General features: G+C 35.3%; 57 protein-coding genes, 2 tRNA genes and 1 riboswitch (2 of these 60 only partly in view). Of the genes, 16 read left to right on the forward strand and 43 right to left on the reverse strand.

Features of this window, described 5'->3' with window-relative positions:
• The 13 genes from AB6B24_RS05360 to AB6B24_RS05420 all read right to left on the reverse strand — a co-directional run.
• Positions 1–244, reverse strand: the 5' end (the start) of a protein-coding gene (locus tag AB6B24_RS05360; protein ID WP_012897185.1) for an iron ABC transporter permease. Its footprint begins 695 nt before the window's first position; only the first 244 of its 939 coding nucleotides appear in the window; its start codon is at positions 242–244; its stop codon lies off the left edge, out of view.
• A gap of 1 nt (position 245) precedes the next feature.
• Positions 246–1,196, reverse strand: a complete 951-nt coding sequence (locus tag AB6B24_RS05365; protein WP_058204942.1) for an iron ABC transporter permease — start codon at positions 1,194–1,196, stop codon at positions 246–248.
• Positions 1,189–1,968 (reverse strand): ABC transporter ATP-binding protein, encoded by a 780-nt coding sequence (locus AB6B24_RS05370; protein ID WP_311803962.1) that lies wholly within the window; start codon positions 1,966–1,968, stop codon positions 1,189–1,191. The genes AB6B24_RS05365 and AB6B24_RS05370 overlap by 8 nt, the downstream gene beginning before the upstream one ends.
• Entirely contained in the window at positions 1,892–2,185 is a 294-nt protein-coding gene (locus AB6B24_RS05375) for a helix-turn-helix transcriptional regulator (protein ID WP_311803961.1), read from the reverse strand. Before AB6B24_RS05375 ends, AB6B24_RS05370 begins: the two co-directional genes overlap by 77 nt.
• Before the next feature lie 163 nt (positions 2,186–2,348).
• On the reverse strand, positions 2,349–3,170 hold the full coding sequence (locus tag AB6B24_RS05380) for an energy-coupling factor transporter transmembrane component T (RefSeq protein WP_311803959.1): 822 nt from the start codon (positions 3,168–3,170) through the stop codon (positions 2,349–2,351).
• Complete coding sequence (locus AB6B24_RS05385; RefSeq protein WP_311803957.1) at positions 3,163–4,860, reverse strand: ABC transporter ATP-binding protein; 1,698 nt, start codon at positions 4,858–4,860, stop codon at positions 3,163–3,165. The genes AB6B24_RS05380 and AB6B24_RS05385 overlap by 8 nt, the downstream gene beginning before the upstream one ends.
• A gap of 107 nt (positions 4,861–4,967) precedes the next feature.
• Positions 4,968–5,516 (reverse strand): ECF-type riboflavin transporter substrate-binding protein, encoded by a 549-nt coding sequence (locus AB6B24_RS05390; protein ID WP_012897180.1) that lies wholly within the window; start codon positions 5,514–5,516, stop codon positions 4,968–4,970.
• A 47-nt stretch (positions 5,517–5,563) separates the two neighbouring features.
• Positions 5,564–6,259: a methionine ABC transporter permease gene (locus tag AB6B24_RS05395; RefSeq protein WP_003131669.1), complete on the reverse strand. Its 696-nt coding sequence runs from the start codon at positions 6,257–6,259 to the stop codon at positions 5,564–5,566.
• Positions 6,259–7,365: a methionine ABC transporter ATP-binding protein gene (locus AB6B24_RS05400; RefSeq protein WP_003131670.1), complete on the reverse strand. Its 1,107-nt coding sequence runs from the start codon at positions 7,363–7,365 to the stop codon at positions 6,259–6,261. Before AB6B24_RS05400 ends, AB6B24_RS05395 begins: the two co-directional genes overlap by 1 nt.
• A 103-nt stretch (positions 7,366–7,468) precedes the next feature.
• On the reverse strand, positions 7,469–8,329 hold the full coding sequence (locus AB6B24_RS05405) for a MetQ/NlpA family ABC transporter substrate-binding protein (RefSeq protein ID WP_311803956.1): 861 nt from the start codon (positions 8,327–8,329) through the stop codon (positions 7,469–7,471).
• A gap of 18 nt (positions 8,330–8,347) precedes the next feature.
• Positions 8,348–9,208 carry a MetQ/NlpA family ABC transporter substrate-binding protein gene (locus AB6B24_RS05410; protein WP_153241723.1) on the reverse strand — a complete coding sequence of 287 codons (861 nt, stop codon included), beginning with the start codon at positions 9,206–9,208 and terminating at the stop codon, positions 8,348–8,350.
• Positions 9,209–9,324: 116 nt separating this feature from the next.
• A complete protein-coding gene (locus AB6B24_RS05415) occupies positions 9,325–10,185 on the reverse strand; it encodes a MetQ/NlpA family ABC transporter substrate-binding protein (protein ID WP_003131676.1) in 861 nt (286 codons plus the stop codon).
• Between the two features lie 143 nt (positions 10,186–10,328).
• Positions 10,329–11,189, reverse strand: coding sequence for a MetQ/NlpA family ABC transporter substrate-binding protein (locus AB6B24_RS05420; RefSeq protein WP_021722387.1), 861 nt, complete (start codon positions 11,187–11,189; stop codon positions 10,329–10,331).
• Positions 11,190–11,771: 582 nt separating this feature from the next.
• A riboswitch (TPP riboswitch) is annotated at positions 11,772–11,871 on the forward strand.
• A 46-nt stretch (positions 11,872–11,917) separates the two neighbouring features.
• On the opposite strand from AB6B24_RS05420, the gene thiT reads away from it, so the two are divergent.
• The 4 genes from thiT to AB6B24_RS05440 all read left to right on the forward strand — a co-directional run bounded on the left by thiT (position 11,918) and on the right by AB6B24_RS05440 (position 14,045).
• Complete coding sequence (gene thiT, locus AB6B24_RS05425; RefSeq protein ID WP_014570375.1) at positions 11,918–12,466, forward strand: energy-coupled thiamine transporter ThiT; 549 nt, start codon at positions 11,918–11,920, stop codon at positions 12,464–12,466.
• A gap of 63 nt (positions 12,467–12,529) precedes the next feature.
• Entirely contained in the window at positions 12,530–13,006 is a 477-nt protein-coding gene (locus tag AB6B24_RS05430) for an aminoacyl-tRNA deacylase (RefSeq protein ID WP_003131680.1), read from the forward strand.
• A gap of 110 nt (positions 13,007–13,116) precedes the next feature.
• Positions 13,117–13,665: a biotin transporter BioY gene (locus AB6B24_RS05435; protein WP_003131681.1), complete on the forward strand. Its 549-nt coding sequence runs from the start codon at positions 13,117–13,119 to the stop codon at positions 13,663–13,665.
• A gap of 41 nt (positions 13,666–13,706) precedes the next feature.
• The gene (locus tag AB6B24_RS05440) at positions 13,707–14,045 is read left to right on the forward strand and encodes a DUF3397 domain-containing protein (protein ID WP_003131682.1); all 339 of its coding nucleotides are present in this window, start codon (positions 13,707–13,709) and stop codon (positions 14,043–14,045) included.
• A 25-nt stretch (positions 14,046–14,070) separates the two neighbouring features.
• Here the strand turns inward: AB6B24_RS05440 and AB6B24_RS05445 are convergent, their stop codons facing one another.
• From AB6B24_RS05445 to AB6B24_RS05460, 4 genes are all read right to left on the reverse strand, one after another.
• Positions 14,071–14,289, reverse strand: coding sequence for a YdbC family protein (locus tag AB6B24_RS05445; protein WP_003131683.1), 219 nt, complete (start codon positions 14,287–14,289; stop codon positions 14,071–14,073).
• A 45-nt stretch (positions 14,290–14,334) separates the two neighbouring features.
• On the reverse strand, positions 14,335–15,600 hold the full coding sequence (locus AB6B24_RS05450) for a UDP-N-acetylglucosamine 1-carboxyvinyltransferase (protein WP_256293672.1): 1,266 nt from the start codon (positions 15,598–15,600) through the stop codon (positions 14,335–14,337).
• Between the two features lie 175 nt (positions 15,601–15,775).
• Positions 15,776–17,770 (reverse strand): multidrug efflux ABC transporter LmrCD subunit D, encoded by a 1,995-nt coding sequence (gene lmrD, locus AB6B24_RS05455; RefSeq protein ID WP_003131686.1) that lies wholly within the window; start codon positions 17,768–17,770, stop codon positions 15,776–15,778.
• 3 nt (positions 17,771–17,773) lie between these two features.
• Positions 17,774–19,513, reverse strand: a complete 1,740-nt coding sequence (locus tag AB6B24_RS05460) for an ABC transporter ATP-binding protein (RefSeq protein WP_017864090.1) — start codon at positions 19,511–19,513, stop codon at positions 17,774–17,776.
• 87 nt (positions 19,514–19,600) lie between these two features.
• On the opposite strand from AB6B24_RS05460, the gene AB6B24_RS05465 reads away from it, so the two are divergent.
• Positions 19,601–19,927 (forward strand): helix-turn-helix transcriptional regulator, encoded by a 327-nt coding sequence (locus tag AB6B24_RS05465; protein WP_235587181.1) that lies wholly within the window; start codon positions 19,601–19,603, stop codon positions 19,925–19,927.
• 78 nt (positions 19,928–20,005) lie between these two features.
• The gene (locus AB6B24_RS05470) at positions 20,006–20,254 is read left to right on the forward strand and encodes a bacteriocin (RefSeq protein ID WP_012897166.1); all 249 of its coding nucleotides are present in this window, start codon (positions 20,006–20,008) and stop codon (positions 20,252–20,254) included.
• A gap of 410 nt (positions 20,255–20,664) precedes the next feature.
• Here the strand turns inward: AB6B24_RS05470 and AB6B24_RS05475 are convergent, their stop codons facing one another.
• Positions 20,665–21,015, reverse strand: a complete 351-nt coding sequence (locus tag AB6B24_RS05475) for a PadR family transcriptional regulator (protein ID WP_003131688.1) — start codon at positions 21,013–21,015, stop codon at positions 20,665–20,667.
• Between the two features lie 274 nt (positions 21,016–21,289).
• Here AB6B24_RS05475 and AB6B24_RS05480 point away from each other — a divergent pair, with 274 nt between their 5' ends.
• From AB6B24_RS05480 to AB6B24_RS05490, 3 genes are all read left to right on the forward strand, one after another.
• Positions 21,290–22,567: a cation diffusion facilitator family transporter gene (locus AB6B24_RS05480; RefSeq protein ID WP_311803952.1), complete on the forward strand. Its 1,278-nt coding sequence runs from the start codon at positions 21,290–21,292 to the stop codon at positions 22,565–22,567.
• Between the two features lie 2 nt (positions 22,568–22,569).
• Entirely contained in the window at positions 22,570–23,043 is a 474-nt protein-coding gene (locus AB6B24_RS05485; RefSeq protein ID WP_003131690.1) for a MarR family transcriptional regulator, read from the forward strand.
• Positions 23,044–23,433: 390 nt separating this feature from the next.
• Entirely contained in the window at positions 23,434–24,627 is a 1,194-nt protein-coding gene (locus tag AB6B24_RS05490; RefSeq protein WP_010905276.1) for a tetracycline resistance MFS efflux pump, read from the forward strand.
• A 36-nt stretch (positions 24,628–24,663) separates the two neighbouring features.
• Here the strand turns inward: AB6B24_RS05490 and AB6B24_RS05495 are convergent, their stop codons facing one another.
• The 7 genes from AB6B24_RS05495 to AB6B24_RS05525 form a co-directional block, all read right to left on the reverse strand.
• Positions 24,664–27,204, reverse strand: coding sequence for a M1 family metallopeptidase (locus AB6B24_RS05495; protein WP_195936324.1), 2,541 nt, complete (start codon positions 27,202–27,204; stop codon positions 24,664–24,666).
• Positions 27,205–27,376: 172 nt separating this feature from the next.
• Complete coding sequence (locus tag AB6B24_RS05500) at positions 27,377–27,859, reverse strand: peroxiredoxin (RefSeq protein ID WP_311803951.1); 483 nt, start codon at positions 27,857–27,859, stop codon at positions 27,377–27,379.
• Between the two features lie 326 nt (positions 27,860–28,185).
• The gene (locus AB6B24_RS05505) at positions 28,186–29,745 is read right to left on the reverse strand and encodes a bifunctional metallophosphatase/5'-nucleotidase (RefSeq protein ID WP_311803950.1); all 1,560 of its coding nucleotides are present in this window, start codon (positions 29,743–29,745) and stop codon (positions 28,186–28,188) included.
• A gap of 5 nt (positions 29,746–29,750) precedes the next feature.
• Positions 29,751–30,560 (reverse strand): phosphonate ABC transporter, permease protein PhnE, encoded by an 810-nt coding sequence (gene phnE / locus AB6B24_RS05510; RefSeq protein ID WP_010905273.1) that lies wholly within the window; start codon positions 30,558–30,560, stop codon positions 29,751–29,753.
• Between the two features lie 14 nt (positions 30,561–30,574).
• Positions 30,575–31,387 (reverse strand): phosphonate ABC transporter, permease protein PhnE, encoded by an 813-nt coding sequence (gene phnE / locus AB6B24_RS05515; protein WP_012897159.1) that lies wholly within the window; start codon positions 31,385–31,387, stop codon positions 30,575–30,577.
• A complete protein-coding gene (gene phnC / locus AB6B24_RS05520; protein ID WP_010905272.1) occupies positions 31,388–32,128 on the reverse strand; it encodes a phosphonate ABC transporter ATP-binding protein in 741 nt (246 codons plus the stop codon).
• Positions 32,129–32,246: 118 nt separating this feature from the next.
• Positions 32,247–33,296 (reverse strand): phosphate/phosphite/phosphonate ABC transporter substrate-binding protein, encoded by a 1,050-nt coding sequence (locus tag AB6B24_RS05525; RefSeq protein ID WP_104142899.1) that lies wholly within the window; start codon positions 33,294–33,296, stop codon positions 32,247–32,249.
• A 299-nt stretch (positions 33,297–33,595) separates the two neighbouring features.
• On the opposite strand from AB6B24_RS05525, the gene AB6B24_RS05530 reads away from it, so the two are divergent.
• Complete coding sequence (locus AB6B24_RS05530; RefSeq protein ID WP_311803944.1) at positions 33,596–34,384, forward strand: hypothetical protein; 789 nt, start codon at positions 33,596–33,598, stop codon at positions 34,382–34,384.
• Between the two features lie 127 nt (positions 34,385–34,511).
• Here the strand turns inward: AB6B24_RS05530 and AB6B24_RS05535 are convergent, their stop codons facing one another.
• The gene (locus AB6B24_RS05535) at positions 34,512–35,240 is read right to left on the reverse strand and encodes an MIP/aquaporin family protein (protein WP_015425766.1); all 729 of its coding nucleotides are present in this window, start codon (positions 35,238–35,240) and stop codon (positions 34,512–34,514) included.
• 156 nt (positions 35,241–35,396) lie between these two features.
• On the opposite strand from AB6B24_RS05535, the gene AB6B24_RS05540 reads away from it, so the two are divergent.
• The 3 genes from AB6B24_RS05540 (at position 35,397) to AB6B24_RS05550 (ending at position 39,337) form a co-directional block, all read left to right on the forward strand.
• Positions 35,397–36,140 carry a MurR/RpiR family transcriptional regulator gene (locus AB6B24_RS05540; RefSeq protein ID WP_311803943.1) on the forward strand — a complete coding sequence of 248 codons (744 nt, stop codon included), beginning with the start codon at positions 35,397–35,399 and terminating at the stop codon, positions 36,138–36,140.
• 149 nt (positions 36,141–36,289) lie between these two features.
• A complete protein-coding gene (locus tag AB6B24_RS05545) occupies positions 36,290–37,621 on the forward strand; it encodes a PTS sugar transporter subunit IIC (RefSeq protein WP_311803942.1) in 1,332 nt (443 codons plus the stop codon).
• Between the two features lie 9 nt (positions 37,622–37,630).
• Positions 37,631–39,337 (forward strand): hypothetical protein, encoded by a 1,707-nt coding sequence (locus AB6B24_RS05550; RefSeq protein ID WP_369164294.1) that lies wholly within the window; start codon positions 37,631–37,633, stop codon positions 39,335–39,337.
• A 98-nt stretch (positions 39,338–39,435) separates the two neighbouring features.
• Here the strand turns inward: AB6B24_RS05550 and AB6B24_RS05555 are convergent, their stop codons facing one another.
• From AB6B24_RS05555 to tsaB, 5 genes are read right to left on the reverse strand one after another with little or no spacing between them, the layout of a single operon-like run.
• Entirely contained in the window at positions 39,436–39,636 is a 201-nt protein-coding gene (locus tag AB6B24_RS05555; RefSeq protein WP_311803940.1) for a DUF4649 domain-containing protein, read from the reverse strand.
• Positions 39,636–40,676, reverse strand: a complete 1,041-nt coding sequence (gene tsaD / locus AB6B24_RS05560; protein ID WP_003131705.1) for a tRNA (adenosine(37)-N6)-threonylcarbamoyltransferase complex transferase subunit TsaD — start codon at positions 40,674–40,676, stop codon at positions 39,636–39,638. The genes AB6B24_RS05555 and tsaD overlap by 1 nt, the downstream gene beginning before the upstream one ends.
• 2 nt (positions 40,677–40,678) lie before the next feature.
• A complete protein-coding gene (gene rimI / locus AB6B24_RS05565; protein ID WP_012897153.1) occupies positions 40,679–41,149 on the reverse strand; it encodes a ribosomal protein S18-alanine N-acetyltransferase in 471 nt (156 codons plus the stop codon).
• A complete protein-coding gene (rimI, locus tag AB6B24_RS05570; RefSeq protein WP_010905268.1) occupies positions 41,146–41,715 on the reverse strand; it encodes a ribosomal protein S18-alanine N-acetyltransferase in 570 nt (189 codons plus the stop codon). The genes rimI (AB6B24_RS05565) and rimI (AB6B24_RS05570) overlap by 4 nt, the downstream gene beginning before the upstream one ends.
• Positions 41,669–42,394 (reverse strand): tRNA (adenosine(37)-N6)-threonylcarbamoyltransferase complex dimerization subunit type 1 TsaB, encoded by a 726-nt coding sequence (tsaB, locus tag AB6B24_RS05575; RefSeq protein ID WP_311803939.1) that lies wholly within the window; start codon positions 42,392–42,394, stop codon positions 41,669–41,671. The genes rimI (AB6B24_RS05570) and tsaB overlap by 47 nt, the downstream gene beginning before the upstream one ends.
• A gap of 309 nt (positions 42,395–42,703) precedes the next feature.
• On the opposite strand from tsaB, the gene AB6B24_RS05580 reads away from it, so the two are divergent.
• The 3 genes from AB6B24_RS05580 (at position 42,704) to AB6B24_RS05590 (ending at position 45,662) form a co-directional block, all read left to right on the forward strand.
• On the forward strand, positions 42,704–42,934 hold the full coding sequence (locus AB6B24_RS05580) for an RNA polymerase epsilon subunit (protein WP_003131711.1): 231 nt from the start codon (positions 42,704–42,706) through the stop codon (positions 42,932–42,934).
• A 172-nt stretch (positions 42,935–43,106) separates the two neighbouring features.
• Positions 43,107–44,789 carry a ribonuclease J1 gene (locus AB6B24_RS05585; protein ID WP_003131712.1) on the forward strand — a complete coding sequence of 561 codons (1,683 nt, stop codon included), beginning with the start codon at positions 43,107–43,109 and terminating at the stop codon, positions 44,787–44,789.
• A 219-nt stretch (positions 44,790–45,008) separates the two neighbouring features.
• On the forward strand, positions 45,009–45,662 hold the full coding sequence (locus tag AB6B24_RS05590) for a hypothetical protein (protein ID WP_311803938.1): 654 nt from the start codon (positions 45,009–45,011) through the stop codon (positions 45,660–45,662).
• A 31-nt stretch (positions 45,663–45,693) separates the two neighbouring features.
• On the opposite strand, the gene add is transcribed toward AB6B24_RS05590, so the two are convergent.
• The 12 genes from add to AB6B24_RS05650 form a co-directional block, all read right to left on the reverse strand.
• Positions 45,694–46,752, reverse strand: coding sequence for an adenosine deaminase (gene add, locus AB6B24_RS05595; protein ID WP_311803937.1), 1,059 nt, complete (start codon positions 46,750–46,752; stop codon positions 45,694–45,696).
• 273 nt (positions 46,753–47,025) lie between these two features.
• Positions 47,026–47,469: a SprT family protein gene (locus AB6B24_RS05600; RefSeq protein WP_010905264.1), complete on the reverse strand. Its 444-nt coding sequence runs from the start codon at positions 47,467–47,469 to the stop codon at positions 47,026–47,028.
• Positions 47,470–47,608: 139 nt separating this feature from the next.
• Positions 47,609–49,747, reverse strand: coding sequence for a Tex family protein (locus AB6B24_RS05605; protein ID WP_369164299.1), 2,139 nt, complete (start codon positions 49,745–49,747; stop codon positions 47,609–47,611).
• Between the two features lie 126 nt (positions 49,748–49,873).
• Entirely contained in the window at positions 49,874–50,485 is a 612-nt protein-coding gene (gene rpsD / locus AB6B24_RS05610) for a 30S ribosomal protein S4 (protein ID WP_015425755.1), read from the reverse strand.
• A gap of 211 nt (positions 50,486–50,696) precedes the next feature.
• Positions 50,697–52,121, reverse strand: coding sequence for a glucosyltransferase domain-containing protein (locus AB6B24_RS05615; protein WP_153241735.1), 1,425 nt, complete (start codon positions 52,119–52,121; stop codon positions 50,697–50,699).
• Between the two features lie 399 nt (positions 52,122–52,520).
• A tRNA-Pro gene (locus AB6B24_RS05620) sits at positions 52,521–52,594 on the reverse strand.
• Between the two features lie 199 nt (positions 52,595–52,793).
• Positions 52,794–52,867: transfer RNA gene (locus tag AB6B24_RS05625), tRNA-Arg, on the reverse strand.
• A 141-nt stretch (positions 52,868–53,008) separates the two neighbouring features.
• The gene (locus tag AB6B24_RS05630) at positions 53,009–54,127 is read right to left on the reverse strand and encodes a polysaccharide deacetylase family protein (RefSeq protein WP_153241736.1); all 1,119 of its coding nucleotides are present in this window, start codon (positions 54,125–54,127) and stop codon (positions 53,009–53,011) included.
• Between the two features lie 122 nt (positions 54,128–54,249).
• A complete protein-coding gene (locus tag AB6B24_RS05635) occupies positions 54,250–55,404 on the reverse strand; it encodes an N-acetyldiaminopimelate deacetylase (RefSeq protein WP_311803918.1) in 1,155 nt (384 codons plus the stop codon).
• A 136-nt stretch (positions 55,405–55,540) separates the two neighbouring features.
• Entirely contained in the window at positions 55,541–56,311 is a 771-nt protein-coding gene (dapD, locus tag AB6B24_RS05640) for a 2,3,4,5-tetrahydropyridine-2,6-dicarboxylate N-acetyltransferase (RefSeq protein ID WP_311803917.1), read from the reverse strand.
• Positions 56,312–56,520: 209 nt separating this feature from the next.
• The gene (locus tag AB6B24_RS05645) at positions 56,521–57,132 is read right to left on the reverse strand and encodes a thiol-disulfide isomerase (RefSeq protein ID WP_311803916.1); all 612 of its coding nucleotides are present in this window, start codon (positions 57,130–57,132) and stop codon (positions 56,521–56,523) included.
• Positions 57,133–57,155: 23 nt separating this feature from the next.
• Positions 57,156–57,671: the 3' portion of an energy-coupling factor transporter transmembrane protein EcfT gene (locus AB6B24_RS05650; RefSeq protein WP_004255779.1), read on the reverse strand. The gene runs 285 nt beyond the window's last position; the window shows 516 of its 801 coding nt (coding positions 286–801); its start codon lies off the right edge, out of view; its stop codon occupies positions 57,156–57,158.

Raw genomic sequence — 57,671 nt, forward strand, 5'->3', positions numbered from 1 at the left:
CTGCCGAAGCACCAGAGGTTATCCCAATTGTTCCGCTATCAGCTAAAGGATTTTCTGTAATATTTTGGATAATAAAGCCTGATAAGGAAAGAGCAATTCCAGCTGACAGGATTGTTATTAAACGAGGAAGACGAAAATTAGGAATTAGGATTGATAGAATTTGAGGATTTGTTGAAAATTGCGTCAAATCAACCACTATCAAAACCAAAAGCAGGACAAAAAGTAAAGTGAATTTTCTTTTCATTTTATTTTGCCTCCTTTGTAATAACCCAAAGAAAGAAGGGAGCACCTAGAAGCATGGTTAGACTTCCTGCTGGAAATTCGTAAGGTTTAAATAAATTTCTGGCTATCAAATCAGCTAAAACAAGCAATAACATTCCTGTCAGTACTGACAGAATTACATTTTGCCAAAAATTAGCTCTGACAAGCTTCTTGGCAATATGTGGAGCAATCAAACCGACAAAGCTGACCACCCCAACTGAGGCAACAGTTACACCAGAAGCCAGCGCAACTAAAAACATAATGACTAAACGAACAAAATTGACAGAAATCCCAAAAGATTGAGCAAGCTCATCACCAAAATTCAATAAATAAATTTGTTTTGAAAATAAAAGCAAGAGGATAAGAAAAATAAGACTTACTACTGCCATTAAAAGAACTTTAGTATTAGTTATCCCTGAAAAAGAACCCACAATCCAGCGAAAATAGGCCTGTGTATCGTGGCTGGCAAAAGTTAAGGAGCTGGCTAAACTAGTTGCAAAAAGTCCAACTGACGTTCCAACTAGCACAACTTTTAATGGCTGAAAATGCGTTCTGGCAGTCAAAAGCATGACGACGGCTAAAGCAATAAATGCACCTAGCGATGAAACTAGAACTGAAATTCCATCATTTGTTGACCAACCCAAAGTTAAAATGAGTGATAAAGCCAAACTAGAACCGCCAGAAATCCCTAAAGTTGCCATTTCGGCAATTGGGTTTCTAGTCATAATTTGAACAATAAATCCACTGACAGATAAGAGAAATCCTGTGAGATATAGACTTATTAATCGTGGAAATCTTAATTGTAAGACCATTTTATTTACTAAAAGTTCTGTCAGAGGAACATTTTTATTTCCAAGCATCAGGTATATTACTGACAAAAAAAGTAAAGAAAAAACTAGGGCAAAAAAGATTGTCAGAAAATGTTTTTTAGGCATCTTTCACCCCAGTAATCATTAATTTTTTGGTAAAGGTATCACATCCTAAAGTGACATCTAATCCAAAGCATTCTTTCAACGTTTTTTGAGTAAATAACTCATCAACAGTTCCTTCTTCAACCACTTCTCCGTCTTTAACAAGGACTAGATTGTCAGCAAAACGAGCGGCATGATTTAAATCGTGAATGACGTAAACAATGGTTTTATTTCTCTTTGTCGCTAAATCTTTTAATAAACATAAAACATCTAACTGATGAGCTAAATCTAGATAAGTCGTTGGTTCATCTAATAAAATAATCTCACTATCTTGAGCTAAAATCATCGTGATAAAAACTCTTTGTTTTTGTCCACCAGAAAGTTCTGATATCTTACTTTCTCGAATGTCCCAAATCTTTGTTTCTCTCATCAATTCTTCTATGAACAAAATATCTTCTTTTGAGAGACGTTGTTGCATTAATTTTTGATGTGGGAAACGTCCTAAACTGACAAGTTCATAGACTGTAATATCAGCTGGGGCAGTAATTGATTGAGGCAAGAGCGCTAAAATTCTAGCTATTTCACGATTAGAATGTTGACTTAAAGGTTGATTATCAAAGATAACCTGTCCATCCGATTTAATTAAACGTCCAAGTGCCTTTAAAATCGTTGATTTTCCAGAACCATTGACTCCAATAATAGCTGTCGTTTTTCCTTTTTCAATCGACAGCGTTACGTTTTTCAATACCTGCTCTTTTCCATAAGACACATTGATATTTTTCGCACCAAAATACATCGTTTTCTTTCCTTTTCACAACGGTTGGTTGATAGTTAAAAAGCTCATCAACGGTTGTCCCTAGGTTTTCTGCAAGTTTGAAAGCAAGCGTTAACTCTGGGTCGTATTTGTCATTTTCAATCGCATTTATCGTCTGACGCGAGACGTGAGCGATATGTGCGACATCCTCTTGTGAAAGATGAGATAATCGGCGCAATTCACGTATTTTATTTTCCATGTTTTTCCCTTCTAATTCTTTCGGAAGTTCTTTTTTTAAGATCTAATTCAAATTTTATTATCTTTTGCAAACAATTGGCTTGTCAAAAGTTTTTTACAAGTCCTATTATGCCATTTTCCACCCATTTTTGCAAGATAAGAAAAAAGCAGAAAACCTGCTTTTCTTAATGAAATGGATTAAAAAATCGGCCCTGATTTACAAAGAAGAGAAGAATAACAATCGCCACTCCTAAAAGCGCAAGCAAGATAATCAAGTAATCTTTAACATTCAAAGGTTGATAAGAATACCAACTTCTTTTCTTCTTTTTACCAAATCGTCTAAGCTCCATAGCTGTAGAAATAGTATCAATTTGTTCTAAGCTGGAAAAAATTAAAGGGAGTAACAATTGAACATTTAATTTTATTCGCGAAAAAAGTCCTACTTTTTTTGATAAATCCATTCCTCTGGCCTGTCCAGCATTACGGATTGCTAAAAATTTTTCTTGCATATCAGGAATATAGCGCAGCGCTAATGAAACCGAATATGAGGAACGATAAGGCAGACCAATTTTATTTAAACTACTGGCAAATTGGCTCGGATTAGTAGTTAAGATAAAGAGTAAAGCGAGCGGAATGGTTGAAAAATACTTCAAGACGAGATTAAAAAGGTAAAAAAGTTCTTCTAAAGTAAGAGGTCCCCAAAGGATTGTTTTTGAATCATAAAGTCGCGCGCCATATCCAGGATCAAAAATAAATACAAAAAGCAGATTTAAAATCGCAAAAATTGTTGCAAATTGGGCAACCCTTTTTACTGATGAAAAAGGAATTTTAGAAAAATAGAATAAAATTACCGAAAATAAAGCAACAAAAGCCAAATATCTCGTATCATAAGTCACCATACTGCTGATAGAAATTAATAGAAAGAAAAGAAGTTTTGCTGTTGCATTCAGTTGGTAAATAAAAGAATTTCCAGCTTGATAGCCTAGAACACTAAGTTGATTATTCATGCTTTAATCTCTCCTGATTCTGAAAATTGATGAAAGCTTTTGTCAGTAAAACGGGATTGGTATCTGTTTGTCTGGCAAGTTGATAAAGGCTTGGTTGACTTAAATTGCCCATTTTTACAAAATCTTCATTTTCTAAAATTTGATAAGGACTGCTGTCAGCAATAATTTTCCCGTCAGCAAAAACAAGGGTCCGGTCACTATATTCTGTAATTAAATACATATCGTGTGTAATCATAATCATTGTTAAATGAAGACGGCGGTTAAGTTCGTCAAGAAAATCCATAATTTCCCGATAAGATTGTAAATCCTGAGCAGCTGTTGGTTCGTCAAGGATTAAAATTTCAGGTTCCAGTATTAAAATACTAGCAATCGTTACTCTTTTTTTCTGACCATAACTCAAGGAAGAAATTGGCCAATTTCTAAAAGGATAAAGCCCACAAACTTTCAAGATTTCTTCAACTTTATCTTGAATCATTTTTTCATCAACATGACGGAGTCGTAAACCAGCTGCCACCTCATCACTGACAATATTTTGCGAAATCATCAGATTTGGATTTTGCATAATATAACCAATTTTTGCCGCACGTTCAGAAATAGAATCAGCAATAATTGATTGCCCTCGGTATAAAATTTCGCCATTCGCTTCAACAAAATGACAGAGTGCATTGGCAAAGGTTGACTTACCAACTCCATTTTTCCCGACAATTGAAATTTTTTCTCCTTCTTGAACTTCTAAATTAATACCTTTTAGAACTTCATGTTGAGCAAAATTTACTGATAAATTTTTTACTGACAGAATATTATTTTTGCTGACAGCCTTGTCAGTAAATTTATAAGTGTCTAAAAAATCTGTCAGTAAATTTTTTGCTGACAGGCCTTCCAAACTTTTTAGGTCAGAAAAATCTGTCAGTAATTCTGTAGCATTTGCAGCTTTCAATGCTGAGAGATAGAGAGGCTCGCGTAATGAATTTTCATTAAAAATTTCTGTTTTTAATAATTCAGCAGGACTTCCAATTGCAACAATTTCGCCGTCGTTGACCACGACAATTTTATCAATCCCAAGCGGTAAAACTTCTTCGATTCGGTGTTCGATGATAATCGTAGTGACTTCATTGTTTTCATGAATATCCTTAATCAAAGCCATTGTTTCTAAGCAAGTTTGCGGGTCCAAATTGGCTAAAGGTTCATCAAAAAGCAAAATTGGTGATTCATCAATCAAAACACCAGCTAAAGAAACCCGCTGCTTTTGTCCTCCCGACAAATCTTGGGGGCGATGATTCAAGAGTTTATTTGTTTCTGTTTTGTCTGACCAATAGGCCACTTTACTGACCAGTTCATCATGAATCAGACCATCATTTTCCAAAGCAAAAGCAATATCCTCAGCAACGCTCAAACCAATAAACTGGCCATCAGTATCTTGCAAAATCGTCGACACCTTTTCAGATAATTCAGCAATTGAAGTCCCAAAAGGCAAACCAGCAATTGAGAGTTCACCACTTGCTTCTCCTTTATGTAAATGGGGCAAAATCCCATTAAGACAAGAACCAATCGTTGATTTACCTGAACCAGAAGGACCAACAATCAGTACTTTTTCCCCAGGAAATATTTCCAAATTTATCTTTTTTAAAGTTGGATTTTTTTGTAAATCATATTTAAATGTAAAATCTTTGAACGAAATTAAGGCTTCCATTTTTTTCCTTCTTTTTAGAGATACTTTATTTTTGTGCTTTATTAAACCGATACAAGCGTAAAAGCAGCAAATATTTGCTGCTTTTATTTTAGCATATCTGGAGCTTTTTATTCTTTATCGAGTGAGCCAGATTTGGTTCTGGTAGCAGCATAGAGTTTGAGTAGTAAAGTTCCTGCTACGGCAATAGTCAATGCATTTACTAAACCAGCAACAATTCCTTGTGTGAAGACCTTATTTGCCGGTTCACTATAAACTAAAACATCCCCAATTGGAGCAATAATTCCCCAAACTACGACATTGGCTAAAAATTGAACAATATTAAAACGAATGATTTCTTTATTTCCAAAAATTCCTTGAGTCAAAGTTTCTCTTTTGACTCCAAAAGCTAGAAATAAGCCCATCAAACCTGATCCTAAAACCCAAGTCCACCAAGGCGCACCATAGAGAAATGAATCTTTAAGGGCATGACCAATAAATCCGATCAAGAAACCAGCTAAAGGGCCAAATAAGGCTGAAAACAGGGCAAGGACCGCATATTGCAATTGAATACTTGTATTTGGAATCGGTGTAGGAATATTAATTAGCCAACCAATAATCACAAACAAAGCAGCCCCAATCCCAGTGGCAACAACAATTTTTACAGAGTTATTTTTCATTGTTTCTCCTTTTTAGAAAATATTTTTATCTAAAATTATTTGATAAATTATCGATGTGAAACCCGTCTAGCTAAGAAATCACCAACAAGCTGAACCAATAATACAAAAATCAAGATTAAAATGGTTGCAAACCAAGTCACATCATTGGCAAAGCGATTATAGCCATAAGAAATAGCCGTATTTCCTAGTCCACCTGCTCCAATCGCACCAGCCATTGCAGTCAAACCAATCAAGGAAATTAAAGTAACGGTTGAAACACGAATTAAACTAGCTAATTCTTCACGAAGATAGACCGTGAAAACAATATCGAGAAAATCAGCTCCCACCGTTTGAGCTGCTTCAACTTTTCCATGGTCAACAGACTCAAGCGAAGCTTGAACTTGTCTGGCATAAAAAGGAGCCACTCCTAGAGCCAATGGAACTAAAGCCGCAGTAACACCAATCTGCGTTCCCACCAAAATTTTAGTCAAGGGAGCAATTGCTGCTAATAAGATAATAAAGGGAAAAGCCCGTCCGATAGAAACAATTTTATCTAAAATCCAAAATAATGGTCGATTAGGTGTAATCCCATCTTCAGCAGTCACGACAACACCAATTCCAAATATCAATCCCAATAAACCACCAATAAGTGCTGAAATAAATGTCATATAAAGCGTTTGAACAATTGCTGTCCACCAACCCGTCTCACCTGTCCATCCTAAATAAACCACATTAGGAAATGTATGTGCAAACCATTCTGCCATTAGTCTACCGTCCTTTCAATTTTACCTAAAACTTCAAATTTTAAATGTCTTTCAACAAAATATGCCTTTGCGGCAGCCCGATGTTCACTTGAACCTTTTAAGGTCAAAACTAATGAACCAAAAGGTTGTCCTTGAAGTAACTCAACATTACCATAGAAAATGTTAGTTGTTACATCAAATTTTTTCGTAATATCAGAAACCACAGGGTCTTCAAGCTCTGAACCTGAATAATCTAAGTGAATTAATTCTTCGTCATCTGCTAATTGTGCCAGAAGTTCTGTTCTAGAAAGACTGGCAATAAAACGATTGACCGAACTTGTTGTTTCAATAAATTGTTTCGTTAAAGCTTCTTTAGGTTGTGCAAAAATATCAATTAATGAATTTTGTTCAATGATTTCACCATTTTGCATAACAGCTACTTTATTAGCAATTTCCTTAACCACTTGCATCTCATGTGTAATTAAAACAACTGTGATTCCTAATTTTTCATGAAGAGATTTAAGTAAATCTAAGATTTGATTGGTTGTTTTTGGATCAAGTGCTGATGTTCCTTCATCTGAAATCAAAATCTCAGGGTCATTAGCAAGTGCACGCGCAATAGCAACTCTTTGTTTTTGTCCCCCAGAAAGCTGAGCTGGATACTTATCAGAAAGCTCTTCTAAATCAACCAATTTTAATAATTCGGTCACTTTATCCGTTTTTTCTTTTTTTGTAAGATAACGTTTTTTCCCGTTTTTATCTTCGATTTGGCTATGTTGTAAAGCAAAAGCCACGTTATTAAAAACTGTTTTTTCACTCAAAAGATTAAAATGTTGAAAAATCATCCCAATCTTTTGACGAAACTCACGTAATTTCGCTCCAGTAAATTTTACAGGATTTTCACTATCAAAAATCTTCTCACCATTAATCACAATTTGACCTTTGGTCGGTTTTTGAAGGAGATTAATGGTTCTGACCAAAGTTGATTTACCAGCCCCAGAATAACCAATTACTCCATAAATATCCCCTTTTTCAATGTGTAAAGTAGCATCTTTTACTGCTGTGACTAATCTTCCTTTCTGATGAAATTGTACAGAAAGATTATTTAATTCAATAATTGCTGTCATATTGTTTTCCTTTATCTTTTTTCATTCTCTGTCAGTACTGACAAAGTTATTTTCTCTTTTGTCAGTACTGACAGAAAATCTCGTCTCTGACGAGTTTTCTTAGTTACAATTTTAAATTCCAAGCGGGGAGTTCTCCACCATCTGGATATTCTTTTTTAATGGTATCAGCGATATTTTTTTGCTCATAAGCTTTGACCACTTCTTTATAAACTTTATTATTTTTATCAGACTGATTTGCCGCAATAAAATTAATCCATTGAGCTGAATCTTCATTTAAAGGTTCTTGATAAATTGATTCTTTCTCCGAAATTTTTGCTGAAATAGCAAAATTATAATTAATGACTGCTGCAGCAACAGAATCAAGCGCACGTGGGGTTTGGCTTGCATCAATTTCTTTGATAATTAAGCCTTTAGGATTATCTCTGATATCTTTAACCGTTGCTAATGCTCCTCTAGAAGTATCAAGTTTAATGAGTCCTGCATTTTTTAAAACATAAAGGGCACGACTTTCATTAGTAACATCATTTGGGATAGCAATCGTACTTTTATCAGGAATTTCCGTCACATTTTTATACTTTGTCGAATACAAATGAATCGGCGTAATAATTGTATCACCAATTGATACGATATTTCCATTATTAGCTTTATTCCATGATTTCAAGTAAGCATAATGTTGAAAGGCATTGAGGTCCACTTCATGGTTAGTCAAAGCTTTATTGGGCTGATCTCCGTCAGTAAAATTGACAAATTTTAAAGTAATCCCAAATTGGTCTTTTGCATTTTTTTGAACTTTTTTCCAAATGGCATCTTCTTGTTTCCCACCAGGCATCAAACCTATTTTTACGATTTTACTGACAGAAGTAGATTTGCTTTTTCCTTGCCTTAAAGTAAAAGTGATTAGAGCCACGATAATAACCAGCAAAAGCAAACTTCCAAAAAGAATTTTTCGATTTCTTGGATTCATAAATAAATCCTTTCATTTTCAAAGTTTCAAGTTCCAAGCTGGCAATTCTCCGCCATCTGGATATTGTTCTTTGATTGCTTTTTCTGTCGCTTTTGAAGCATAAGCCTTGGCAACTTCTTTGTAAACTTTATTATTTTTTTCTTTACTTGTCGCAGCAATAAAGTTAATATACTGAGCAGAAGTTTTGTTGAGAGGTTCCATATAGACAGACTCAGAATTTGGTAAGCTAGCTGCGGTTGCATAGTTATAGTTAACCACTGACAAAGCAACAGAATCAAGCGCACGCGGTGTTTGGCTTGCATCCACTTCTTTGAATTTTAATTGATGCGAATTTTCTGTGATATCTGGTAAGCCAACTAATTTGCTAGAATCACTTGTTGTCAATTTAATCAAACCTGCACTTTGGAGCACGAACAATGCCCGACTTTCATTTGAAGCATCATTTGGTATTGCAACGGTTGACCCTTCTTTTAAATCTGACAATTTGCTGACTTCTTTTGAATAAATGTGCATTGGTGTAATATAAGTATTTCCTACTGCCACAATATCACTCTTATGTGCTTTATTCCAAGTTTTCACATAATTATAAGATTGAAAGGCATTGACATCAATATCTCCCGAAAGAAGTGCTTCATTAGGTTGATTATAATCAGAAAAATAAACAAATTTTAGCTTTAAATCATATTTTTCTTTGGCGGTTTTAGCTACTGATTTCCAGACCTCTTGGTCTTGCTTGTCCCCACTCATGATTCCAACCTTAACTGTTTTTTGAGCGGTTGATTTTTTACTTGCTTGATGATTTAAACTAAAGAAAGCAACCAAAGCAACAACGATAATCACTGCAAGTGCAACAATAATATTTCTATTTTTCGGATTCAAATTTTTCCCCAAATTCTACTGAATACTTATAAAATATTCTATTTCACAAGTGTTCAGACCTTCTTTGAACGATAAGCCTCTCAATGAAGAGAGACTTATTTGAGCATTAAAAACAATTATTTTAATTTCAAGCCCCAAGCAGGAATTGTACTCTTGTCCGGATAAGCTTTAGCAATAGTTTTTTTGGTTGCTTCTGTTTCATAAGCTTTGACAACATCTTTATAAACAGTGTTGTTTTCATCTTTTTTATTTGCAACAATAATATTAATCCATTGTTGACTATCTTTATTAACTGGTTCTGTAAAAATGGCATCAGATTTCTTTAAACCAGCAGTAACGGCATAATTATTATTGATAACTGCTGCATCGACTGAATCTAAAGCACGCGCAGTTTGTGAAGCATCAAGTTCTTTAATGACCAAATTTTTTGGATTTGATGTGATATCTTTGACCGTCGCCAGTGTTTGACCAGAAACATCCAATTTAATCAATCCCGCAGACTTCAAGACATAAAGGGCACGACTTTCGTTAGAAGCATCATTTGGTACCGCAATGGTTCCACCCTCTTTGATATCTGAAATATTTTTGAGTTGTTTTGAGTAAACACTGATTGGCGAAATCACTGTATCCCCAATCGCCACTAAATTGCCATTATTTGCTTTATTCCATGCTTTTAAAAAAGCATAATGTTGAAAGGCATTTAAGTCAATATCGCCATTTTTCAATGCTGTATTTGGCTGAGTATAATCCGTAAAGTGTGTGAATTTCAAAGTAATTCCATATTTATCTTTAGCAGTTTTAGATACCGTTTGCCAAATGCTGTCATCTTCTTTTGTTCCTGTCATTATCCCAATTTTCACTGTTTTATTTACTGTTTTATTTGCTTGAGATTTTTGACCAAAGCCGATAAATGCAGCAATAGCTACAATAACAACAACAATTATTCCAATAATTATATTACGATTTCTAGGATTCATAATCTTCTCCAATTTCTACTGACCAAACCGTTCGTAATCAGTTTGAGTCTTCTGTCAGTAAAATTTATTAGCCCTAAGGCAGAAATTTCTAAAGTAGAAATTTCCAAAGTTTTCACCTAACCGTTACTTTTTAACGAAATTACTTAGTCGAGTTTCAATCCCCAAGCAGCAATTTTTCTCTTATCAGGATAAGCTTTCTCAATTGCTTTTTTCGTTGCTTCAGTTTGGTAGGCTTTCACAACTTCTTTATAAATTTTGTTATTAGCATCTTTTTTATTTGCAACGATAATATTAATCCACTGCTCGCTATCTTTGTTTACAGGTTCAGTATAAATAGACTCTTCAACCGTTAATTTTGCTGTTGTTGCAAAATCGTCATTAATTACTGCCGCTGTAATTGAATCAAGCGCACGCGGTGTTTGTGCCGCATCTAATTCTTTAATGACCAAATTTTTTGGATTTGAATTAATATCTTTGACTGTCGCAAGTGTATCACCTGATACAGAAAGGCCAATCAAACCAGCATTCTTCAAGACATAAAGTGCACGACTTTCATTTGAAGCGTCATTAGGTACTGCAATTGTATCTCCTGATTTAATTTGGCTCAATGAAGTAATTTTTTTAGAATAAAGGCGAATTGGTGAAATTGTTGTATTACCAATTGCTTTCAAATCACCGTCATTAGCTTTATTCCAAGCATTCAAGAAAGCATAATGTTGGAAGGCATTCAAATCAATATCGCCGTTTTTCAAAGCTGTATTTGGTTGTGTATAATCTGTAAAATGAGTGAATTTTAAAGTAATTCCATATTTATCTTTAGCTGTTTTAGAAACAGTTGACCAAATGGCATCATCTTCTTTTGTTCCTGTCATTATTCCAATATTCACAGTTTTATTTGCCGTTTTACTTCCACCAGATTTATGATTAAAACCGAAAAATGCAGCGATAGCAACAATTACAACAACAATAACGACAATTAAAATATTTCTGTTTCTTGGATTCATTTCTTCTCCCTTTTTTCTAATTGATTTATTTTTTAAAATCAATTATTCCCCTTTTGATAAACTTTTTACATCTATTAGAAAAATTAACCGTGCACCTGTTAATTTTTCTAATACTAAACAAATTCTTCAAGATAAAGCGCTCATGCTAAATAAAAATAGCTCATTTCATATAAAGAAACGAGCTATATCGTGGTACCATTCTTGATTTAAGCACTTTTTAGTTCACTGAAAATTTTCAGATTCCAAAGGCAACTTTCAAGTTCAATAACGAGAACCATTCCGTCAAGAGCTTAGTTAAACCTCACTCTTGCTACGCTTATCAAGCCATTTTCATTGCTTCGCTCAGGCTTGCTCTCACCACTACAAGCTCTCTGTGCTGACCTTCACAATTACTTACTCGACCGCTTTTATTTTGTCCGAATTTGTGTATAGACTTATTCTAACAGACTTTCGTTTTTTTTGAATTATTGATTTTTTATGTTGCCTTAAATATTTTTTAAGTTTAATTTATAAAATAGATTAACAATCTTAAAAAAATGCTTTTCAACTTAAAATATGCTAAACTTAATGAGTAAAAATAAATATTTGCACAATGGGTCTATTGACAAAACTGTCAGTAGCGAGAAATACCATCTGACCTGATCTGGGTAATGCCAGCGTAGGAATGTGTTAAGACAAATGTCTAATTTCTAACCCTCCTTTTGTGCGCATCAAAAAGGAGTTTTTTTATGTCTAATTCTAAGTTCAATGTCCGTTTGTTAACGGAAATTGCCTTCATGGCGGCACTCGCCTTCATCATCAGCCTTATTCCAAATACTGTTTATGGCTGGATTATTGTTGAAATCGCCTGTATCCCAATTCTTATTCTCAGTTTTCGTCGCGGCCTAACAGCTGGACTTGTCGGTGGATTAATCTGGGGAATTCTGTCAATGATTACTGGACACGCTTATATTTTAACCTTGTCTCAAGCTTTTCTTGAATATCTCATCGCCCCTGTTTCACTTGGAATTGCTGGACTTTTCCGCCAAAAAACAGCCCCTCTAAAACTTGTACCAGTTCTTTTGGGAACTTTTGTTGCTGTTCTTCTTAAATACTTCTTCCATTTTATTGCCGGAATCATTTTCTGGAGCCAATACGCTTGGAAAGGCTGGGGAGCCGTTGCCTATTCTCTTGCCGTCAATGGAATCAGTGCAATTTTGACTGCTATTGCTGCATTTGTCATTTTGATCATTTTCGTCAAAAAATTCCCTAAACTTTTCATTTATAGCAATTACTAATAAAATCTGTCAGTAAAATTATTTTATCTTGTCAGTCAGCACAAATTCTTCTATAATAAAGCTATGTCTAAAAAGCAAAAATTAAAGAAAACACTTGTAGAACAAATTCTTGATAAGGCAAAAATTGAGCATACTGGACTTGCAATTAACGCTTTAGAAAGTAATAGCCTCCCTGTGGATATCAGTCGCAGTGATATTTATAAAACCCTAGCACTAATCGGCGATAAAACTGGTCCTGTCATTGGTATTCTTCCACTGACAGAGCATTTATCAGAAAAAAAATTGGCCAAAGTTTCGGGCAATAAAAAAGTAAGCATGATTCCTCAAAAAGACTTGCAAAAAACGACAGGTTATATTCACGGTGCAAATAATCCTGTGGGGATTTGGCAAAATAAAAAATTCCCAATTTTCATTGATTCTATTGCCTTAGAGCACGACTTTATCGTTTGTTCAGCTGGCGAAGTTGGGCGTAGCATAAAAATCGCTCCTAAAGTCCTTGCTGACTTTGTTCATGCTCAATTTGTCGAAATTAGAGAATAAAATTACTGACAGAATTTCTGTCAGTAATTTTTTGTTTATTAGAGCAAGAGTTTGCAAAAATTCTTCTTTTTTAGTATATTTTATTTTATACATAAAACAAAGGATTCTTAATGCAAAATACAAAATTATATTCTTTAACCCTAATTGCTCTTGGTGCAGCAATTATTGCGGTTCTATCTCCTCTGTCTATCCCAATTGGTATTGTGCCCGTCACCTTACAAACACTTGCCGTAGGACTTGTTGCCACAGTACTAAAAGCGCGTGAAACTTTTTTTGCTATCTTACTCTATCTCCTGTTAGGATTTATTGGAATTCCCGTATTCACTGGAGGGACATCAGGAATTGCGGTTCTTTTTGGTCCAACAGGTGGTTTTCTAATTGCCTTTTTAATAATGGGAACCCTTATTTCTTTTGGCCTTCATCAAATTAATTATAAGACCATCCCTGCTTTTATCATAAATATTGTAGGACACCTGCTTATGTTAGTTATCGGAACATTGTGGCTCAAATTTTTTACCAATGTCGACTGGTCATTGGCCTTAAAGCTTGGATTCACACCATTTGTCATTGTTGAAATTATTAAAGCTGTCCTTGTCACTATCTTTGGCTTAGCACTTATTCGTGCACTTTCTCACACAAATAAATACTTTACAAACTAAGGCAAAACCGATACAATTAGTCTATGTTTATAAAAGTACTTATGGCGCTTTATCCCCTTATTGTCTTTATTGCATTGGTTTTCATTTTCAAGTTTTTTAGACTTCGTCACTTAACCAATCGCAAACTAAAAATTCCAGATGTTTTTACAATATTTCTCATCTTAGGGATGCAAATTTTTTCTAAAAATGTTACAAGTATCAGCATCATTCCATACTACCTGCTAATCATTTCTGGCTTAGCGCTTGTTTTGTTGTTGCTTGATTTGCTTTATTATAAACAATTTACCTATCGTCGCTTTTTAAAACTCTGGTGGCGCTTGACCTTCTTTATTACTTTGATTATTTATCTTATCCTTATTGTGATAACTTTTACCCATTAAAAAAAGCCCTGAAATCTCAGGGCTTTTATTTATTTCCTAATTCTTTTAAGAGAACACCAAATTCTTCTTCAGATAAAGTAATTCCTTTACCCATTTTTTCATGGTCAGGTGACCAAGTACGAATGTCATATTTAGGTTCGGCATCATTCCAAGAAACACGATTTAATTCTTTACGCCAACCTTTTGCATTTTCAGAGAGAACAATCAATTCTTCAATGATTTCAAATTTTAATTTATCAGCCATCTTATTTCCTTTCTCATTAGTCTATACGAAAATAAATCACTTTTGTCACTCTTCAATCAATTGAATATCTACACCAACAGCAGTCAATTTTTCAATGATGTGGTCATAACCACGTAGGATAAACTCAATATTAGAGATTTTTGTAGTTCCACTGGCAATAATTCCAGCAGTAACCAAAGCCGCACCAGCACGTAAGTCAGTTGCTTGAACACAACTACCAGTTAATTCATTAGGAGCGTCATAAATAATTCGATCGTCTAAAACAGAAATATTAGCACCCATACGAGCTAATTCAGGGACATGATTGACACGTTTTTGATAAATCGTATCAACAATTGAACCACGACCTTTTGTTTTCAATAAAAGTGGTGTAATTGGTTGTTGCAAATCCGTCGCAAACCCTGGGTAAGGAACAGAAGTAATATTGACTGATTTTAGATTTTCTGATTTATGAACTTCAATACTATCTTCACGAATGGTCAAACCTACACCCATTTCTTCAAGTTTAGCAATGAAAGATTCCAAGTGTTCATAAATAACATTTTCAATGATGACACCATCTCCCATAGCAGCTGCTAAGGCAAGATAAGTTCCCGCTTCGATACGGTCAGGAATCACCGTATGTTGAGCACCGTGCATTTCATCCACTCCAGTAATGCGGATAATGTCAGTCCCAGCTCCTCGAACTTGTGCGCCCATATTATTTAGAAGTGTCGCCACATCAATAATCTCAGGTTCACGGGCAGCATTTTCAATGATAGTTAAACCTTTTGCACGACTAGCAGCAAGCATAGTATTAATTGTTGCCCCAACAGAAACAACATCCATATAAATGGTTGTTCCAACTAACGAATCACCAATCACTTCTAAGTGCTCAGCTTCTTCTTCTTGAATCTTCTTAGCCCCTAGAGCTTTAAAGGCTTTATCATGTAAATCCGTTGGACGAGGGCCTAAATCACAGCCACCAGGCAAGCCTACTGTTGCCTGACCAAAACGTCCCAAAAGTGCCCCATTGAAATAATAAGAAGCACGTAAAGAGTTGATTTTTCCATAAGGAAGGGGACGAGAAACAACACTGCGGGTATCAATCACAAGTCGTCCTTCTTCAAGATTTCGTTCAATTTTTGCTCCCATGATTTCCATGATTTCGACTAAACTTGCGACATCAGAAATATCTGGAACTCCTTCAAGCGTTACAACATCGTTAGCTAAGATAGTTGCTGGAATCAAAGCGACTACTGAATTTTTTGCGCCAGAAATTGGAATGGTTCCTGAAATACGCTTTCCACCATTAATTACTATTTTTTTCATATTATTTCAAAATCACTTTTCACATTTTTATTGTCTTAAAAAAATTATATTTTTAAGAACCGCTCTCTATTTTAACATTTTATAGTAGTTTTTCATAGACTTTTTTTCTAAATAAAAAATCACAGCTAAAATTTTAACTGTGATTTTATTTTCTATTGCTTAACTGAATAATCTCTTATTCAAAAACAAATTGATTGTGATAAAGTTCAGAGTAGAAGCCACCTTGAGCAACGAGTTCATGGTGATTTCCTTCTTCGATAACTTCACCATCTTTAAGAACAACAATCTTATCTGCATTAAGAATTGTTTTCAAACGGTGAGCAATAACGAATGAAGTACGACCAGCAATAGCAGCTTCCATCGCCCATTGAATTTGTTGTTCAGTTACTGTATCCACATTTGAAGTTGCTTCATCCAAAATCAAAAGTTCTGGATTTGTCAAAATGGTACGTGCGATAGAAATTTGTTGTTTTTGACCAACTGAGAAGACTGATTCATCATCTGAAACATGTGTTTCGTACTTGTCAGGTAAGCTATCAATGAAATCATGAATGTGAGTTGTCTTAGCCACTGTTTCAATTTCTTCTTGAGTAGCATTTGGTTTACCAAACTTGATATTATCAGCAATCGTTCCATCAAAGAGAACAGACTCTTGCAAAACAATTCCGACATTTGAACGCAAGCTATCTAAATCAAATTCACGAATATCAGTTCCATCAAATTTAATTGCTCCACCATTAACATCGTAGAAACGGTTCATCAAGTTCATAACTGTTGTTTTACCTGAACCAGTTGGACCAACGAGGGCAACCATTTGTCCTTTTTTAACATCAATATTAACTTTTTTGAGGACTGGTTTTCCTGGAAGATATTCAAAATCAAGATTTTCGATTTGAATTCCGTCTTTAATCGTATCAAATTTCTTACCATTTTCAGGACGAACTTCTTCTGGTTCATCAAACATGACATTCAAACGAGTTGCCCCTGTGATGGCAAGTTGAAGTTGACCAAAGTTTGATGAAATTTGCATGATTGGGTTGTAGTAACTTTGAACGTATTGAACAAAGGCAACCAAAAGCCCTAAACCTGTGGCAATTGACATGCTATCATCGTTAAGAACATAGGCCGTTCCACCAAAGATAACAATGGCAATTGATAAAAGTTGGAAACCATTCATCAATGGGAAAATCATACCAGACCATGCTTGAGCAGCAAAGGTACGTTTTTTAACATTTTCGTTATGTTCCAAGAATCCATTAATAGAATCTTCTTGCAAACCTTCAACGATAATTGCTTTTTGCCCAGAGATTTTTTCATCCATATAGGCATTAAGTTGTGAAACTTCTTCTTGTTGTTTGTCTGTTGCTTTTTTCGATTGACGAATGATAATCACAGCAGATAAAATAGCAACTGGAGAAGCGGCAACTGTCAACCAAGCAAATGTCACATCTTTATTGAAAATCTGGATAATGACACCCACAAAGACCGCAGCATTTGAAATAACCGAAACGAGTGCTTGGTTTAAAGTATTTTGAATGTTATCCAAGTCAGATGTGAAACGAGCAAGGATATCACCATCTTGATGACGGTCAAAATACGAAATTGTCAAACGTTCAAGTTTACCAAACAAACCTTTACGCATACGATTTGTTGAATGAGCAACGATACGGCTAAAGAGCAAGGTATAAATCAACATTGATACACCTGTTGCTACATAGACTGCAAGCAATTGCCACATTCCTTTCATGAATGTAGAAGTGCTGGCTGCATGTGAAGTTGCCACTGTTTTAAGTGTTTCTAAAGTTGTTCCTTTAGGAAGATTAGCAGTGATTTGGTCTTGTGCTGCTTGTGGCAAAGATTTCACAACTTCAGGAACATTGTGCCAATCTACTGTTTGGTGCATTTGTTGGCTTAATTGTTGAGCAATTTGTTGTAGTGCATCTTGGGATTGACCAGCATGTTGATGTGTAAAGAAGTCAGTCACATATTTAGTCAAATTAGTGATGGCGTCCCCCAAAAGTGATGGAGAAACAACCTGTAACCAAGTTGCTAAAATGATGAAAATCATAATTACAGCAAATTGGAGTTTATATCTTTTCAGATAGAGGTAAAAAAATCGGATGGCACGTGTGGTGTCAGACATTTTTCTTGTTGATTTGGTATTTTCCATGTCTTAGTCCTCCTGTGCTTTCTGTGTGTCGTAGATTTCTTGGTAAATTTTATTCTCAGCAACTAATTCTTGGTGAGTTCCTTGACCAACAAGTTTTCCTTGGTCAAGAACCAAAATATTATCTGCATGAACCACTGATGAAATCTTTTGAGCAATAATAATTGTGGTTGTGTCTTTAAGGTCTTTATTCAAAGCTTCTTGAACAAGTTTTTCAGATTTAGCATCAAGGGCTGATGTTGAGTCATCTAAAATTAAGACATTTGGATTTTTAACAACTCCACGTGTGATTGAAAGTCTTTGCTTTTGACCACCTGAGAAGTTATTTCCGCGTTCTTCAACTTCAGAATCATATTGACCATCTTTAGTTGTAATAAATTCTGCGGCTTGGGCAATGCGTGCAGCACGAGTCATTTCTTCATCAGTTGCATCGGCTTTCCCTTGTTTAATATTTCCAGCAATTGTTCCTGAGAAGAGAATGGCTTTTTGAAGAACAATAGAAATATTTTTCTTCAATGTTCCACGACTAACTGTTTTAAGATCTTTTCCACCAACTGAAACGGTACCTTCTGTTGGATCAAAGAGTCTTGGAATCAATTGTGCCAATGTAGATTTACCAGCACCAGTCGCTCCGACAATCCCAACCATTTGACCAGGTTCTACTTCAAAGCTAATATCTTTAAGCGTTGGTTCTTCATCATTAGGATAAGAGAATGACACATGGTCAAATTTGACAGAACCTGAAAGAACTTCGTCTTTAGCATTTTCATCAAATTTCATGGCTGGATCAGTATTTAACACTTCATTAATACGTCCAATTGATACCATACCACGTGAAGCAAACATTGAAATCATACCACCCATGATAATGGCAAACATAATCATTCCCATATAAGTTATAAATGTTGTAATCCCACCGATACTATCAGTCGCAATACTTTGTGACTTTGTAACATAGGTTGATACAAAGTAGATGGCAAGCCATATCGCTCCTTGAGCAATAATTGTAAAGAGAGGAATCATTGCCGAGAAGAGTTTTCCTACTGCCCAGTTATGATCGTAAAGTTCATCAGAAGTTTCATCAAAATCTTTGATTTGATTTTTTTCTTGAACGAATGATTTAACGACACGTGAACCACGCAAGTTTTGTTTAGCAATGGCGTTAATACGGTCCATCAATTTTTGGAAAGCCATAAAGTGAGGGCCCATGCGTCCCATTATCACAACAGTAACTACAATAATAAGCACTAAAAGAAGGAGAGTAATCCACCAAAGACGAGGCATAGTCGTAATTGATAAGATAATTCCTCCGATTAGAAGGACAGGCACTCTCATTAAAATTTGGAAAACCATCATCATCAAGTTTTGAACTTGTGTGACGTCATTTGTCATCCGAACAACAAGGTTTCCAGCATTAAATTTCTCGATATCTTCATAAGAGAAGGTATTAATTTTTTTGTAGGTATCTTCACGAACCACAGCACCAACTTCTTGAGCAAGTTTAGCGGCCGTTAGAGTTGATACAATAGCAAATACTATTCCTATACCTGAAACAACAAGTATTAAAATTCCATCATTTTGGATTTTATCAGACATTTGATGGCGAGTTAAGGTAGAATTAGCCAAAATCGTCATGATATCTTTGATTATCTGCGGTTGGTACAATTGAACGCCGGCATAAATGAATGTAGCAAACATTGAAAACAATGCTAACCATTTATGACGCCATATTGCTTTTCCAATCATCAATTATCCTCTTTTCTTTTTATATAAATTATTTTTTAATATTCAGTCTATTTTAAATTATAATAAAAATATTATATAATTTAAAACATGAATAAACTTCTTTCAATGTTTCGTCATTCCTATATTGATGCTAACCACTTTTCTTGTTTATCTAACTTCAAATTACTTGATGAAACAGAACTTTTTAAAATTACTGGTGGACACTTTTCAACTTCGTTCAAATATCACAGACTCGAAAATCACTATACACAAGAACAACTTGCCGAACTTCTTAATGTGGATACTCATACTATTAGAAATTGGGAGTCAAATAAAACCATACCTAAGGGGACTGATTTATTCAATTCAAGTCAACTTTTCGGCATCAGTATCGATACTCTTTGGGATGCTGAAAATAAATATAAAAATCACTAACTTTTTGGCTGTACAACCAAATTATAAGTGGTACAATCTATTTGTAAGCTTACAAACGATTAGAAGGAGAATTCAATTATGAGTAAAAAAATTCAATCAATCAATACCGATAAACCTCTATCTTCATTCAAAGAACTGTCAACCGAAGAACTTCAAGATATCGCTGGTGGTGCCAATGTTGCATTTACTGGTGGTTCTAACCTAGCTAGCACTTTAGCTTCAATTACCCAAACGGGAAAAGCCGCATCAGCTGCTGTTAAAAGCGTTAGCATGGGTGGCTATGCTTCTAGCGCCTACAATACGATGATGAAATTTTATCCATACTAAGCCCAAATAAGTAAATTTTCAAGTGCTCTTTATGAGCACTTTTTTTATTTTCCAATAGTAAGATATGGTTCTGTAAGCTCTTAGCAGTTTGTTTGCTTCATGATTGATTTGAAAATCATAAAATTCCTTTCTAGAGTTAAATAATGTAAATAAGTTTACATTAAATTGAATTTTCAATTTCATTTTACTTCAAAATAATTTCAATAAATTTTTTGAGAAAATAATTATAACATTATTTTTTTTAGTAAACAAGCATTAATTGTTAATGCTGTTAAACATTACAATAGTTAGTTTCAAAAAAGATAAACTAACAAAAATATTGTAACGCTTTTCAAAGTTTAAGTCAACAATTTGCGACGAATATTTTTTACCTTCATCCCTTATGTTGTAACTTAAATTTTAATTGGAAATTATTTATTAGATTCATCTTTTTTATTTGCTTCTAAATTTTCAATAATTTCATCGACTCTAGACCAAGATTCAAAAGCAAGTCGCATATTTTCATGACCAATTTCTGTCAAGCGGTAGTATTTACGACGGCCACCTTGGCTTTCGTCTCCCCAATAAGAACTGATAATCCCATCCTTTTCAAGTCTTTTAAAGATTGTATAGAGCGTGGCTTCATTAAGCTCCATTTCTCCATTTGAGGCTTCTTTGACTTGCTTGATAATGCCATAAACATAATTATCCCCTTGTTTTAAGACATTGAGCAAAATGACATTGGTTTGGGCGCGTAACATTTCCTTTGGTATTTCTGCCATTCTTTTTCCTTTCTATCATTTTAAACAAAGTATATTATACTTCACATTACTATGTAAGTCAAGGTACTTGAATTTTTTATATAATTATTTTATTTTTGACTGATTTCTACTACATTAATATAGTAGAAAGTGGGTATTTTTATATAAATTAGTCAGCCCTTATTTTTTATTTATATTTTGTGAGCCCTTGTTATAAAAGCTTTTTTGGCAATAGATACAAACTTTCATTCAAAATTTTGTTATAATGGAATGATGTAAATTTGGGAGGATTCATATGGCAGCTTCAAGTACAAACAATCTGAAACTCGCTGAAAAAGGAGTTTGGGTTTCTATTATCGCTTATATTGTTTTATCCATTGGACAAATTGCTTTTGCAGCAATTGTGCATTCTAGCGCTCTTCAAGCTAATGGTTTTAATAATGTGACTGATATTATGGGAAATATTGCAATTTTGATTGGTCTTCGACTTGCTCGAATTCCAGCAGATAGTGATCATGTTTATGGTCACTGGAAAATTGAATCAATCGCTAGCTTAATTTCTAGTTTTATCATGTTTTTCGTTGGTTTTGAGGTTTTAAGAGAAACAGTTATGACACTTCTTTCTGGTAAAGAAGAAGCCATTGACCCGCTGGGAGCTCTTGTTGGTTTATTCTCAGCTTTCGTCATGCTGGGCGTTTATCTTTATAATCGAGCATTGGCTAAAAAAACGAACTCACAAGCGCTGTCAGCAGCAAGTAAGGACAATCTCTCTGATGCGGTGACTTCTATTGGAACTGTGGTTGCTATTTTAGCAAGTAGCGTCGGCTGGGAGTGGCTTGATACTGCGATGGCTGTAGTTATTTGTGGTTTCATTTTAAAGACTGCTTATGATATTTTCCATGAATCTGTTTTTAGTCTCTCTGATGGTTTTGATGAAAATCTTGTCGAAGAATATCGCGAAGCAATTTGCTTAGTTCCAAAGGTAAAAGGGGTTAAGCTTGTCCGAGGTCGTTCTTATGGAAGTAATATTTTCCTTGATGTAGTGGTTGAAATGTCTCCTGATTTAAGTGTTTTCGAGAGTCATGAAGCGACCGAGTTCATTGAGAAAATGTTAATTGACAATTATGGTGTTTATGATGTTGATGTCCACGTTGAACCTGCTGCCTTACCTGAAGAGGAACATTACGCCAGTCGCTCACTTGAACTTTTGGCAAAAGAAGAACAGTTTTTAAATCTGGAAAATTTGGACAAATTAACTGACAGCACTTTTCAAGAAATTCTTGCTGATGGAAAAATCATCAATGCTTCTGATAAATTGAAAGATTTTGCAAAAATTACTGACGAAAATTCTGTCAGTAAAAATAATGACACTAAAAATTCATTGACAAGTCTGTCAGTAATTCCATTAGCAATAAATCACTATAGTAGTTCACAAGTCAGCAAGAAAACATTTATTTTAACTTATGATTACTGGAAAAATGAACAAAATTTTGTGGTTACAAGTATCTGGCGACGCAATGACTATTGGCGCTGTATTTATAGACAGACAACTTTAAAAAGAGAGGAAAAGTGATTATGACCAATCTTCAACAAAATCAGGAACAAATCATGACTTCTTTAACTGATTTATTTAATAAGATTGATGCCTATTACAAGCCGCAAATGGAGGCTGAATTCTCAAATATTTCGTTATCAGAAATTGAAACGATTGAATTTATTGCTAAAACCCCTTATCCAAATGTGACCAAATTAGCCCATCATCTCTACATGACACGCGGTGCTGCCAGTAAAATCGCTAAAAAACTGCTCAAAAAAAATCTCGTTGAATCTTATCAAATTCCTCAAAATAAAAAGGAAATCTATTTTCGCTTAACAAAAGAGGGTCAAGAAATTAATGACCGTCACGAAAGTTTGCACCAAAAATTTTCAGAAAAGGATCAAGTTATCTTCGATGAATTAACTGATGAGTCTGTCAGCAATATTTTAGAATTCCTCAATAAATACAATAATCATCTTGATTCTGCTATCCGGAATAATATTGAAAAATAATTCTGTCAGTAAATTAATTTTTACTGACAGTTTTTTTGTTCGTTTTTTGTTGACACGGAAACAATGTTATGATATACTATTTTTGTTTCCGAGGAAACCGTGTAGAAAAGTGAAATCACAAGTCTATAGATTTCACTTTAGCAGACGCAAGGCTGCGCAAAAAACTTCCTAAGAAATCATCATCAATTATTGTAATTGAGTTCAGACCGCTAGAAGTTTATGAAAAAGACAAAATTTTGAACCTGCCTGTTGGGCAGAACCACCAATTTTTCTATCTACGCACTAGAGTGCTGCGCTGTCCATTCTCACTACGCTACTAAAGTAGCAAGTCGAATGGCAAATTTCATCGCTTCAACACAGTCGGGCTCATATCTTATGGAGGTTTTACCTATGAAAATTAATAAACACGCCCTCACTTTTGGGCTTATCACCACTTTCCTGACAGGACTTGGTTTTACAATCATCTCACCAGTCGTTCCTTTTATGGTCGCACCCTTTGCTAATGCTCATGACCAAGCACTCATTGTCACTAGTTTAATGGCAATCTATGCACTATGTACTTTCTTTGCCGCTCCTGCTCTCGGTTCTTTATCAGACCGTTTTGGTCGTAAACCTATCTTACTGATTTCTTTAGCTGGCTCTGCTCTTGGTTATCTTATCTTTGGCTTAGCTGGTAGTCTCTGGATGCTTTTTCTCGGACGAATCATTGATGGTTTAACTGGTGGAAATATCGTGACCCTTTTTGCTTACTTTGCTGATATTACTGATGAAGAAAATCGAACTAAAGTTTTTGGTTGGACAGCCGCCGCTGTTGGTGTTGGAACAATTTCTGGCCCAACAGTTGGAGGCCTTCTAGCTCATTTTGGCAATTCAGTTCCCTTTTACTTCGGCGCCCTAATCTCAATCGCCAATCTTCTTTACGGTGCATTCGTAATGAACGAGAGCTTGCCTGAAACTCATCGCACACGTAATTTTTCCCTTAAACAACTCAATCCTTTCACTCAACTTTTTCAGCTCTTACGCATGAAAAATCTCAATCGTCTGCTCTTTGCCGGTATCTTACTTTGGCTACCAAATGGTGCACTCCAAGCAATTATTAGTCAATTTTCATTAGATTCTTTTGCTTGGACGCCTGTATTAATTGGTCTAGCCATATCCATCATGGGTTTAATGGATATCTTGACTCAAATCTTTATCATGCCAAGACTTCTAAAATTAGCTAATGAAGATAAACTCATCCGTTTGGCACTAGTCTGCGAAATAATTGCTTACCTTCTTTTCGCACTTTCTGCTTTTTCTAAAATGTGGCCCTTCTTCATTCTAGCAATGTTTATCTTCGCTTTTGGAGATAGTATTTTTGGAACTGCCTTTAACGGTAAACTTTCAAAATCAGCGACTTCTTCCGAACAAGGTAAACTTCAAGGTGGAAGTCAAGCACTTCAAGCACTTACTCGCGTGATAGGCCCTTTAATTGGTGGACAAATCTATATTAGCCTTGGTCATTTCGCTCCAGCACTCATGGGATTTATCTTTCTAATAATCGCTCTACTTGTGCTATCGAAAACAAAGTCAGACCAAGAATGAATAAAAAATCACCTCAAAAAGGTGATTTTTTATTTATTATAATTTTTCAGAAATTTCTTTGATTGATTTATCAACGTCAGCCTTTTGGCTATCAATCAAAGCAACACGTGCTGTGATTTGCTTGATTGCCATTTCGATTGAACGTTTCAAACCTTGATTTTCTAATTTTGGCTCAAAGAAAGCTTTATATTCTGCTAATTTATCAGCAGTTTTAAAAGTATTTCCTGGATAGATAACAAATTTATCATAACTCATATCTCCACCCAATTTTTCTTCAAGGAATGCCCAGTTTGCTTTTTCCCAAGCCCAAGCAGCATCTTGTGAGAAATCATTGCGCAACAGGTAGAACCAAGAGAAAGCAATATCTTGTGGCTTAACAATATCAGCATTTTTGAAGCTTTCAAGCAATTCAGCAATGACTTTTTCATCCTTGATTAATGCGACAGCCCCTTCAAGCTCACGTTTAAATTCTTGCAAGCTAGTTTTAACATAAGTTTCACGATAAGTTTTAACCAATTCAGCAGAATTTGTCGTCTTAATTTCATTATTTAAAACAATTGGACGAATATCAGCCGGAATACCTGCTAGATTTTCTTTATGTGCTGCAAAGATTTGACTGGCTTTTGCTTTGGCATCTGCATTCTCAGCATACAAAGTCTTACTCAAAACAATTCCACGAAGACTCTCATCACCAGCAGATTCACCAGCAACTTTATCCCAACCTAAGCGAGCATAGTTTTTAGCGAAAAGTTTTCCTACCAAACTTTGGAAAGCTTTTTCAGTTTCTGAATCTTCATCAACAAAAAGTTCCAATTCGCTAATGAGTTGACTCAAACCAGTATTGACAAGGTAAGATTCTTCATTAGTAAATGCCGGCAAGATATTTACGACATCAGCATAAGAAATTACACCTGCTTTAGCCAATAATTTACGATCTTGCAAGATTTGGAATTTAGTCACATTCTCCAAAGTCTCAACTTCTGAGAGGAGGTCTGTCAACAATTGTCCTTTGTAATCAATAATGTAATGAGCCATATTTGCATCATTCAAAAAGAGGGCTTTACCATTATTTTTTGCTTTCAAAGCAGCAAAACCAGGAATTTCAACTTTTTCAGAAGAAAGTAAGTCTGGCAATCCTGACCAATTTGTATTCAAAGGAACATTCCACAAACGTCCTTTATCAGCACCCTCACCAACGAAGAATTGTTTTTGACTCAAAACTAAAGTATCATCAATGACTTCGGCAGTAACGACAGGGTAACCTGGTTGGTTAACCCATGAATGCATGAAAGATGCCACATCTTTTCCAGAGACTTCAGCCAAGGCATCCCAAAGATTATCTCCGACTGTATTTCCATATTGGTGGCGTTTGAAGTAAAGAGCTAAACCAGCAGCAAAATCTTCATCTCCAAGCCATTTACGAAGCATAACCATCAAACGTGAACCTTTGGCATAGACGATTGCTGGGTCAAAGAGCGTTCCAATTTCATCTGGGTGAGTCACTTCAACGTGGACAGATTGAACTCCATCAGTTGCATCACGATTCAGTGCCATATTGGCTTCTGAGATTGAGAATGATTCCCAAACGTTCCAACTTGGTTCCAAAGCATCCATACAAACATATTCCATGTTGTTGGCAAATGATTCATTGAGCCACAAATCATCCCACCATTGCATTGTTACAAGGTCACCGAACCATTGATGTGCCAATTCGTGTGCAATAACGGTTGCTACATATTGTTTGCTTTGAATGGTTGCATTTTCAGGGTCAACAAGCATGCAGACTTCACGATAAGTGATACATCCCCAGTTTTCCATTGCTCCTGCTGAAAAGTCAGGTAAGGCAATGTGCCAACTGTGTGGGAGTGGATATGGCGTTTTATAGTAATCTTCATAAAATTCAATTGAACGAATAGCAATATCAAGCGGGAAATCAAGCGCAGCTTCACTATGAGCTTTTGTTGCAAAAGCACCTACTTCAACACCAGATTTTGTTTTGCCTTTTTTAAATTGAAGTTCACCGAATACAAAAGCCAAAAGGTAAGAACTCATTTTGACAGTACGTTCAAAAACGTGAATTCCATTAATATTCAAGAGTTCTGGCATGTTTGAAACAATGATGTCGCCTTCTTCTTCATCAAATTTTACTGACAAATCGAAGGTTGCTTTTGCTTCTGGTTCATCAATAGAAGGAAAGGCTTGACGAGCAAAATGGCTTTCAAATTGTGTACCAATGAGCATTTTCTTTTCGCCATTGACTTCATAGTATGAAGGGTAAATTCCCATCATGTTGTCAGTCAATTCAGCTTCATATTCAAATGAAACAGTCACGCGCCCTGTTTCACCAATTTTAACAACGATTTCTTCATCTTCTTCATTTTCAATGAAGTTTGTGTCGACACTAAAAGCACGAACTTTATTAAAGTGTAAACCTTTGGCATGAAAGGCAATAACACTATCTTTTGCTTCCCCAGTAATTGCCACTTGACCTTTTATTTTCTTGGTTTTACGGTCAATATCGAGGAAAATCTTATAATTTTCCGGAACAAAAGTTTCAATTAAACGTTTTACAGCCATGTTTTCTCCTAAATATTCAGTATTAATCTAATTATATCAAATTGAATAGAAAATTTCGAGTACAAAGAAAAATTACATCTATTCTTTTTACTACTAAAAAAGCTGCCTGTTGACAGCTTATAAATAGAAGACAAGCATCAATTGCAATTATCCCCTATTTTGTCATTTATAACTATTTAGTAGCTGCTAGTGCTTTTTCATAATTTGGTTCATCAGAAAGCTCTGACAAAACTTCACTATAGACAATTTGACCATTTTTCACAACAAAGACGCTTCTGGCAAGACGTCCTTCAAGAGGACCACCATTTAAAATAAGACCATAAGCCTTTCCAAAAGTTCCATCATCAGCAAGAATTGTCATGTCAACACCTTCGGCTGCACACCAATTTTTTTGCTCATCTGCTGTATTATTTGAAATACTCAAAAAGGCAATTTCAGAATGTTTTGCTGCTTCAAGATTAAAATGTTTGGTTTGAAGTGAACAAACTCTAGTATTAATATCAGGAAAAACACTAATCAAAACAGGTTTTTCAAGTTTTGATAATTTAATTTTATTTCCTTTTAAATCTGTCAGTTCAAAATCAGGTGCATCACCACTTATTGTCGGATTTATTGTTGCTATTTTTTCACCATGAGATGTGATATTCATTGTCATTAATGCTCCTTTGTTAATCTTTATGACTTCATTTTATCATAGAATCTCAACTCATCTGGCTCTTATTGCTCATATTTTACTGTTAAATATTGACTTTCTAAAGGACTTGGAAGTAAAAGTGAGTCATCTTCTGATTTCACAAATTGATAATTGATTTTTGGAATTATTACTGTATGTTTCATGCTAGGCTCCTCCTTTTGATAAATAAAAGTATATCAGTAAAAACTTTAGAAAAACTTAGCTCATTCTCAAGTATAACTTAATAAAAAAATTACTGACAGATTTTTTTAGCACCTATTATTCTGCTAAAATTTCTGTCAGTAAATTTATTTTAGAACTGTGAAGTTATGATTCACACTTGCCTCAATTATCGGATGTTTCTTCAAATAATCAGCAATCAATTCGGTCATATCAACAGTAATTTCTCTAACAATCTTGTCCGCAGAAAACATTGGATAATTTCCACCCCCAACTGCGCGATATTGATTGACGACAATTTCTAAAATTTCGTCATCCTTTACCTGATGCCCCTTGAAATTTAAACGTACAATTCGCTGACCAATTTCTTTTTGCAAATCGATCGCATATTCAATTCCTTCATACATATCATAATTATAATATTCAGGTTTTGGTTCAATAAAGCGTGGACTAAAAACAATTTCGCCACTTTCGTCAAGTTCAAGATGTTCCGCTGTCCGCTCTAAGGCAGCCTTTAAATCTGCACCTGTCACTCTTAAAACAGCTAAAGTGTTGGGATAAATATAATTTGTCAGAATCGATCTCATCGTAATTTCTTTTGCAAATCCCTTAGCTTCATTATTAAAAAGTGCAGTCCCAGAAATATCGGTCCCTGTCGCTTCCATTTGTATTTTATTAATTAATTCAATATAAGGATGTTCAATCAATCGAGCAGTCATTGGATCACGAATAATCATTTCTCCATGAACTTCTCCCATTGGCTGGTCTAACCAATCCTCTGCTTCTGTACTAACATCAGATATCAGCTGATTGACCTCCGATGAGACTTTGCAATTCTCCGTTTTATGAAGTCTAGCGTTTGAAGCCACAACTTTTTTATGATTGTCTAATTCAAGTTCTATTTCGCCAACAAAAGCACCACGATAGCCTGGTTGAATAACTGGAACTCCAAAAAGATGGTCAGCAATTTCACGGTGCTGGTGTCCAGTCACTAAAGCATCAATGTAATCTTTATACTCTTCAACTAACTGATAAGCCTCATTTTCCCCTGTCAAACTTTCTGTCGGAAGACCTGTCTGTAAATCTCGCTCAAAGCCTCCATGATATGCAACAATCAAAAGGTCAACTGATTGGCGCAAATCGGGCAGAATATCTTTTGCAGTTGTCAGAATAGATTGGAAAGTCAAATCTTTGATAATTGACGGTTTTTCCCAATGTGGAATATATTGTGTCAAAAAACCAACAATTCCAATTTTCACCCCCTCTTCTTCAATGATTTTATAAGCAGGGCCAAAAGCAGGTTGACCTTCATTATTCAATACATTCGCAGCCAAAATAGGATAATTTACCTGATTAACATAACTTTTTAAATAATCAATCCCATAATTAAACTCATGATTACCAAGCAATCCCACATCATAACCAAAAGAATTAGTGACATTGACCAAGTCTTTAATACCGCGACTTGATTTTTTAGCTAGATAATAAGCCAAGGGGGAACCTTGCAATAAATCACCATTTTCAATTTTTACAATAATTTCACCCTGCTCTTGAGCCACTGCTGTCAGTTCATCTATTTTAGATTTGGCTTTGGCCATTGAAAAAGGCAAATTCATTTCTCTTTCGGTGAAGTTTGTTGGGAGAACAAAACCATGTAAATCACTCGTTTCTAGAATTCTTATTTTCATATTATTTATCCCTTTGCTAATTTTTTCCGAATTCTTGATGAAATGAGTTCAACAAGGATAATTAAAACTAAAAGTCCCAACAAAATTGCACCAACGGCTGACCATTTATACCCAGACATTGCAAAACTCAATGGCGCACCAATTCCACCAGCACCAACTAATCCCAAAATAGCTGCATCACGCAGATTCATATCTAAACGGTAAAGTAAAATCGAATATAAATCTGGTAATAATTGGGGTAAAACTCCAAAACGAATTTTTTGAAATGTTGTTGCACCAGCTGCGTCCATAGCCTCAATAACACCCATATCCAAATCTTCAATAGCTTCAATAAATAGTTTTGCAATCATCCCAATTGACTCAAAACCAAGCGCCATTACACCAGCTGAAGAACCTAAACCAACGACTGGAATAAATAAAAGGGCATAAACAAAAGAAGGAATTGTCCGAATCGCCATCAAGACAAAACGAATCAGATAAGCTAACCAATTCGGAACCAAATTAGTCGCTGCAAGAAAAGAGAGTGGAATGGCAACAATTGCACCAACCAAAGTCCCAAGCAAACCAATCGCAAAAGTTTGTAGCAAGAGATAGGGTAAGCCAGTTTCAGTTAGGTTAAACATCAAACTGGTATCTGGATGAAAAATCCCTGTGAAAATATTTTTGGCGATTAAAGCTCCATGTTCTGAAACGCCATGATAATGGACGACTGAAGTCGACCAAATCGAAACTGCTAATAAAACAATAAATATCAAAAGATAATAAAACCAGTTTTTAGGTCTATGATTATATTCTTCAATAATTTGTGAATTCATTTTTCCTCTCATTCCTAGGCAATTTTCTTACGAATTAATGCGCTGATTGAATCAATAATCATGACTGTAGCTAGAATAGAAATTAAAATCATACCAACAGAGGAAAAGTCGCGAAAATTCACTCGGTCATTTAAGATATTTCCTATCCCTCCAGCCCCAACATATCCCAAAATTGCAGCATAGCGGACATTTCCCTCAAATGCATAAAGAGCAGTTGAAAGATAAGTAGGTAGGACTTGAGGAAAAACAGCAATGAAAAAGGCTTTTAAAGGACTGACCCCTAAAGCTTCTGCCGCTTCAAAAGGTCCCATATCAACGGTTTCAATCACCTCAAACAATTGTTTTCCTATGAAAGAAAAGGTAAATACAAAAATTGCAACAACTCCAGCAAAAGTTCCTAGACCAAAAATATAGGTTGCAATTAAAGCCAAAACCAAAGTTGGCAAAGTTCTTGCTAGCATAAAAATCAAACGAATGATGCCATTAACAAAACGATTTTTAAGGATGTTATTTGCCGCTAATATCGCAAATGGAACTGACAAAATTGCTCCAAGTAAGGAAGCAAAAAAGCTCATCTTAATCGTATCTAATAGTGGGGGAAGAACTTTATGAAAGTAAGCCCAATTTGGGGGAATCATACTTGCTAATTTTTGAAAAAAGAGACCACTTCTGCTAAGCGCACTAAAATCAAAATTTGTAAGAATAACAGAAAAAGCAATCAGTAAGATGATAATTAACCAAGTCAACCAAGTTCGACTGACTTTCTCTTCGACAACTTCTCCTGTAATAAGTTTTATTTTTTTAGGCTTAAAAATTTTATCGTACATTTAGGCCTCTTTTCTATAAACTTCATCCAAAATTTCTTTGGTTACCTCTTGTGAAGGACCATCATAAACAATTTTCCCTTTTTTTACAGCAATAATCCGCGAAGCGTATTCTAAAGCAAGTTCAACATGGTGAATATTCAGTAAAATTGTTTTATTGAATTCTTCATTAATTCTTTTAAAATCATCCATTACTTCTTTAGCTGTGACTGGGTCAAGTGCTGAAACAGGTTCATCAGCGAGTAAAATTTCACTTTCTTGACTAAGAGCGCGAGCGAGTGATACACGTTGCTGTTGTCCACCTGAAAGTTGATCTGCTCGGATATAAGCTTTATCTAAAATCCCTACCTTATTCAGAGAATCTAAGGCAACAAGTTTATCTTCTTTTGAAAATAAACCAAAAATGACCTTAAATAAACTCATATCTGGCACACGAGCAAACATTACATTTTTCAAAACCGTCACTCTAGGAACTAAATTATAGGATTGAAAAATCATTCCCACATGTCTCCGAAATTTTCTTAACTCTTTTCCTTTAAGTTTTGACACTTCTGTATCATTCACAATTAACGAGCCTGAAGTAATATCATTTAAACCATTAACACAACGAATCAGAGTTGATTTTCCTGCTCCCGATGTTCCAATAATAGCTACGAATTCTCCTTGATTGATTTGTAAATTAACATCCGTCAAACCTTTTGTGCCATTTGGATAAATTTTTGACACATTTTCAAATTTTATCATTACTTCTCCATCCTTCTTCACTAATGAAGGCTTTTTAATTAATATTAGTCAATTTCCACAAAAAGAGTCTGGAACTCATTGAGTAACCCAGACCCTTATTAAATGATTTATTTGTTCATTAGTTGGCTTTACTCATTGAATTTGCCACTTTAATGGCTGTTTTATAGTCAGCTTTTGTTGAATCAACATAGCCATCATGTGAATAAATGGCAATGACTTTCTTTCCTTCATCAGTTTTAGCCATATCTTTAATTGCTGCTGAGAGTGCTTTTTTGAAGTCGGCCGTCATGATTTTTGATTTTTCTGAAACCATGATTCCATCATTGGCAATGGCAGGTGTCACACCAATCACATTTGTATCATCCCAAATACTTTCTTTTGCACCGAAAGTTGTGGTCCACTTAGTAGCGTCATCCATTCGTGCATCAGCATATTCTGGCATTACATCAATTTGACCTGAAGCAAGTTGAGCCATTGCTGAATCATAAGAATCCATAGTAACTGTATTTTTTAAATCACGAATTGAATGTTTAAAGTTCTCAGTTAACCATTGCGAAGGATACATATAGCCTGCCGCAGATGAAGTTGATTCAAGCCCCCATTTTGCATCGTTTAAATCTTTCCATGTCAAAGTTCCGTCGTTGGCTTCTTTAGCTAACTTTTTGCCCATTGGAGAATTACCAGCAATGATCAGCGAACGGTAAGAAGTCACTTCTTTATCGGTTTTAGTTGTTGGTTTATGTTCATTCCAATATTTTGCAGAATCTGAGGCATCATTTGAAAGTCCTTTACGCGTTGCCATCAAGAGTGGAGTTGAACCATCTTGATACATGGCATAAGTTGTCGCTGACATTCCATAACCGACGTCAACTGAACCAGCATCGAGCCCTTCACCAACCGCTTGATAATTTGTACCAACACTAGTATCAATATTTTTTACTGTATAGCCTTGTTTTTTCAATTCAGATTTCAAAATATTTGCGATTGGTTTAGTCGCTGTGGTAATATCATCCGGATTTTTGGATGGAATAAATGAAATCTTTAAATTTGAAATGGTTTTGCTATCAGATTTTGATGCAGAGCTACTATTTCCACAAGCTGCAAGTAATGATACTGCAATTAGTGCACTTGCTGTAAGTCCAATGACTTTCTTCGATGTCTTTTTCATTATAAAAATGAATCTCCTTAAGATTTTTATCAATCGGTTGATGAATCGGTGTGCTTCACAAAATAATTCTAACCCATTTTAATTTATCTGACAATGACCTTTTTGTAAATATTCTGTTAACAGTTACCATTGTACGTAAATACCGAACTTTATTTTATAAAATTACATTATTTCGTTTTTTTATAGATTTATTTTTTATAAAATACAAAAAAACAGCTTATATTGTTTGTATATATCAAACTTTAGTTTAATAATGTATTGTTTGATAAGGCTGTCAAACTTTCTGCTATAATAAAGTTATGAAAAATTTAACTTTTACGGTCAGCATGTCTGACCTTGGTTTAGAAATTCGTCTTCCATCAACTGCCTTTTTACGTATTTTTGATCAGAATAACGCACGTTTTGATTTGCAAAATGATGAGCTTTTCTTTTTACTAAAAAAAGGGCAGATTAAAATGATTGCCAATGATTTAGAATTAATTCCTAAGTTAGAATTTGATAAAGTCGTGATTTTAAATATGGCTGCCTATGATTTAGAGTTGGAATATCTAACGCAATATTTAGTTAATTTGGCTGAGGAAGCTGGCATTATTTTACGTGATAAAGCCGAGCCAATTAAAATCCCAAGCAATATCGAAAAAGCTTGTGCCACTTCTGCTGACGAGTTTTTGACTGCTTTAACTGCTTTTGGCATTAAATTAGAAAAGAAAAAGGCTTTTTCTCCTAAAGCACAACATCGCTGGAAAAAAGGACTTTCTGAAGTTGAATTTTTTGTTAATCGTTCCGACAGTAAAGCGACCATTATTTGGGAAAAATCCAATCAACTCGTGATAAAAGCCGGAGCAAAAATCGCCGAAAGCGGTGGAATGAAATCTGATGGTACACCAGGTTTAGCCTATCGTTTTACACAGACTTTAAGAGAAGAACAAAAAGCCAATTGGGATGATAAAACATTCACAACTACTGAGGATATTGTCTTAAAATCAGTCAATGAAGTGGGACATTTCCTTTACTTCGCTGGAACAAATAGCTGGTTACAATTGGTCGATAAAGAAGGACGGACAATTCATGAATTATCTGTGGTCTAGTAATAATATGATTATGACAGACAGAAACTGTTCAAAGTTTAAAAAATTTATAGCAAAAATACTGATGGATAACCCTATCAGTATTTTTTGTATTCAATAAACTTTTTAAGTCTTCAAATTTTTTATTTCAACTTCCCAAAATAAATGTAGTGAATGTCCAATAAGCACCCATACCAACTAAAGCACCTAAAAGCGGTCCTAAAAATGGAATCCAAGCATAAGACCAGTCTGAATTTCCTTTATTGGCAATTGGCAACCAACTATGAATTAATCTAGGGCCAAAATCACGCGCAGGATTCAAGGCAAATCCTGTTGTTGTCCCTACTGAAAAACCAAGAACCATGATTAATCCACCAGTAAATAGTGGGCTGACTAAGGCGCTAAAATGATAAAAACTAAAAGTCAATATCATGCCAACAAGCAAGGCGGTGGAGAAAAACTCACTCATAAAATTTGACCACGATTTACGAATGCTAGGAATTGTAGAAAAACATGACAAAATTTCACTTGCTTCCTTAGTTTCTTGCCAATGAGGATAAAAATAAATCCATAATATAATTGATGCAAACATTGCACCTAAAATTTCAAAAATGCTATACAAAAATGCTTGAAAAAAACTAATATGTCCAAGAACTGCAAAAACTAGAGCAATGGCTGGATTAAGTATTGCTGGTGAGTAAAACTGAACAGCATAAATTGCAAAACTCACAGCCAAACCCCAACCTATAATAATTGTTAACCAACCAGAATTTGTTGATTTTGTCTTCTTTAGTAGATTAGCACAAACTACCCCATTCCCAAGCAAAATCATCAAAAAAGTACCAAAAAATTCTCCAAAACAATTTTGTATCAACATTTTATTTTTATCTCCATAAAAATTTTTCTTAATTCTATCATTCCGCAGGAAAAAATAAAAGTTAGTATTTACCTATTTATATTGAAAATATTATAAAATGTACCACTTTATTCATTCTAATCATAAACATTAGATATCTTACTTAAGGAGCCATATATGAGCATTTTTGGAAAATTGGATTTTACCAGTTTAACACCAACAGAAAAAGCAATTTACAACTATCTACAAGACCATATAAAAGAGATTCCATCCTCCAGTATTCGACAAATTTCCGCGGGTTCTTATGCTGGAACAGCTTCTGTTATGAGGCTTATTCATAAAATGAACTATAAGTCCTTTAATGATTTCAAAAATTTCGTCAAACAAACACAGAAAGATAATGAACCATCAAGTGACTTTTTTAATTCTTTATCTATAGACATTTATCCAAGCAATTTACTCCAAAAATTAGAAGCTCTTACTGAGATGATTTTACATTCAGAAAATATCTTATTTTTTGGAGTTGGAGCTTCAGGAGCAACTGCTACTTTGGCTACTCGTTACCTTGCAAATCTGGGAGTTCCTGGAGTTTTCTCATTACAAGATGCTTCTTGGCCAATTGCCAAGCAACTTCAAAATGTTGCCGATACACTTGTTATTATCTTATCTGTGTCAGGAGAAACTAGCGAAGTTCTCGAAGCATTGGCTGGTATGCGAAAAAACGCGGATACAAAAATTGCTGTGATTACGGCAAATCCCAGTTCTGAAGCAGCTCTTTTATCTGACATATTTATTAGCTATCAGATTAATGAATGGCACGTTAATTTTTCCGATGATATGACCAGTCAAATTCCAGCAATGTTTATTTCAGAAAAACTTGCTAAAGCCGTTTATAAAAGGCTAAAAGAATTAATAAAATAAGGGAACACTCTGTCCCATTTATGGGACAGTTCCAAAATCAAAAAAATTAGTTTCAAAACGTTTTTGCCTCTTGAAAAGGTAAAAACGTTTTTTTATACTAAAATTAACAAAAATTAAAGCGCTTTCTAAACGAAAAAGGAGAACTTTTTATGAACACATTTATTAACGAGACGCTTATGCCTCCGATGATGAAGTTTTTGAATACTAAGGCAGTTACAGCGGTAAAAAACGGTATGATGTATATTTTACCTGCAGTTATCGTCGGATCGATTTTTCTAATCCTTGGTCAACTTCCCTGGCAAGCTGGACAGGACTTCATGAATAAAATTAAGCTAGGCCCACTCTTTCTTGCTATCAATAATGCTTCTTTTGGAATCATGGCTCTCTTTGCGGTCTTTGGAATTGCCTATTCTTGGGTAGAAGCAGAAGGTTACAAGGCTGCACCAGCTGGTTTAATCGCCATTATCTGTGATATTGTTCTTCAGCCAGATATCATGACCAATGTAACTTCTATTGCTACTGGAAAACCCAGCTCTAATTACTATGTTTATAATGTCATTGACCGCACTTGGTTATCTGGTAAAGGAATGGTGCTAGCCATTATCGTCGGATTAATTGTCGGTTGGCTTTACAGTTGGTTTATGAAACACAATATCACAATTAAAATGCCTGAACAAGTTCCTGAAAACGTAGCTGGTTCATTCACTGCATTAATTCCAGCTGCTGCAATTGTTACACTCTTTGGTAATTTAGAAGGAATTTACACAATTGCCTTAAATACTACTTTTGTTGAATGGGTTTATAAAGTCATTCAATCACCATTGCAACACGTTTCTGATGGACCTGTCGGAGTGTTCGTTCTTGCATTTTTACCTGTATTTATCTGGTGGTTCGGTGTTCATGGTTCTTCAATAATTATTACTGGAATAATGGCTCCTTTATTAGCTGCCAATGGTTTGGATAACGCTAAACTTTATGCCGAACATAAACTTTCTTTAGCAAATGGAGCACATATTGTTACTCAAGCTTTCAGCGACCAATTCATTATCAGTACAGGTGCCGGATTAACCTTTGGTCTCGTTGTCTATCTACTCTTTTTTGCAAAATCCCAACAAATGAAAGTTTTGGGGCGAATGGAACTTGGACCTGCAATTTTCAATATCAATGAACCGGTTCTCTTTGGACTTCCAATTGTTCTTAACCCCATACTTGCTATTCCATTTTTCCTTGCCCCATTGCTTTCAGGATTTCTAACTTATTTTGCTATTTATTTTCAAATCATTCCGCCTTTTAATGGCGTTTATGTCCCTTGGACCACTCCTCCTATTATCTCAGGTTTGTTAGTGGGTGGCTGGAAAACAGCAATTTGGCAAGCTCTAATGCTTGTCATGACTATCTTTATTTATTTTCCTTTTGCTAGAAGTTACGATAAGATTTTACTGGCACAAGAACAAGAAAATCAAGCCGAAGAAGAAAGATAGGAGATATTTATGCAAAGTAGTATAACTCATTTTAAAGCATGGAAAAAAGGGAAAGTTTGGCTTTATTCTGCAAGTTTAATTACTTTTCTCCTTTTGGGCGCTGTGACAACACAGCTAGCAAAAGCTGATGAATCCACTGCTTCACCGCTAACATCCCTTAATTCGCTAACCCCTAATTCATTAGATGCAAGTGCATGCTCATGCAATAGTGAAACTTCTGAAATATCTACTGTTAGTTCAGTAATTTCAAGTACTCCGCAAATATCTGAATCCTCAAATAGCACCTCAACCCCTTCAATAAGTTCTTTATCAACCTCTCAATCATCGGATATGCCGACAAGTCAGGTTTTGGATTCTTCTATAGCTCTTTCGACTTCATCAAGTTTATCTAGTTCACCTAGTTCACCTAGTTCATCTAGTTCATCTACTACAGTTGACACATTAGAAGCCACCACTTCTGCAAGCAACAGCAGCATTTCTAGCCTAGCCGCTACACAATCAAGTCTGGCAGTTTCATCAGATTCATCTGTTAGAGATTCAAGCTCTGGTAATACGATCGCCAATGACATAAGTATCACTAATCCTGATACAACACTTTTAAATCAAACTAGTAATTCGGGGATTTCTGCAACTGACCAAACGACTCTTGCTAATACAACAACTCTTGATTTTTATAACATTGCAGGCGACGCTCTTTCTGTTGGTCAAGCCTATTCACAAGTTGCTAACCCTGGATTTAATTCTCTCAAAACCGGGGATATCCTTACTGTTCATCTGAACGGTCAAAGCACCGGACAAACTTATCAAATATTACTAGCCGTAGATTCTAATAACTCTCTTTCTGGCTATCCCGATAATGGCATGCAAGCAATGGCAGTTTCTCCAATCATAAACGGGTTTACAAATACTAGTAGCATTATTATTGCTTATGCAGCAACTAATCCCTATTTTAATGAAATTAATGATTGGATTACAGATATTGAAACTGTAGTAGGTGGAAGCCAGTATTTTGTACCATTAAATGGTGGACCCACCTTACCTAGTCAAGCTGTAACTGCTAAACAATTTGCTGACTCAATCATTTCACAATATCCAAAGTCTAGTTTTGCAGTAACAGGTATTTCTCTTGGGGGATATTTGGCACTAGCAATTGGGGCGCAAGAACGAATTCCAGTTGTTGCCTTTGTTGGACCAGACCCTTCAAATATTTTGTCAACTGCTGATATCGCTTATGTTCAAGCTCATCCTAATCTTTATTTTAATATTAGAAATATGTATGATGTCATACTAGGAGCTTATGGAGGAAATGGTTTAAACGCCGCAGTCTACTATGACGAAGGTAATAGCGGTCCTTTTTACAGCCATACACCTGACTATCAGTTTAATATCGACGGCTCACTTATGGAACCCGCTTCTCCAGTATGGGGACCAATTATCAACGATATTGTCACCGCTCCAGATTCTATCATAGCTCCAGTTGTTAGCCTGCTTACAACTGCTCTACAGTATTCTAATGAAAACATTCTCCCTATTGTAACTCCTACAATAAATACTATTGTTTCTTCAATTCAACCTATTACTACGTCCTTAACAAACGCTGTGGCAACAACCGTTAACACTGCAAATAATCTTATATCGCTCGCAACAACAACTGTCACAAACACAATCTCTAGTGTCACAAATTCTATCGTTGCCTTCCTGCCTAAATGGTGGTAAATTTGAAGCAAAACATAAAAAAAGTTACTGATGAAAATCGAACCTATCTGTAAAGCTTCAACAGCTAGGCTCTGACAATTCTCTCAGTAACTTTTTATTTATTTCATGAGTTCATAATAAAGCTGGCCCATATTTCCTTTAAAATCAAGGACTTCGTCAGCAATTTCTACTTCAACAACTTCAATTTCATCAGCAATGGCATTATAATCGCTTTGTTGAAGGGCTAGGAAATCGTTGACTCCGTCAAATTCTTCAGTAAAGGTCATGCCATTTTGAAGTTTTCCAATTAATTTCATCATTAAACTTCTCCTTCTTCTATGTCTTCAAAAACGAGACTAGGTTTTGCATTTAAATCTAATCCTGCTTGAACATTTTCTAAACCTTTTTTCCATTCGATATATGCTGCTGCTGCAATCATTCCAGCATTGTCACCACAGAGTCTTAAAGGAGGAATAATTAACTTTTCGTCAGTAATTTCTGCTGACAAACGTTCGCGTAAGCCTTGATTTGCTGATACTCCACCGCCAATTATTAGCGTTTTTACTGGATATTTTTCCATGGCTAATTTGGTTTTGGCCATAAGGACATCGACGACCGCAGCTTGAAAAGAAGCAGCTAAATTTTCTAAATCATCAGCAATCACGTCATTTCCTTTTTGATTTTCGTTATGAACGAGATTAATAAAGGCTGATTTTAAGCCTGAGAAGCTAAATTCTACTTCATGTGTGTTCATCATTGCTCGTGGGAAATTGTAAGTATCAGCTCCTTTGTGTGCTAATTCATCAATGACTTTTCCACTCGGATAAGTCAGGCCCATCACTCGACCAACTTTATCATAAGCTTCACCGGCAGCATCGTCACGAGTTTCACCAACTTTTTTATAGCTTCCTTCTTTTTCTACGTAAACAAGTTCAGAATGTCCACCTGAAACCAAAAGGGCCATAGCTGGATATTCAATGGTATCCACTAAACTTGCAGCCATCAAATGACCGGCCATGTGATTAACTGGAATCAAAGGAAGATGATTTGCCCATGCAAAAGTTTTTGCTGCCATGATTCCAACTAACAAAGCGCCATTTAAGCCTGGACCTTCGGTCACCGCAACGGCCGTCAGTTGGTCAGCCGAAATTTCTGCTTCTTCAAGGGCTGCTTCAATACAAACAGTAATTTGTTCGACGTGATGACGGCTGGCAATTTCTGGCACCACTCCACCAAAGCGTTTATGACTATTGATTTGACTGGCAATGATATTACATAATAATTCATTTCCATTCTTTAAAATTGCCACTGAAGTTTCATCACATGAAGTTTCAAAGGCTAATATATAATTATCTTTCATTTTTAAAATTGCTCTTTTCTCATTAACAAAGCATCTTCAAGAGGTTTGTCATAATAATTTTTTCTTGTATGATAAATCTTAAAACCAAATTTTTCATAACATTTTTGAGCGGCAAGATTGGACTTCCGAACTTCCAAAAATAAAGTCCCACTAAATGTTGACACTTCTGTCAGTAAAAAACTCGCTAGTCCTTGCCCCTGAAAATCAGGATGAATAGCGATATTTGTAATTTCTAATTCATCCATTATTGTTGAAATTGCTAAAAGACCAACAATTTGCCCCTCTTCTTCTAGGAAGAAATAATCGGAATTTTCATTGATTATATCAGCTAAAATATAAGCTCGTGTCCACGGTGATTCTTCGTAAGCAAGTGACAAAAGTTCATAAATCTGAGCTGATAGGTTTTCTATGGTTGGAAAATATTTTTTATCTTCTAATTTTTCTTCAAAGTAAGAGAGATGTTTTAGTTTCATTTTTTCAATTTCTTAATCATCCAAATGGCATCAGCACCGTCTTCATAGTACTCTGGCAATAATTTGTCAGTGACAAAACCTTGCCTACGATAAAGTCCTTGTGCTTTAGTATTGTCACGACGGACTTCCAAAGTCATCTCATTTTTTCCGAGTGCACTCATCAATACAATCAGTTGTTCAATCAAAGTTGAAGCAATTTGTTGTCCTTGAAAGGCTTTAAATACTGCGAGATTAGTGATATGTGCATCTTGCCCATGGTGATTGATTCTAGTTCCAATAAAACCAATGACACTGCCAGAAATTTCGGCCACAATGAAAAAGGCTTCATCATTTTTGACAATTTCATGTTCAAAATGAGAGAAGGTCCATGGAATATCTCCATTGTAAACATCTCGTTCAATCGCAAGCAAAGCAACAATATCAACTCTGTCTGCCAATCGATAGTGAACGCCTTCTCGATCATGTTCAAGTTCAATGTCAGCCATTTCTAAATAACGACGAGGATTAAATTTTTTTCCACTAAACCCTTTGAACGTAGTCGTCAGGAGTGTTTTCAGCTTTTTCATGACTTTCCAACCATTTCTCTTCGGCCTCAACTTTTTTGAGGTAATTTGGCACAAAAGCGTGCACATTTTCAGGAGTTAATTTTTCGGCAATCTTAGCAACTTCATAGGCTGACGGGAGCTTTTCTAAACTGTCAGAAATGATTTGTTCTTCAGAGAAACCAGCATTTTGAATTGCTTCAACGAAATTATCAGTTTCTCCTGTGAAAATAACTTGTTCAAATGAAGAAACTTTTTCTGATAAATCAGCCAAAAATTCACTAAAATTGCAATGTTGATCCGCAATTATTTGCTGCCCATTTTTATAAAGAGCTGCATAGGCATTTCCACGTCTTGCATCAATTATCGGAAGCACGTAAGCATTTTTGTCTTGAACACGATTAGCAATTGCCAATAAACTTGATAGACCAACAAGCTCTTTATTTAAGCTAAAAGCCAATGTTTTTCCAACTGTCGCAGAAAGTCGCAAACCTGTATAAGAACCTGGTCCTTGTGCTACTGCAATCCGGTCAAGTTCTTTGGCTTCAAGACCAACTTGAGCCATCAAAAAATCAATGCTTGTCATCAAAGTTGTACTGTGATTTTTTTTCAAATTTAATGTTACTTCACCAAGTAATATTCCGTCAGCAACCACAGCTACTGACAAAGCCTTTGATGAGCTATCAAATGCTAATATCTTCATTTTTTACCTATAATATTTCTGAAAGTATGTTATTTTTTAATTACTGATAGACTTTTACTGACAGCCACTTATCCAATGCGACCTATCTACAAATAATTTTTATCTTCTCTGTCATCAGTTCTACTTCCTTATATTTTACCACGCTTGGCTTGCAAGTTCCACCATTATTTTTTAGGAAGCGCTTCATTTATAAAATTAATGAACTCAACTTTCCATTTCCTTGCAAATATGCTAAAATGATAATAATTGCAAAGAACAGCAAACACGAACTATTAAGAAAGGAACGAGCTTTTGCTCGTGATTTATAGAATGATTTTTAAAGTTTTCTACCAAAAAGATAATACTCGCTCACCACGTCGTGAGACTACTGAGGCTCTTTACCTCGACCTTGATGTTGCTACTAAAGAAGAAGGAGTTATCCTTGCACGCGAACTTCTTGCTAAAAATACTGCCTACCATGTAGAGTTTATTGACTCACTTTCTGATGAATCTGTCGAATATGAAAAAGAAACTGGCGTATTTGAAATCACAAGCTTCTAAGACTGACTGGAGTATAAAGGAGAGCACTTTAGATTTTTGTCAAAAATGACAGCAATCTAAAGTGATTTTCTTGTACCTTTAAAATTCTGTCAGTAAATGTTACATTAAAAAACCGAACTGACCAACTTGTCAGTCAAAAAATAAAATAAAAAATCCAAAGAATAGGAGAAACATGCCAAAGCAACTTAAAATAAAAGCTGATGAAGTCGCAGTTTACGCCATTGGCGGACTGGGCGAAATCGGTAAAAATACTTACGGCGTTGAGTATAAAGATGAAATTATCATTATTGACGCCGGAATTAAATTCCCAGAAGATGATTTATTAGGTGTTGACTACGTCATCCCTGATTATACTTACATCGTTGAAAATATTGATCGTATCAAAGGTCTCTTCATCACTCACGGACACGAAGACCACATCGGAGGAATTCCATTCCTCTTGAAACAGGCCAATATTCCAATTTATGCTGGACCATTGTCACTTGCGCTCATTCGTGGAAAACTCGAAGAACATGGGCTTTTACGTGATGCTAAACTTTATGAAATTCATGCAGATTCAGTCATTAAATTTAATCATTTAAGTCTTGACTTCTTCCGCACGACTCACTCAATTCCAGAACCTTTAGGGATTGTTGTGAATACTCCTCAAGGTAAAATTGTGGCTACTGGTGACTTCAAGTTTGACTTCACACCAGTGGGTGAACCTGCTGACCTTCACCGAATGGCTGAACTTGGAAGCGAAGGCGTTTTACTCCTTCTTTCTGACTCAACCAATGCTGAAATTCCAACTTTTTCACATTCTGAAAAAGTCGTTGGTGCAAGCATCATGAAAATTTTTGAACGTATTGAAGGTCGAATTATTTTCGCTTCATTTGCCTCAAATATTTTCCGTTTGCAACAAGCCGTTGACGGAGCAGTTAAGACTGGACGCAAAATTGTCGTTTTCGGTCGTTCAATGGAAAAAGCAATCGTGAATGGTTTGGAACTCGGTTATATCAAAGCTCCTAAAGGAACCTTCATTGAACCAAATGAAGTTAATCAATACGCTTCACATGAACTTTTGATTATGTGTACAGGTTCGCAAGGTGAGCCAATGGCTGCACTTTCAAGAATTGCCAACGGAATGCACCGTCATATTACCTTACAAATGGGCGATACGGTTGTCTTCTCATCAAATGCTATTCCTGGGAATACCCACGGTGTTAACCAATTGATTAACAAAATTGCTGAAGCTGGCGTTGAAGTTATTTATGGTAAAATGAACAACATTCACACCTCTGGTCATGGTGGGCAACAAGAGCAAAAACTCATGTTACGTCTCATCAAACCGAAATACTTTATGCCTGTTCACGGTGAATATCGAATGCTCAAAATTCACGCGGGACTTGCTCAAGATACTGGTGTCCCTAAAGAAAATTGTTTCATTCAAGAAAATGGTGACGTCCTTGCCTTAACTGCTGACAGCGCAAGATATGCCGACCATTTTCCAGCCTCTGACACTTACGTTGATGGTTCAGGAATTGGTGATGTCGGAAATGCTGTTCTTCACGATCGTCATGAACTTTCAGAAGACGGAATTGTCCTTGCGGTTGCAACCGTTGACTTTGAAAAGAAAACCGTTCTTGCTGGCCCTGACATGCTTTCGCGTGGATTTATCTATATGCGTGAGTCTGGTGATTTGATTCGTAGTGGTCAACGTGTCCTTTTCAATGCCATTCGTGAAGCGATGCATGAAGAAAATGCAAATGAAGCTTCTGTGGCTCGTGCGATGCGTGAAGCACTCTCACCATTCCTTTATAAACAAACTGAACGTTCACCACTTGTTGTTCCAATGATTATGACACCTGATGAATAATATTTATTAATAAAAAAGGCTGAATATATAATGATTCAGTTTTTTTTATTGTCCTAAAGCAACACCTTAAAAATAAAAATACCTAAATAAAGCTCATTCCAACAATAGATTATACCCAAGTAGAAATATATTCTAAGATTATAGTCATCATAGCTAAATTTTACTTTATAAAAATTTAATGCTATTATTATAAAGTAATAAAAATGGAGAATAAATCTTATGAAAAAAACAATCCTTTGGTCAGCTACATTTTTGAGTTTATTTGCCTTAGCTGCCTGTTCAAATTCTAAAAGTTCTGAAAATCAGACCAAAAAAGAAAATACTTCTAGTTCTAAAGTTACCTCAAGTTCAAAAACTAGCAATAGTAAAAATTCTGCTACTCATTCTACGAACACTTCTCCTTCAAGCAGTCAAGCAAATACCAATAATTCTGAAAAAGTACAAAAAAGTTCTTCACCTTTATCTGGATATAGCGCTGAACAGGTTGAGTATGCACGCGTAACCGAAACCCTTCTAAGTTATTATAAATATGATTATCAACCTGTTTCTATCAGTGTTACTAAAAATGGAGCTAATCACCAAGTCTTTCCTTTTTCCGGTTCTTTAGTTGTTCCTCAGGACACAGTAACATTGTCTTTTAGTTCTGATAATACAATGGCTGGAACCACTATTGTTACCTATAGCTCTAATCATAATGGGTCAATCAATTTCTATAAAGACCCAAATCATTACCAAGACGAAAGATATCTTAAAGATTCTGCTTGGGTAAAAGAAGAATCTCAAAAACTATTGGACAGTAGCCAAACGCTTGCCATTCCAACTTCATTTGATGAACAAGCTGCTCAAATCATTTCTAAGATAGAAATTAAATAATAATAATTCATCTAATCTAAAAAACCTCTGATTATTCAGAGATTTTTTTGTATTCTTTGGTAAATCTTTGATGAAGTTCTTCTTTTTCTTCTTGACCAATAAAGGCGCCATCAATTGCGTAATGATTTATTTTTTCAAAATCAGAAAGAGAAAAATCTGGGTACCAAGCTGAGATTTTCTCATATTCTTTGCTTAAATTTGTAGCCGAAACCATTCGATTATCGGTATTTAATGTCACGTGTATTCCTTTGTCATAAAGTTCTTTAAAAGGATATTGCGCAAGCTCTGTCACCGCTTTTGTTTGAAAATTGCTAGTCGGAGCCATTTCTAAAAGGATTTGTTTTTCAATCATCATTTTTTGTTCGGCTTCGGACAGATTTTTAGTCATAATTCCATGCCCAATGCGACTTGCCCCCATTGCGATTGAATCTAAAATATTTTGCTCACAGGCTGGACATTCTCCAGCATGAAGCGTCACATTGACACCCTTAATTTTCACATCATGAATCAAATCTACAAATTTTTCCTGTGGATAATTTAATTCATCACCCGCCATATCAAATCCGACAAGATGTTCATCAGGAATCTTATCAAAAAGTGGCAGTAGTTTTTGTAATTTTTGAATTGGTTCTTGTTTTAATCCACAAACAAGTGCATTTGCTCTTATATCAAAATCATTTTCTGCACGAGAAAGTCCAGCAATGACAGCCTCTACTGCTTCTTCAAGGGTTAGATTTTCTAAGAGATGTTGACTTGGAGCAAAACGGATTTCAATATATTTAATATTATCATTTGCTGCCTGTCTGACAACATCATAAGCAGCTAACTCTAAATTCTTATAAGTTTGCAAAAGTGGTAAGACGAAATCAAAACGTTGCAGATATTCTAGTAAATTTTTTGTATTTTCTGGGGCTTGTGCCTTTTCTAAAATTTCCTCATCGGACATTGTCATATGAATTCCAGCATTTTTAGCGAGTTCTTTAATGACTGACAAGCTAAGCGAACCATCAAGATGGCAATGAAGTTCAACTTTTGGCATTTGAGCAATAATTTCTGATTTAAGCACGAGTTTCTCCCTTTTCTTTTTCATCCAATATTATTTTACATGATATAAAAGATTTCGAGCTAAATAGCTCGAAGTCCTTCAAAAATGTATTTTTACTATTCTACGCTTTTTTGTGAGAAAAAGCAATTATCATCTTTACACATTTATTTTATCTTGTGGATAAGATTTTTTTGGCTCAATTAAGCCATTTTTTTGTAATTATCCCCAATTTATCTTAACTTATTCACAGTTTTTGGGGAAAAAGTGAAGAAAATGTGGATAAACTTCTTAGTTCTTAATAAAAAACAAGCGGAATTTTTAATTTCCGCTTGTTTTTAAGATTAATTTCCCTCGACATTTTCCACAGCGATACTTTTTTGTATCAATTTTTCTTTGTCGAGGATAAAGTTGGCCGCAATTTTGACAGCTATAATAATATTTTATCTTCTTATCAATCACTGAAGGAGCATATCGTAAGCCACCAACTTGTGACAGAAGCCTTTTAAAATCAGCATCTCGATGTTTATAACCTCTTTTAGACCGATACAGATGATAATGAGTTAATTCATGAAGTATCACTCCTTCAAAATCTTTAAGTTCAGCCATTTTAGGATTAAAATCAAGATGTAAATCTTTGGGAAAGAAACGACCACCAGTCGTCCGTAAGCGTTGATTCCATTTTGCTTCGTGGTCAAATGATTGCTTAAAATATGTGAGTGATATTTCTTTTACTTTTGCTGTCAATTCTTGATTAGTTAACACTTTTCCTCCTTTGACAGACTCGCACAGACGACTGTCAGTAAATTTTACTGACAGCTTCACCTAGCGAAACTAAAATTTGAAAAATATTTACTGACAGCTTCGCTTAATGAAACTAGAATCAAAAAAATTTACTGACAGATTATTTTTCTCGTGGGTTCACTAAGGTTAAATTAATTTTCCCTCTTTGTAAATCGAGAGATTTAACCCAAACTGTTACGATTTGCCCTACAGCGACAACATCACTTGGATTTTTGACAAAAGATTTACTCAAATCAGAAACGTGTGCCAAGCCATCATTTTTAATTCCGATATCAATAAAGGCACCGAAATCGACAACGTTACGGACCACACCTTCAAGTTGTTGACCAATTTGTAAATCTCCAGCTGACAAGACATCTTGTCTTAAAATTGGGGCATCAAAACTATCACGCAAATCACGGCCTGGTTTTTGTAAATCATTGATAATATCAGTCAATGTTTCCTGACCAAGACCAAGTTTTTCAGCCATTTCAGGAATATTTACTGACGAAAGTTTTGTCAGCAATTCTTCGTTACTGACAGGTTTATCAGCAGCAATTTCCGCCAAAAGTTGTTCCGTCACTTTATAAGATTCTGGGTGAACACCAGTATTGTCAAGGAAATTTTTACCTTTTGGAATTCTTAAGAAACCTGCCGCTTGTTCAAATGCTTTAGCTCCCAAACGTGGGACTTTTTTTAGTTCCGCTCTTGTTTTGAGTGCGCCATTTTCTTCACGATATTTTACTACATTCTGTGCCAAACTTTTATTAAGGCCAGCTACGTGTGAAAGCAAACTAGGACTGGCTGTATTGACATTAACACCAACTTGGTTAACTACTGTTTCCACGACAAAATCAAGATTTTCTGTTAATTTTTTCTCAGAAACATCATGTTGATATTGACCAACACCAATGGCTTTTGGTTCAATTTTTACAAGTTCAGCCAATGGATCTTGCAAACGGCGTGCAATCGAAATTGCTGAACGTTTTTCAACAGTCAATTCCGGAAATTCTTCACGTGCCAACTCGCTCGCTGAATAAACAGAGGCTCCAGATTCACTGACAATCACATAATAAACATCAGAAAAATTATTTTCCTTGAGCACTTCTGCAACAAAACTTTCAGATTCGCGACTGGCAGTTCCATTCCCAATCGCAATCATATTCACACCATATTCTCGAATGAATTTTGCTAAATCTTTTTTCGCTTGAGCAATTTGACCTGCATTTGCTGGCTTCACAGGATAAATGACCGTTGTCATCAATAATTTACCTGTCTCATCAACAATAGCAAGTTTTGCTCCAGTACGGTAAGCAGGGTCAAATCCCATGACTACACGGCCTTTAAGTGGAGCCACCAACAACAGATTTTTCAAATTTTCGCCAAAAACTTCGATGGCAGAAGCTTCAGCTTTTTCTGTCAATTCAGTCCGAATACTACGTTCCATAGCTGGAATCAATTTTTTCTTGACAGCATCTTTAATCGCCACTTGCATCATTGGATTATTTTGAGCAGCAAAACGGGCGGCAAAATAACGTAAAATTTTGTCTTCGTTATTTTCAAATTTTACTGACAGAATCCCCAATTTTTCACCACGGTTTAAAGCCAATACACGATAATTTGGTAATTCTGAAACTTTTTCTGAGAATTCATAATACATTTGAAAAACTTGCTTTTCATCAACGGCATCTTTTTTCAAACTACTTGTCAGTAAACTATTGTTTTTGATTTCACCAGTCAGCCATGAACGCAACCGTGCATCCTCAGAAATCGCTTCTGACAAGATATCCACGGCACCTTCCAAAGCTTTTTGAGGACTTGTAAAATTCTCATTGACAAATTTTTCAGCTTCTTCTTCAAGATTCGCTGAATTTTTTACAATCAATTGAGCCAAAGGAAATAAACCATTTTCCTTTGCAATCGTTGCTTTTGTGCGCCGTTTTTCTTTGTAAGGCAAATATAAATCTTCAACTTCTGTTAGTTTTTCAGCAGCCAAAATTTGTGCTTTTAGCGAATCAGTCAACTTACCAAGCTCTTCAATTTTTGACAAAACAGCCGTTTTACGTTCTGATAATTTTGTCAGTAAATTATCTTCATCAATAATTTTTTTGATTTCAACTTCGTCAAGTGAACCTGTTGCTTCTTTACGATAACGAGCAATAAACGGAACTGTGTTCCCCTCTGCCGTCAATTCTAATACTTTTTCAACTTGTGAATTTTTAATATTCAATAATTCAGCAATTTTTTTAACATTTTCCACTTAGAAATAATCCTTAACTAGTTTTTGTCATCAATTTTAAAGGACAGTGTCCTACCTCTATTTTACCAAAAAAGTCACAAAAAAATCGCTCCCAAACAGGAGCGATTTCAAAATACAAATAAGAAATTACATCATTTTGTTGTAGAATTCAACGATCAATGCTTCATTGATTTCTGGGTTGATTTCATCACGTTCAGGAAGACGAACAAGAGTTCCTTCAAGTTTATCAGCATCAAATGATACGAAGTTAGCGCGACCTTTAGTAGCTTCAACAGCTTCAAGGATTGCAGGAACTTTCATAGATTTTTCGCGAACTGAGATCACTTGACCAGGTTGTACGCGGAATGATGGGATATCAACGCGATTTCCGTCAACAAGGATATGTCCGTGGTTTACGAATTGACGTGCTTGACGACGAGTAGTCGCAAGACCAAGACGGAAAACAACGTTATCAAGACGTTGTTCAAGCAAAGTCATGAAGTTGAAACCAACAGTTCCTTCTTTAACTTTAGTTGCAGCAATGTACAAGTTACGGAATTGACGTTCAGAAAGACCGTATGAAAAACGAAGTTTTTGTTTTTCAGCCAATTGAAGACCGTATTCAGAAAGTTTTGAACGGTTGTTTGGACCGTGTTGTCCAGGTACGTAGTTACGACGAGCGATTTCTTTACCAGAACCAGAAAGTGAGATACCGTAACGGCGTGATTGTTTCCATGATGGACCAGTGTAACGTGACATAATTTATGTCCTCCAAATATTTTATTTGAAGAATATTGACAGCCTCGAATTCGTTCATTTTACCTTCGCTTATAGCTTCAGTTACTTGACACAGGGAGTATAATAGCTTACACTCCCTGACATAACAGCAAAATGTTGACGAGCTTTCTAGCTGACTGCTATATTCAACTTTTCTATTATACCAAAAATCCTTATTTTGTCAAGAAAAGCTTCAATCAGAAAGCTTCACAAGAAGCGCATTTTCATCCTTATCCCAAAAGATTGATTTTTCACTCGGATAATTTGGCAAATCTTCGTATTTCAAACTAAGATTTGCTCTCAATTTTTGGTCAGGAATTTTAAAATGATAATGTTTGATTTCCATAAAATCATAAGGTCTTAAAGAGGTCAAAGGTGGGTCAAATTGGAAGAACGACACCCTCGTAGCTCCTGTAATGAAAATAGCTTGAAATTTATTAATTACTCCCTGATTTCCTCTCTGCAAATTTCCAATAAAGACAAGATTAGTTTCACTTTCTAAAATACCCTGCTCTTGAGCATATTTTACAACTTTGTCTGACAACATCTGGTCATTTTCATAAGACAAATTCGCCTTGTGAGCAAGACTGAAAGTAAAAAAGATAGAAAACAAAGTAATCACAAAAGAAAGATATTTTAGCCTATTTCCTTTTCTAATACCCAAGTATAATAACCCAGAAAAGACCGTCGAAAATGTTCCAAAATAAACACGAGGAGCAGGTCGAAAATTACCAAAAGCCATATTAAATGTAAATATTGACCCAATCAAAAGAATCAATGATAAAAGATCAATTTCTTTTTTCGCTCTAAATCTTCTTATCGTAATTATCAATAAAACCATATAAGCTAAGGTAAATAATGCAATAAATGAAACTCCCAGTTTTTGAAAGCCGCTCAGTTCATTTAATTTGTTCCACATCATATAAGTTTCATTTCCATAAGAAGAATAATTAATCATCAAGGAAGCCATAAAATAACTCACAAAATATATAAGACCTGCAACAAACCAACTAGGTGCCATGACTTGCACAATTCGCTGACGTTTTTCTTTAAAAAAGTAAAAACAAAATAAAATCATTGAAAAAATAAAGAAGATAAAAACTTGATAAATCAAAAGTGAAAAAGCAAATAACAAACTAGAACCAATGATTTTCAAAAAATACCTAAGCTTTGATAAACTCAGATTTACCCCCAAAAGTACACAAAATAAACCTACTATCATCTGAACCGCTTGCATTTTAAAGTAAAGCTGTGCATAAACTACTGGATTACAAATAAAAGCGATGGCAAATAAAGTGGCAGCAAAATCCGATGACCTTTTATCATACTTCTTTAAGATGAAATAAAGATAAATTCCAGAACCAACAAGAAGTGGAATTACAATGAACGGAACAATTTGATTATTATAGTGGTGAATGAAAATTTCAAAAATCCAAACCATTCCAAAACGTCCTTGCGACAAATAGCCGTTTAACATCTGTCCCTGATTTTTTATCATCGTACTCGTATCAATCCCAAATGTATTCTTAAAATAAGGTAGATAAGTCAGTATAATCGCACAGGCGATTGTTAAAAACGGCAAAATTTCCCCTTTAAATAATTTCTTATTTTCTTCCATCATTGCTCCTTAGTGCTGGTCTTGACAGAATGTCAAGACCTGATATACATAGTATATCAGCGATTTTTGGAATCAAAAAAACTCATCTTTGACAGATGAGTTAAGAAATTAGAAAGATAAAATTTAATTATTTTTCTTCTTTTTTAGCTTCTGGTTTTGGTGCAGTTCTTACGCCTACTGCGTTGAAATGTTTTTTACCGTTACGTTTACCAAATTTATGTGATTTATATGCCATGATGGCTCCTTTCATTTAATGCTCGCTTTTAGTAATTTTCTAAACTCACATTATCACTTGAATTTTATCATATCTTGATAACACTTTCAAGAATTATGGAAGATTATCTAATTTTGACATCAAAAAAACTCATCCACGAAAGATGAGTTAGGGTTAGTCGGTAATCGGGAAGACAGGATTCGAACCTGCGACACCTTGGTCCCAAACCAAGTACTCTACCAAGCTGAGCTACTTCCCGTAGCTAATATTAAATTTTTGAAACTTCTTTGTTCAGTATCACTACTTTTAAGAGTACTTGTAAAGTAAATTTGCTTCGCAAATTCCTATCCACAACCTCAAAGCATACTTTGAGCTCTACCAAGCTGAGCTACTTCACATAGCTAATATAATTTTTTAAGCATTCAAACAAAAAAATGACTTTCGCCATATTCTGTTTATGCAAGCGGTAGGATTCGAACCTACAACCGCCTGATTCGTAGTCAGGTACTCTATCCAGTTGAGCCACGCCTGCGTTTCTCTCAAACGACTATATTAGTATATCAAGTTTCCCATAAGTTGTCAAGAATAAACTCATTGGATTTGAATTTTTTAGAATAAACCTTCGTTAAAGACGAATAAAAAGAGTAGAATTACTTCTCCTCTTCTTATTTTATTATCTACCAAAATAAACTTGTTGAGCCTTAGCTCCCCCATCTTGTACTGTTAGCAAAGTGCTGACCGTTACAAAGGTATAACCTTGTGCTTTCAAATTTTTAATAATCTGTGGCACCGCATCTACTGACCATTGATGAATATCATGCATCAAAATGATTGCTCCATCATGAGCGTAAGTCGAAACATTTTGAACAACTGGAGCACTTGTACGATAACGCCAGTCATTAGTGTCAACAGTCCAATTAACTGCACTTAAATTTGTTTGACTTAAAACAGATTTATTATAACTTCCATAAGGTGGACGGAAGAGTGTTACGTTTTTACCTGTAATTTTATTAATTAACTGATTTGCACTCTCAATTTCTTGCTTTTGTTGGTCTGGTGAGAGTGTTACCAAGTCTTTATGGTCCCATGTATGCGAAGCGACTTCATTTCCTCTATCAGCTTCTTCTTTAATAATTTGGGGGCAGGCTTGGGCTTGTTTTCCTAAAGCAAAAAAGGTTGCTGGAACTTGTGCATCTGATAAAATTTTTAATAATTGAGGGGTCGTATTAGGGTTTGGTCCATCATCAAAGGTCAAGGCAATCAATTTTTTATTTGCATATTGATTTTGAACGTTCGCAATACGCTCCGCTTCTTTTTGACGTTCAATAAGTATTTGTTTGTCAGCATTTACTTGTTTTGCCAATGCTTCTTTGTCTGATTTCTCATATGGAGCCTTTAATAATTCTAAAGCCTCTTCAGAGCTTTTTATTCCTTCTTCACTTATATTTTCATGGGCTTTTGCAACAATCTGGTTCACTTTGTCAATCTCTGACAAATAGTTTGTCAATTGGCTCATTGATTTATCTAAAGAAGTTTTATCTTTAACATGAAGCTTATTAATTAACTTATGAGCCTGTTCAATATCGTTTGCTTTTCTTGAATCATAGGCCTTGTCTTTTGCATTTCTCGCCTCATCTACTTGTTTTTCATAAGCAATTTTTTGCTTTTGAACTCCTTGATCATAATAATAGGTTCCTACTCCCGCTACCACTATTAATAACGCACCTATAAGCAAGGTAAGCTTCCAAAAAGCTTTTTTTGCTCCTTTTGATTTTAATCTTCTTTGTTTCATTATTCTTCCCTAAATAACTTTTATCATTTCAAAAAAGTTCAATTGTAACAATTTAACTACTGAATGATTTAAAAAAACTCTATCCTCCTATCTTAACATATCCATTCTTAAGATTAAAGCCATTAATTTATTGTTTTTTCATCTTCTGATAACCTATTAACTTTAAATTGTAAAAATTGGCTAATTGTATCAACAGCAAAATTGAGAACGTGCTCGTCTGGATTCATTTTTTGTGAATGAAGGGGAGCATCACTATCAATTCCTAACCAAAACATGACTCCAGGAATTTTGCTCAAAAGGTAACCAAAATCTTCACCAGTCATGGCTGGAGCGATGTCAATAAGATTAGCCTTAGTTTCTTTTTTGAAAAAATCCATCAGTTCTTTAGCAAGTTCAGGATGATTTTCAACTGGAAGATAGCCGCCTTGTTTAAGTTTAAGCTCAATTTCCATGTTAAAAGATTGCGCGATTCCATTTGCCAGTTCTCTTAAACGTTTTTGAGTCAATACATTGACTTCTTGGGTCTGACTCCGGATAGTTCCATGTAAAAAAGCACGTTCAGCGATAATATTATTCGTTGTCCCAGCCTCCATTTTTCCAAATGTAACCACTGCTGAAGCTAACGGGTCCACATTACGGCTTACAATCGTCTGAACCTGAGTGATAAAATAAGCGGCTGCTACCAAAGCGTCATTTGCTGTGTGAGGAAAAGCAGCATGTCCTCCTGTTCCAATAAAGGATAATTCAACTTCACAAGTTCCTGCAAAAAGCGTATGCTGATTCGTAGCAATATCTCCTACTTTTAAATCTGGTCTGACATGTAATCCATAAAATTCATTAGGAAGCCAGTTTTCAAATGCTCCAGCATCATACATTAATTTTCCGCCCGCTTCATTTTCTTCAGCAGGTTGAAAGAGAAAGAGGAGATTATCTCTTGGTTGGCTTTCACTCATTTTTTCCAATAAACCAAGAGCAACGGTCATGTGAATATCGTGTCCACAAGCATGCATTCGCCCATTTTTACTAGCATAAGGTAAATCAGTTAATTCCTCAATAGGCAGACCGTCAATATCTGTCCGCCAACCAATTGTTTTTTGACCCTGACTTCCTGCTAGATAAACTAGAATACCGGTTTGCCATGTTCTTACTTGTATAAATGGTTTATTTTGAGTCAGTTCTTGAATAATGGCTAGTAAATACTTTTGAGTTTCGTATTCTTCAAGACCAATTTCAGGAATTTGGTGAAGCTGCCGTCTGATTTCGATTAAATTTATCATATTTTTTCCTCATTACTAGGCTTAATTTCAATCTTTTTTATTTATTTTACTCTTTTTTGGCTATATATTGCTCTTTTTAACAAAAAAACTTTTGCTAAGATTAACAAAAGTTCAGAAATAAGCTATTTCTTTAATTTTACAAATTTCTAAGGGCATCTTCTAAAGCCGTTTTTTGTTGTGTTTTTTCATCTATTTCTTTGATAATTCGAGCTGGAACACCCGCAACAACAACGTTTTCTGGAACATCTTGGGTAACAATTGCCCCTGCTGCAACAACAGAACCTGAACCGACTTGTACTCCTTCAATTACAACAGCATTGGCTCCCACAAGGACATTATCCCCAACACGAACAGGTTCAGCACTTGCAGGCTCAATAACACCAGCCAAAACAGCTCCAGCACCAATATGAGAGTTCTTACCAACCGTCGCACGGCCACCCAAAATTGCCCCCATATCAATCATTGTGCCTTCACCAATTTCAGCTCCGATATTGATGATAGCCCCCATCATAATGACCGCACTATCGCCAATAGTTACTTGGTCACGAATAATTGCTCCTGGCTCAATTCGAGCATTGATTTCTCTGGTATCAAGGAGAGGAACAGCTGAATTTCGGCCTTCAAGTTCTAGGGTGTAATCTTTATTCTCAGTCAAGCCAGAAAGCAATGGACGTACTGCTTGCCAATCTCCAATGATAATTTTTAAGCTGTAATGTGTGTGAAAATCTCCCAGAACTTGGATTCCTTTATTGGCTAGTGTCTTAAAATTTGGACGCCCATTTTCAGCAAGAAAACCAGCTGCTTTAAAACTAGGCATTCCTGATAAGGTTACCTTGACACGTGTTTTTTTCTCAGCGTTCCCGATAAATTGAATTATTTCTTGTGCTGATAGTTTTTGTGCTTCCATTTTTACTCCATTCTAGGGCCATTCAGTTATTGATGACACTTTATAGGCCTTTTTATGATTCTGTCAGTAAAAATTTACTGACAGAATCATTTTACCTACAATATTATTGTTCTATATTATAGCAAATTATCAAATATTTGGAAAATTTTCAATTCTGCTTAAAGAAAAAACAGCCGAAACTGTTTTTTTACTGACAGAACTGTCAGCATTTATTTTATAAACTCAGAAAGACTTTCTTTCTTTTTATCAAATTTGATAAAAGTTCCGTCAGCACTTCTCTTCATAAATGTTGGAACGGTTTCTACTTCGTGAGCTTTACGAATCGCTTGTAATTCTGGATTGAGGTCTGTATTTTCTGTGTCAACGTAATAAATCATTTTGTCAGCATAGTCAGGAAGAGCCTTAACAAATCTTCTGGTCCAAGGACAAGTGACACGTCCAAAAAGTACAAATTGGCCTTCTGTCAGCTCTGACAGACGTTCTGGCGCAAGTGGAATTAGTCCTTTTACATTTTCAAAAAATTCAGTGCGCTTTTCTCCAGTGTAAGGTCTTTCGACCCATTCACCAATAACAATAAAGGTATTGTCCTCAGGAGCAATAAAAGAAAACATGAATCTTCCATCAACAGCTGGCGTAATTGGACTTACAGGAAGTCCAAGTTCAATGATTTTATCATGAATTTCATCAATTGTTTCTACTGAAATTGCTAAAGTTTCAGGATTTGGGTCATAGGTTTCATTGAGTGCTACTTCATCTTCCAAACCTAATTCTTTCCAAAAAATTTCTGCATTTTCCAAGCTATTTACGTTTAAAGTAATCATTTTTTCTCCTCTTGAGCATTTATTTAGGAAACTTTTGACCATAAAATAAGTAAAATTGTCATTATGATAATAGATACAACGAGCAAGCTATCTCGCATTTTCCATTTGAGTTGACGGTATTTTGTACGTCCATCTCCCCCTTGATAGCCTCTGCTTTCCATTGCGACTGCTAAGTCATCCGCACGCCGGAAAGAACTGACAAATAATGGAATTAAAATTGGAATGACTGATTTGATTTTTTTCAGTAAATTTCCTTCGCCAAAATCCATTCCTCTGGCTTTTTGAGCATTCATAATCATTGTTGTGTCATCCATTAATGTTGGAATAAAGCGTAAAGAAATAGATAACATCAAACCTAATTCGTGAACAGGGACTTTGATTTTTTTCAAAGGTCCTAAGCCTTTTTCGATTCCATCAGCCAAGGTCAATGGTGGCGTGGTCAGCGTCAAAATTGTTGACATAAAAATAATCAAGACAAAGCGAAAGAAAATATAGACGGCATTAATCAAAGATTCAGTTGAAATTTTGATAAACCATAG

It is taken from the genome of Lactococcus sp. AK05 (genome assembly GCF_041026685.1).
Lineage (GTDB): Bacteria > Bacillota > Bacilli > Lactobacillales > Streptococcaceae > Lactococcus > Lactococcus lactis.

Bases quoted from the DNA above. Each gene is read 5' to 3' on its own strand.
- AB6B24_RS05365 (WP_058204942.1), bottom strand. From the start codon at position 1,196: ATGCCTAAAAAACATTTTCTGACAATCTTTTTTGCCCTAGTTTTTTCT.
- AB6B24_RS05370 (WP_311803962.1), bottom strand. From the start codon at position 1,968: ATGTATTTTGGTGCGAAAAATATCAATGTGTCTTATGGAAAAGAGCAG.
- AB6B24_RS05375 (WP_311803961.1), bottom strand. From the start codon at position 2,185: ATGGAAAATAAAATACGTGAATTGCGCCGATTATCTCATCTTTCACAA.
- AB6B24_RS05380 (WP_311803959.1), bottom strand. From the start codon at position 3,170: ATGAATAATCAACTTAGTGTTCTAGGCTATCAAGCTGGAAATTCTTTT.
- AB6B24_RS05385 (WP_311803957.1), bottom strand. From the start codon at position 4,860: ATGGAAGCCTTAATTTCGTTCAAAGATTTTACATTTAAATATGATTTA.
- AB6B24_RS05390 (WP_012897180.1), bottom strand. From the start codon at position 5,516: ATGAAAAATAACTCTGTAAAAATTGTTGTTGCCACTGGGATTGGGGCT.
- AB6B24_RS05395 (WP_003131669.1), bottom strand. From the start codon at position 6,259: ATGGCAGAATGGTTTGCACATACATTTCCTAATGTGGTTTATTTAGGA.
- AB6B24_RS05400 (WP_003131670.1), bottom strand. From the start codon at position 7,365: ATGACAGCAATTATTGAATTAAATAATCTTTCTGTACAATTTCATCAG.
- AB6B24_RS05405 (WP_311803956.1), bottom strand. From the start codon at position 8,329: ATGAATCCAAGAAATCGAAAAATTCTTTTTGGAAGTTTGCTTTTGCTG.
- AB6B24_RS05415 (WP_003131676.1), bottom strand. From the start codon at position 10,185: ATGAATCCTAGAAATCGTAATATAATTATTGGAATAATTGTTGTTGTT.
- AB6B24_RS05420 (WP_021722387.1), bottom strand. From the start codon at position 11,189: ATGAATCCAAGAAACAGAAATATTTTAATTGTCGTTATTGTTGTTGTA.
- thiT (WP_014570375.1), top strand. From the start codon at position 11,918: ATGTCTAATTCTAAGTTCAATGTCCGTTTGTTAACGGAAATTGCCTTC.
- AB6B24_RS05430 (WP_003131680.1), top strand. From the start codon at position 12,530: ATGTCTAAAAAGCAAAAATTAAAGAAAACACTTGTAGAACAAATTCTT.
- AB6B24_RS05435 (WP_003131681.1), top strand. From the start codon at position 13,117: ATGCAAAATACAAAATTATATTCTTTAACCCTAATTGCTCTTGGTGCA.
- AB6B24_RS05440 (WP_003131682.1), top strand. From the start codon at position 13,707: ATGGCGCTTTATCCCCTTATTGTCTTTATTGCATTGGTTTTCATTTTC.
- AB6B24_RS05445 (WP_003131683.1), bottom strand. From the start codon at position 14,289: ATGGCTGATAAATTAAAATTTGAAATCATTGAAGAATTGATTGTTCTC.
- AB6B24_RS05450 (WP_256293672.1), bottom strand. From the start codon at position 15,600: ATGAAAAAAATAGTAATTAATGGTGGAAAGCGTATTTCAGGAACCATT.
- lmrD (WP_003131686.1), bottom strand. From the start codon at position 17,770: ATGGAAAATACCAAATCAACAAGAAAAATGTCTGACACCACACGTGCC.
- AB6B24_RS05460 (WP_017864090.1), bottom strand. From the start codon at position 19,513: ATGATTGGAAAAGCAATATGGCGTCATAAATGGTTAGCATTGTTTTCA.
- AB6B24_RS05465 (WP_235587181.1), top strand. From the start codon at position 19,601: ATGAATAAACTTCTTTCAATGTTTCGTCATTCCTATATTGATGCTAAC.
- AB6B24_RS05470 (WP_012897166.1), top strand. From the start codon at position 20,006: ATGAGTAAAAAAATTCAATCAATCAATACCGATAAACCTCTATCTTCA.
- AB6B24_RS05475 (WP_003131688.1), bottom strand. From the start codon at position 21,015: ATGGCAGAAATACCAAAGGAAATGTTACGCGCCCAAACCAATGTCATT.
- AB6B24_RS05480 (WP_311803952.1), top strand. From the start codon at position 21,290: ATGGCAGCTTCAAGTACAAACAATCTGAAACTCGCTGAAAAAGGAGTT.
- AB6B24_RS05485 (WP_003131690.1), top strand. From the start codon at position 22,570: ATGACCAATCTTCAACAAAATCAGGAACAAATCATGACTTCTTTAACT.
- AB6B24_RS05490 (WP_010905276.1), top strand. From the start codon at position 23,434: ATGAAAATTAATAAACACGCCCTCACTTTTGGGCTTATCACCACTTTC.
- AB6B24_RS05495 (WP_195936324.1), bottom strand. From the start codon at position 27,204: ATGGCTGTAAAACGTTTAATTGAAACTTTTGTTCCGGAAAATTATAAG.
- AB6B24_RS05500 (WP_311803951.1), bottom strand. From the start codon at position 27,859: ATGACAATGAATATCACATCTCATGGTGAAAAAATAGCAACAATAAAT.
- AB6B24_RS05505 (WP_311803950.1), bottom strand. From the start codon at position 29,745: ATGAAAATAAGAATTCTAGAAACGAGTGATTTACATGGTTTTGTTCTC.
- phnE (WP_010905273.1), bottom strand. From the start codon at position 30,560: ATGAATTCACAAATTATTGAAGAATATAATCATAGACCTAAAAACTGG.
- phnE (WP_012897159.1), bottom strand. From the start codon at position 31,387: ATGTACGATAAAATTTTTAAGCCTAAAAAAATAAAACTTATTACAGGA.
- phnC (WP_010905272.1), bottom strand. From the start codon at position 32,128: ATGATAAAATTTGAAAATGTGTCAAAAATTTATCCAAATGGCACAAAA.
- AB6B24_RS05525 (WP_104142899.1), bottom strand. From the start codon at position 33,296: ATGAAAAAGACATCGAAGAAAGTCATTGGACTTACAGCAAGTGCACTA.
- AB6B24_RS05530 (WP_311803944.1), top strand. From the start codon at position 33,596: ATGAAAAATTTAACTTTTACGGTCAGCATGTCTGACCTTGGTTTAGAA.
- AB6B24_RS05535 (WP_015425766.1), bottom strand. From the start codon at position 35,240: ATGTTGATACAAAATTGTTTTGGAGAATTTTTTGGTACTTTTTTGATG.
- AB6B24_RS05540 (WP_311803943.1), top strand. From the start codon at position 35,397: ATGAGCATTTTTGGAAAATTGGATTTTACCAGTTTAACACCAACAGAA.
- AB6B24_RS05545 (WP_311803942.1), top strand. From the start codon at position 36,290: ATGAACACATTTATTAACGAGACGCTTATGCCTCCGATGATGAAGTTT.
- AB6B24_RS05550 (WP_369164294.1), top strand. From the start codon at position 37,631: ATGCAAAGTAGTATAACTCATTTTAAAGCATGGAAAAAAGGGAAAGTT.
- AB6B24_RS05555 (WP_311803940.1), bottom strand. From the start codon at position 39,636: ATGATGAAATTAATTGGAAAACTTCAAAATGGCATGACCTTTACTGAA.
- tsaD (WP_003131705.1), bottom strand. From the start codon at position 40,676: ATGAAAGATAATTATATATTAGCCTTTGAAACTTCATGTGATGAAACT.
- rimI (WP_012897153.1), bottom strand. From the start codon at position 41,149: ATGAAACTAAAACATCTCTCTTACTTTGAAGAAAAATTAGAAGATAAA.
- rimI (WP_010905268.1), bottom strand. From the start codon at position 41,715: ATGAAAAAGCTGAAAACACTCCTGACGACTACGTTCAAAGGGTTTAGT.
- tsaB (WP_311803939.1), bottom strand. From the start codon at position 42,394: ATGAAGATATTAGCATTTGATAGCTCATCAAAGGCTTTGTCAGTAGCT.
- AB6B24_RS05580 (WP_003131711.1), top strand. From the start codon at position 42,704: ATGATTTTTAAAGTTTTCTACCAAAAAGATAATACTCGCTCACCACGT.
- AB6B24_RS05585 (WP_003131712.1), top strand. From the start codon at position 43,107: ATGCCAAAGCAACTTAAAATAAAAGCTGATGAAGTCGCAGTTTACGCC.
- AB6B24_RS05590 (WP_311803938.1), top strand. From the start codon at position 45,009: ATGAAAAAAACAATCCTTTGGTCAGCTACATTTTTGAGTTTATTTGCC.
- add (WP_311803937.1), bottom strand. From the start codon at position 46,752: ATGAAAAAGAAAAGGGAGAAACTCGTGCTTAAATCAGAAATTATTGCT.
- rpsD (WP_015425755.1), bottom strand. From the start codon at position 50,485: ATGTCACGTTACACTGGTCCATCATGGAAACAATCACGCCGTTACGGT.
- AB6B24_RS05615 (WP_153241735.1), bottom strand. From the start codon at position 52,121: ATGGAAGAAAATAAGAAATTATTTAAAGGGGAAATTTTGCCGTTTTTA.
- AB6B24_RS05630 (WP_153241736.1), bottom strand. From the start codon at position 54,127: ATGAAACAAAGAAGATTAAAATCAAAAGGAGCAAAAAAAGCTTTTTGG.
- AB6B24_RS05635 (WP_311803918.1), bottom strand. From the start codon at position 55,404: ATGATAAATTTAATCGAAATCAGACGGCAGCTTCACCAAATTCCTGAA.
- dapD (WP_311803917.1), bottom strand. From the start codon at position 56,311: ATGGAAGCACAAAAACTATCAGCACAAGAAATAATTCAATTTATCGGG.
- AB6B24_RS05645 (WP_311803916.1), bottom strand. From the start codon at position 57,132: ATGATTACTTTAAACGTAAATAGCTTGGAAAATGCAGAAATTTTTTGG.